Source organism: Saccharomonospora sp. NB11 (genome assembly GCF_015910535.1).
Classification (GTDB): Bacteria; Actinomycetota; Actinomycetes; order Mycobacteriales; family Pseudonocardiaceae; genus Saccharomonospora.
This window is the reverse complement of record NZ_JACBJG010000001.1, coordinates 397,115-452,160: the sequence shown is the minus strand read 5'-3', so window position 1 is coordinate 452,160 and position 55,046 is coordinate 397,115. Positions and strand designations below refer to the sequence as shown.

Annotated in this window: 58 protein-coding genes and 2 riboswitches (2 of these 60 running past the window's edge); of the genes, 25 read left to right on the top strand and 33 right to left on the bottom strand. The window is 69.8% G+C overall.

Features of this window, described 5'->3' with window-relative positions; all coding sequences use genetic code 11:
- The 4 genes in view from JAV51_RS02140 to JAV51_RS02125 are tightly spaced (at most 10 nt apart) and all read right to left on the bottom strand, a layout consistent with a single transcriptional unit that may run on beyond the window.
- Positions 1-664 carry the 5' portion of an ABC transporter ATP-binding protein gene (locus tag JAV51_RS02140; protein WP_197318865.1) on the bottom strand. It extends 431 nt beyond the left edge of the window, so 664 of the gene's 1,095 nt are visible here — the first part of the coding sequence; it begins with the start codon at positions 662-664; its stop codon lies off the left edge, out of view.
- A gap of 10 nt (positions 665-674) precedes the next feature.
- Positions 675-1,547, bottom strand: coding sequence for a carbohydrate ABC transporter permease (locus tag JAV51_RS02135; RefSeq protein ID WP_197318864.1), 873 nt, complete (start codon positions 1,545-1,547; stop codon positions 675-677).
- Positions 1,544-2,389, bottom strand: a complete 846-nt coding sequence (locus JAV51_RS02130; protein ID WP_197318863.1) for a carbohydrate ABC transporter permease — start codon at positions 2,387-2,389, stop codon at positions 1,544-1,546. The genes JAV51_RS02135 and JAV51_RS02130 overlap by 4 nt, the downstream gene beginning before the upstream one ends.
- On the bottom strand, positions 2,389-3,699 hold the full coding sequence (locus tag JAV51_RS02125) for an ABC transporter substrate-binding protein (protein WP_197318862.1): 1,311 nt from the start codon (positions 3,697-3,699) through the stop codon (positions 2,389-2,391). Before JAV51_RS02125 ends, JAV51_RS02130 begins: the two co-directional genes overlap by 1 nt.
- A 74-nt stretch (positions 3,700-3,773) precedes the next feature.
- On the opposite strand from JAV51_RS02125, the gene JAV51_RS02120 reads away from it, so the two are divergent.
- Positions 3,774-4,934, top strand: a complete 1,161-nt coding sequence (locus tag JAV51_RS02120; RefSeq protein WP_197318861.1) for an ROK family transcriptional regulator — start codon at positions 3,774-3,776, stop codon at positions 4,932-4,934.
- A gap of 61 nt (positions 4,935-4,995) precedes the next feature.
- Positions 4,996-5,502, top strand: coding sequence for a DUF664 domain-containing protein (locus JAV51_RS02115; protein WP_197318860.1), 507 nt, complete (start codon positions 4,996-4,998; stop codon positions 5,500-5,502).
- 17 nt (positions 5,503-5,519) lie between these two features.
- On the opposite strand, the gene JAV51_RS02110 is transcribed toward JAV51_RS02115, so the two are convergent.
- The 3 genes from JAV51_RS02110 to JAV51_RS02100 all read right to left on the bottom strand — a co-directional run bounded on the left by JAV51_RS02110 (position 5,520) and on the right by JAV51_RS02100 (position 7,057).
- Positions 5,520-6,101: a PIN domain-containing protein gene (locus tag JAV51_RS02110; protein WP_197318859.1), complete on the bottom strand. Its 582-nt coding sequence runs from the start codon at positions 6,099-6,101 to the stop codon at positions 5,520-5,522.
- Positions 6,102-6,153: 52 nt separating this feature from the next.
- Positions 6,154-6,585 (bottom strand): helix-turn-helix domain-containing protein, encoded by a 432-nt coding sequence (locus JAV51_RS02105; RefSeq protein ID WP_197318858.1) that lies wholly within the window; start codon positions 6,583-6,585, stop codon positions 6,154-6,156.
- A 79-nt stretch (positions 6,586-6,664) separates the two neighbouring features.
- Positions 6,665-7,057: a cupin domain-containing protein gene (locus JAV51_RS02100; RefSeq protein ID WP_197318857.1), complete on the bottom strand. Its 393-nt coding sequence runs from the start codon at positions 7,055-7,057 to the stop codon at positions 6,665-6,667.
- A gap of 177 nt (positions 7,058-7,234) precedes the next feature.
- Between JAV51_RS02100 and JAV51_RS02095 the strand changes: the two genes are divergently transcribed.
- The 6 genes from JAV51_RS02095 (at position 7,235) to thpD (ending at position 12,530) form a co-directional block, all read left to right on the top strand.
- Positions 7,235-8,278: a helix-turn-helix domain-containing protein gene (locus tag JAV51_RS02095; RefSeq protein ID WP_197318856.1), complete on the top strand. Its 1,044-nt coding sequence runs from the start codon at positions 7,235-7,237 to the stop codon at positions 8,276-8,278.
- 4 nt (positions 8,279-8,282) lie between these two features.
- Positions 8,283-8,855, top strand: coding sequence for an HhH-GPD-type base excision DNA repair protein (locus JAV51_RS02090; protein WP_197318855.1), 573 nt, complete (start codon positions 8,283-8,285; stop codon positions 8,853-8,855).
- A 324-nt stretch (positions 8,856-9,179) separates the two neighbouring features.
- Entirely contained in the window at positions 9,180-9,725 is a 546-nt protein-coding gene (gene ectA / locus JAV51_RS02085; protein WP_197318854.1) for a diaminobutyrate acetyltransferase, read from the top strand.
- A gap of 71 nt (positions 9,726-9,796) precedes the next feature.
- Positions 9,797-11,050 carry a diaminobutyrate--2-oxoglutarate transaminase gene (ectB, locus tag JAV51_RS02080; protein WP_197318853.1) on the top strand — a complete coding sequence of 418 codons (1,254 nt, stop codon included), beginning with the start codon at positions 9,797-9,799 and terminating at the stop codon, positions 11,048-11,050.
- A 42-nt stretch (positions 11,051-11,092) separates the two neighbouring features.
- Entirely contained in the window at positions 11,093-11,482 is a 390-nt protein-coding gene (locus JAV51_RS02075) for an ectoine synthase (protein WP_197318852.1), read from the top strand.
- Positions 11,483-11,627: 145 nt separating this feature from the next.
- Positions 11,628-12,530: an ectoine hydroxylase gene (thpD, locus tag JAV51_RS02070; RefSeq protein WP_197318851.1), complete on the top strand. Its 903-nt coding sequence runs from the start codon at positions 11,628-11,630 to the stop codon at positions 12,528-12,530.
- 279 nt (positions 12,531-12,809) lie between these two features.
- On the opposite strand, the gene JAV51_RS02065 is transcribed toward thpD, so the two are convergent.
- The 7 genes from JAV51_RS02065 to JAV51_RS02035 form a co-directional block, all read right to left on the bottom strand.
- The gene (locus JAV51_RS02065) at positions 12,810-13,688 is read right to left on the bottom strand and encodes a hypothetical protein (RefSeq protein WP_197318850.1); all 879 of its coding nucleotides are present in this window, start codon (positions 13,686-13,688) and stop codon (positions 12,810-12,812) included.
- Complete coding sequence (locus JAV51_RS02060; RefSeq protein ID WP_197318849.1) at positions 13,682-14,173, bottom strand: hypothetical protein; 492 nt, start codon at positions 14,171-14,173, stop codon at positions 13,682-13,684. The genes JAV51_RS02065 and JAV51_RS02060 overlap by 7 nt, the downstream gene beginning before the upstream one ends.
- A gap of 66 nt (positions 14,174-14,239) precedes the next feature.
- A complete protein-coding gene (locus tag JAV51_RS02055; RefSeq protein WP_197318848.1) occupies positions 14,240-14,596 on the bottom strand; it encodes a hypothetical protein in 357 nt (118 codons plus the stop codon).
- A gap of 39 nt (positions 14,597-14,635) precedes the next feature.
- The gene (locus JAV51_RS02050) at positions 14,636-15,337 is read right to left on the bottom strand and encodes an OmpA family protein (RefSeq protein ID WP_197318847.1); all 702 of its coding nucleotides are present in this window, start codon (positions 15,335-15,337) and stop codon (positions 14,636-14,638) included.
- A gap of 67 nt (positions 15,338-15,404) precedes the next feature.
- Positions 15,405-16,241, bottom strand: coding sequence for an SGNH/GDSL hydrolase family protein (locus JAV51_RS02045; protein ID WP_197318846.1), 837 nt, complete (start codon positions 16,239-16,241; stop codon positions 15,405-15,407).
- A gap of 330 nt (positions 16,242-16,571) precedes the next feature.
- Positions 16,572-17,540, bottom strand: coding sequence for an N-acetylglucosamine kinase (locus JAV51_RS02040; RefSeq protein ID WP_197318845.1), 969 nt, complete (start codon positions 17,538-17,540; stop codon positions 16,572-16,574).
- On the bottom strand, positions 17,537-18,556 hold the full coding sequence (locus tag JAV51_RS02035; protein ID WP_197318926.1) for an SIS domain-containing protein: 1,020 nt from the start codon (positions 18,554-18,556) through the stop codon (positions 17,537-17,539). The genes JAV51_RS02040 and JAV51_RS02035 overlap by 4 nt, the downstream gene beginning before the upstream one ends.
- Positions 18,557-18,736: 180 nt before the next feature.
- Here JAV51_RS02035 and JAV51_RS02030 point away from each other — a divergent pair, with 180 nt between their 5' ends.
- Both JAV51_RS02030 and JAV51_RS02025 read left to right on the top strand, forming a co-directional pair.
- Complete coding sequence (locus JAV51_RS02030) at positions 18,737-19,471, top strand: GntR family transcriptional regulator (RefSeq protein ID WP_197318844.1); 735 nt, start codon at positions 18,737-18,739, stop codon at positions 19,469-19,471.
- Positions 19,472-19,624: 153 nt separating this feature from the next.
- Positions 19,625-20,506 (top strand): hypothetical protein, encoded by an 882-nt coding sequence (locus JAV51_RS02025; RefSeq protein ID WP_197318843.1) that lies wholly within the window; start codon positions 19,625-19,627, stop codon positions 20,504-20,506.
- Positions 20,507-20,515: 9 nt separating this feature from the next.
- On the opposite strand, the gene thiE is transcribed toward JAV51_RS02025, so the two are convergent.
- Positions 20,516-21,193, bottom strand: coding sequence for a thiamine phosphate synthase (thiE, locus tag JAV51_RS02020; protein ID WP_197318842.1), 678 nt, complete (start codon positions 21,191-21,193; stop codon positions 20,516-20,518).
- A 46-nt stretch (positions 21,194-21,239) separates the two neighbouring features.
- Positions 21,240-21,343, top strand: a riboswitch (TPP riboswitch).
- Between thiE and thiO the strand changes: the two genes are divergently transcribed.
- The 4 genes from thiO (at position 21,340) to JAV51_RS02000 (ending at position 23,979) form a co-directional block, all read left to right on the top strand.
- Positions 21,340-22,476 carry a glycine oxidase ThiO gene (gene thiO / locus JAV51_RS02015; RefSeq protein WP_374058964.1) on the top strand — a complete coding sequence of 379 codons (1,137 nt, stop codon included), beginning with the start codon at positions 21,340-21,342 and terminating at the stop codon, positions 22,474-22,476. (Overlaps the previous riboswitch by 4 nt.)
- Positions 22,445-22,645, top strand: a complete 201-nt coding sequence (gene thiS, locus JAV51_RS02010) for a sulfur carrier protein ThiS (RefSeq protein WP_197318840.1) — start codon at positions 22,445-22,447, stop codon at positions 22,643-22,645. Before thiO ends, thiS begins: the two co-directional genes overlap by 32 nt.
- 1 nt (position 22,646) lies before the next feature.
- Positions 22,647-23,441 (top strand): thiazole synthase, encoded by a 795-nt coding sequence (locus JAV51_RS02005; RefSeq protein ID WP_197318839.1) that lies wholly within the window; start codon positions 22,647-22,649, stop codon positions 23,439-23,441.
- A 76-nt stretch (positions 23,442-23,517) separates the two neighbouring features.
- Positions 23,518-23,979, top strand: coding sequence for a MarR family winged helix-turn-helix transcriptional regulator (locus JAV51_RS02000; RefSeq protein ID WP_197318838.1), 462 nt, complete (start codon positions 23,518-23,520; stop codon positions 23,977-23,979).
- Here JAV51_RS02000 and thiD (JAV51_RS01995) read toward each other — a convergent pair.
- The 4 genes from thiD (JAV51_RS01995) to JAV51_RS01980 form a co-directional block, all read right to left on the bottom strand.
- Positions 23,976-24,809: a bifunctional hydroxymethylpyrimidine kinase/phosphomethylpyrimidine kinase gene (thiD, locus tag JAV51_RS01995; RefSeq protein ID WP_197318837.1), complete on the bottom strand. Its 834-nt coding sequence runs from the start codon at positions 24,807-24,809 to the stop codon at positions 23,976-23,978. The two genes, JAV51_RS02000 and thiD (JAV51_RS01995), sit on opposite strands and share 4 nt — an antisense overlap.
- Positions 24,810-24,883: 74 nt before the next feature.
- Positions 24,884-25,723 carry a bifunctional hydroxymethylpyrimidine kinase/phosphomethylpyrimidine kinase gene (gene thiD, locus JAV51_RS01990; protein ID WP_197318836.1) on the bottom strand — a complete coding sequence of 280 codons (840 nt, stop codon included), beginning with the start codon at positions 25,721-25,723 and terminating at the stop codon, positions 24,884-24,886.
- Positions 25,720-27,360 carry a phosphomethylpyrimidine synthase ThiC gene (thiC, locus tag JAV51_RS01985; RefSeq protein ID WP_197318835.1) on the bottom strand — a complete coding sequence of 547 codons (1,641 nt, stop codon included), beginning with the start codon at positions 27,358-27,360 and terminating at the stop codon, positions 25,720-25,722. Before thiC ends, thiD (JAV51_RS01990) begins: the two co-directional genes overlap by 4 nt.
- A riboswitch (TPP riboswitch) is annotated at positions 27,351-27,480 on the bottom strand. It overlaps the preceding gene by 10 nt.
- Positions 27,481-27,517: 37 nt before the next feature.
- A complete protein-coding gene (locus JAV51_RS01980) occupies positions 27,518-28,561 on the bottom strand; it encodes a trypsin-like peptidase domain-containing protein (RefSeq protein ID WP_307845706.1) in 1,044 nt (347 codons plus the stop codon).
- 197 nt (positions 28,562-28,758) lie between these two features.
- On the opposite strand from JAV51_RS01980, the gene JAV51_RS01975 reads away from it, so the two are divergent.
- Positions 28,759-29,184 (top strand): hypothetical protein, encoded by a 426-nt coding sequence (locus JAV51_RS01975; RefSeq protein WP_231641050.1) that lies wholly within the window; start codon positions 28,759-28,761, stop codon positions 29,182-29,184.
- Between the two features lie 13 nt (positions 29,185-29,197).
- Here JAV51_RS01975 and JAV51_RS01970 read toward each other — a convergent pair whose 3' ends face one another.
- Positions 29,198-29,755, bottom strand: coding sequence for a peptide deformylase (locus JAV51_RS01970; RefSeq protein WP_197318834.1), 558 nt, complete (start codon positions 29,753-29,755; stop codon positions 29,198-29,200).
- Between the two features lie 126 nt (positions 29,756-29,881).
- Between JAV51_RS01970 and JAV51_RS01965 the strand changes: the two genes are divergently transcribed.
- Both JAV51_RS01965 and JAV51_RS01960 read left to right on the top strand, forming a co-directional pair.
- On the top strand, positions 29,882-30,205 hold the full coding sequence (locus JAV51_RS01965) for a DUF3263 domain-containing protein (protein ID WP_197318833.1): 324 nt from the start codon (positions 29,882-29,884) through the stop codon (positions 30,203-30,205).
- A complete protein-coding gene (locus JAV51_RS01960) occupies positions 30,202-30,810 on the top strand; it encodes a LytR C-terminal domain-containing protein (RefSeq protein WP_197318832.1) in 609 nt (202 codons plus the stop codon). The genes JAV51_RS01965 and JAV51_RS01960 overlap by 4 nt, the downstream gene beginning before the upstream one ends.
- A gap of 13 nt (positions 30,811-30,823) precedes the next feature.
- Here the strand turns inward: JAV51_RS01960 and JAV51_RS01955 are convergent, their stop codons facing one another.
- The 5 genes from JAV51_RS01955 to glp all read right to left on the bottom strand — a co-directional run bounded on the left by JAV51_RS01955 (position 30,824) and on the right by glp (position 36,555).
- The gene (locus JAV51_RS01955; RefSeq protein ID WP_197318831.1) at positions 30,824-33,115 is read right to left on the bottom strand and encodes an AAA family ATPase; all 2,292 of its coding nucleotides are present in this window, start codon (positions 33,113-33,115) and stop codon (positions 30,824-30,826) included.
- A 46-nt stretch (positions 33,116-33,161) separates the two neighbouring features.
- Complete coding sequence (pssA, locus tag JAV51_RS01950) at positions 33,162-34,148, bottom strand: CDP-diacylglycerol--serine O-phosphatidyltransferase (protein WP_197318830.1); 987 nt, start codon at positions 34,146-34,148, stop codon at positions 33,162-33,164.
- Positions 34,149-34,167: 19 nt separating this feature from the next.
- Complete coding sequence (locus JAV51_RS01945; protein WP_197318829.1) at positions 34,168-34,851, bottom strand: phosphatidylserine decarboxylase; 684 nt, start codon at positions 34,849-34,851, stop codon at positions 34,168-34,170.
- Positions 34,852-35,008: 157 nt separating this feature from the next.
- Positions 35,009-35,272 carry a GlsB/YeaQ/YmgE family stress response membrane protein gene (locus JAV51_RS01940; protein WP_197318828.1) on the bottom strand — a complete coding sequence of 88 codons (264 nt, stop codon included), beginning with the start codon at positions 35,270-35,272 and terminating at the stop codon, positions 35,009-35,011.
- Positions 35,273-35,349: 77 nt separating this feature from the next.
- A complete protein-coding gene (glp, locus tag JAV51_RS01935; protein ID WP_197318827.1) occupies positions 35,350-36,555 on the bottom strand; it encodes a gephyrin-like molybdotransferase Glp in 1,206 nt (401 codons plus the stop codon).
- A gap of 75 nt (positions 36,556-36,630) precedes the next feature.
- On the opposite strand from glp, the gene JAV51_RS01930 reads away from it, so the two are divergent.
- The 4 genes from JAV51_RS01930 to JAV51_RS01915 all read left to right on the top strand — a co-directional run bounded on the left by JAV51_RS01930 (position 36,631) and on the right by JAV51_RS01915 (position 39,808).
- Positions 36,631-37,308 (top strand): TIGR00266 family protein, encoded by a 678-nt coding sequence (locus tag JAV51_RS01930; RefSeq protein ID WP_197318826.1) that lies wholly within the window; start codon positions 36,631-36,633, stop codon positions 37,306-37,308.
- A 5-nt stretch (positions 37,309-37,313) separates the two neighbouring features.
- Positions 37,314-37,907 (top strand): AIM24 family protein, encoded by a 594-nt coding sequence (locus tag JAV51_RS01925; protein WP_197318825.1) that lies wholly within the window; start codon positions 37,314-37,316, stop codon positions 37,905-37,907.
- A 179-nt stretch (positions 37,908-38,086) separates the two neighbouring features.
- The gene (locus tag JAV51_RS01920) at positions 38,087-38,293 is read left to right on the top strand and encodes a cold-shock protein (protein ID WP_005441480.1); all 207 of its coding nucleotides are present in this window, start codon (positions 38,087-38,089) and stop codon (positions 38,291-38,293) included.
- 84 nt (positions 38,294-38,377) lie between these two features.
- Complete coding sequence (locus JAV51_RS01915) at positions 38,378-39,808, top strand: serine/threonine-protein kinase (protein ID WP_197318824.1); 1,431 nt, start codon at positions 38,378-38,380, stop codon at positions 39,806-39,808.
- A 9-nt stretch (positions 39,809-39,817) separates the two neighbouring features.
- On the opposite strand, the gene JAV51_RS01910 is transcribed toward JAV51_RS01915, so the two are convergent.
- Genes JAV51_RS01910 through JAV51_RS01895 form a run of 4 tightly spaced genes read right to left on the bottom strand, consistent with a single transcriptional unit; the run spans position 39,818 to position 43,474 of the window.
- Positions 39,818-40,576, bottom strand: coding sequence for an ABC transporter ATP-binding protein (locus JAV51_RS01910; RefSeq protein ID WP_197318823.1), 759 nt, complete (start codon positions 40,574-40,576; stop codon positions 39,818-39,820).
- Positions 40,573-41,550, bottom strand: a complete 978-nt coding sequence (locus tag JAV51_RS01905) for an iron chelate uptake ABC transporter family permease subunit (RefSeq protein ID WP_197318822.1) — start codon at positions 41,548-41,550, stop codon at positions 40,573-40,575. Before JAV51_RS01905 ends, JAV51_RS01910 begins: the two co-directional genes overlap by 4 nt.
- Positions 41,547-42,566 (bottom strand): ABC transporter permease, encoded by a 1,020-nt coding sequence (locus JAV51_RS01900; RefSeq protein ID WP_197318821.1) that lies wholly within the window; start codon positions 42,564-42,566, stop codon positions 41,547-41,549. The genes JAV51_RS01905 and JAV51_RS01900 overlap by 4 nt, the downstream gene beginning before the upstream one ends.
- Positions 42,563-43,474, bottom strand: coding sequence for a siderophore ABC transporter substrate-binding protein (locus JAV51_RS01895; RefSeq protein WP_374058962.1), 912 nt, complete (start codon positions 43,472-43,474; stop codon positions 42,563-42,565). Before JAV51_RS01895 ends, JAV51_RS01900 begins: the two co-directional genes overlap by 4 nt.
- A 462-nt stretch (positions 43,475-43,936) precedes the next feature.
- Here JAV51_RS01895 and groL point away from each other — a divergent pair, with 462 nt between their 5' ends.
- The 3 genes from groL to JAV51_RS01880 all read left to right on the top strand — a co-directional run bounded on the left by groL (position 43,937) and on the right by JAV51_RS01880 (position 48,589).
- Positions 43,937-45,565 (top strand): chaperonin GroEL, encoded by a 1,629-nt coding sequence (gene groL / locus JAV51_RS01890; protein WP_197318819.1) that lies wholly within the window; start codon positions 43,937-43,939, stop codon positions 45,563-45,565.
- 470 nt (positions 45,566-46,035) lie between these two features.
- Positions 46,036-47,757: a M14 family zinc carboxypeptidase gene (locus tag JAV51_RS01885; RefSeq protein WP_197318818.1), complete on the top strand. Its 1,722-nt coding sequence runs from the start codon at positions 46,036-46,038 to the stop codon at positions 47,755-47,757.
- A 253-nt stretch (positions 47,758-48,010) separates the two neighbouring features.
- Positions 48,011-48,589, top strand: coding sequence for a type 1 glutamine amidotransferase domain-containing protein (locus JAV51_RS01880; RefSeq protein WP_197318817.1), 579 nt, complete (start codon positions 48,011-48,013; stop codon positions 48,587-48,589).
- Between the two features lie 10 nt (positions 48,590-48,599).
- On the opposite strand, the gene JAV51_RS01875 is transcribed toward JAV51_RS01880, so the two are convergent.
- From JAV51_RS01875 to JAV51_RS01865, 3 genes are read right to left on the bottom strand one after another with little or no spacing between them, the layout of a single operon-like run.
- Entirely contained in the window at positions 48,600-49,427 is an 828-nt protein-coding gene (locus tag JAV51_RS01875) for a DUF72 domain-containing protein (protein WP_307845713.1), read from the bottom strand.
- Between the two features lie 38 nt (positions 49,428-49,465).
- Positions 49,466-51,112, bottom strand: coding sequence for a DNA repair helicase XPB (locus tag JAV51_RS01870; protein ID WP_197318816.1), 1,647 nt, complete (start codon positions 51,110-51,112; stop codon positions 49,466-49,468).
- A 24-nt stretch (positions 51,113-51,136) separates the two neighbouring features.
- Complete coding sequence (locus JAV51_RS01865; RefSeq protein WP_197318815.1) at positions 51,137-52,102, bottom strand: ABC transporter substrate-binding protein; 966 nt, start codon at positions 52,100-52,102, stop codon at positions 51,137-51,139.
- Between the two features lie 185 nt (positions 52,103-52,287).
- Between JAV51_RS01865 and JAV51_RS01860 the strand changes: the two genes are divergently transcribed.
- Positions 52,288-54,939: a nitrate- and nitrite sensing domain-containing protein gene (locus JAV51_RS01860; RefSeq protein ID WP_197318814.1), complete on the top strand. Its 2,652-nt coding sequence runs from the start codon at positions 52,288-52,290 to the stop codon at positions 54,937-54,939.
- 32 nt (positions 54,940-54,971) lie between these two features.
- Here JAV51_RS01860 and JAV51_RS01855 read toward each other — a convergent pair whose 3' ends face one another.
- Positions 54,972-55,046: the final stretch of an ABC transporter ATP-binding protein gene (locus JAV51_RS01855; protein ID WP_197318813.1), read on the bottom strand. Its footprint extends 723 nt past the window's final position; only the last 75 of its 798 coding nucleotides appear in the window; its start codon lies beyond the right edge, outside the window; its stop codon occupies positions 54,972-54,974.

Below are 55,046 nucleotides of genomic sequence, written 5' to 3'. Positions count from 1 at the left end.
ACGTCGGTGCGTCGCACTGCACGATGGCGCCGTCACGCATCACCGCGACGCGGTCGCCCAGCGACAGTGCCTCCACCTGGTCGTGCGTCACGTACAGCGTGGTGGTGCCGAGTTCGCCGACCAGTTTCTTCAGCTCGGCCCGGAACGACAGGCGCAGCAGGGCGTCGAGGTTCGACAGCGGCTCGTCCATCAGCAACACGTCGGCGTCCATGACGATGGCTCTGGCCACCGCCACCCGCTGACGTTGCCCGCCCGACAGCTTCGCCGGGTACCGGTCGAGGTAGGGCGTGAGCTGCAACAGGTCGGCGGCCCACTCCACCTTGCGGCGGATCTCGTCGGCGGGCAGTTTGCGCACCTGCAGCCCGAACCCGATGTTGTCGGCCACCGACTTGTTGGGGAACACGGCGTAGGACTGGAAGACCATCGACAGGTTGCGTCGTCGCGGCTCCAGGTAGGTGACGTCGCGGTCGCCGATGACGATCTGCCCCGAGTCCGGCAGCTCCAGGCCCGCGACCATGCGCAGCAGCGTCGTCTTGCCGCAGCCGGACGGCCCGAGCAGCACCATGAACTCGCCGTCGGCCACGGTCAGCGACACCTCGTCGGTGGCCCGGGAGTCGTTGCCGGCGTAGGTCTTGACGAGGTCCTTCAGGACGACCTCGGCCATGGATACCCCCTCATCGGAGCGTGGTGCCCCACATGTTCAGCAGGTAGCGGCGCATCAGAAAGATGAACAACAACGCGGGCACGATCAGCGCGAACCCGCCGGCGAAGCGGTAGGCGACCGACGCCTCGGCCAGGGACGTCAGTACCTGTGCGGGCAGGGTGCGGTGGCCGAGCGTGACCACCGTGGCGCCCAGGATCTCGTTCCACGACAGGACGAACGTGAAGATGGACGACGCGGCGAGGCCGGGCAACGCGAGCGGCACCACCACCCGGCGGGCGGCCTGCCACCGAGTGCACCCGAAGACCTGTGCGGCCTCCTCGACGTCCGTGGGCACCGAGACGAAGATGCTGGCCGTGATCAGCACGGTGGTGGGCAGCGCGAGCGTGGTGTGCACCAGAGTGGTGGCGAAGACGGTGTCGTAGACGTCCAGCCGCAGGAACATGGTGGCCAGCGGCACCGACAGCACCACGATCGGCAGGGCACGCACCAGGAGCATGAACACGCGGTAGGCGTCCTTGCCCCGGAAGACGTGCCGCGCCAGCGCGTATCCGGCGGGCGCGCCGACCACCAGCGACCAGAACACGGTGTAGAGCCCGACGAGCAGCGAGTTGCCGAACGCCGGGAGAGTGCCGGTGGCCGACACGAACGCCTGGAGCGTCTCCAGTGAGAACTCGCTGGGTATCAGCGACTTCGGGAATTCTGCGAGCGACTGGCGTGACGACACGGCGGCCAGCGCGATCAGCAGGATGGGCACGGCCATGAACAACGTCACGGCGGTGCAGGCCACCTGGACGGCGAGTGCCCGCCGACGGCGTCGGCGCAGGGGAGCGAGGTCGACCTCGGGCAGCGTGCGCTGTGGTCGGCCCGTGACCTGGGTGCTCATCGCGCGTCCTCCGAGGTGCGGACCGTGCGCAGGTACAGCACCGCCGTGCCCAACGAGACCACGAGCACCACGAGTGCGACCGCACTGGCGACGGCCGGGTTCTGCAGGTTGACGTACCACTCGTAGGTCTCGCCGACGAGCAGCGGGAAGTCGCGGCCGGTGAGTGCCTGAGCCACCGCGAACGCCTGCAACGCCAGAATCGTGCGCAGTATCAGCGCCACCTGCAGGCTCGGCGCGAGCAGCGGCAACGTCACGTGCCGCAGTCGCTGCCACAGCGACGCGCCGAACACCTGCGCGGCCTCGTCGTAGTCGCGCGGGATCATCTGCACGCCCGCGACGACGATGACGAACATGAGCGCCGTGGCCCGCCACACCTCGGCCACCACCACGGCGAGCAGCATCGTCGTGGGACTGTCGTAGCCCAGCCACTGCACGCCGTGCTCGGACAGGCCGAGGGACACGAGCAGCGAATTCAGGTATCCGCGGTTGTCGAACACCGACAGCCACACCAGGCCCGCCGCCAGCTCGGAGATCGCGAGGGGCACGCACCACAGGTAGAAGTGCACCCCGGCGAAGCGGGGACGAGCCTGCATCAGCAACGCCATGCCGACGGACAGCACGAGCTGGATCGGCACGACGATCACGATGAGCAGCAGCGTGTTGCGCAGAGCCCGCAGGAAGTAGGGGTCGTCGATCAGCCGTTGCCAGTGCGACAGCGTCACGCCGTCGTCGTCGGTGAACGCCACGATGATCGCCTGGAGCAGCGGCCAGCCGAATAAGGCGAGCATCAGCACGACCGAGGGCAGCAACAGGATCCACGGCGAGCGCACGAACCGGGCCATCACGCCACCCCACACAACTCGGCGGCCGGGTCGGGCGCCCAGCACGGGATGCGCAACTCGTCGAGGAGTCGCTGCAGCACTTCGGCCTGGTGATCCAGTGTGGACCTGATCGGAGCGCCGTCGAGGACGATGGAGCGGAAGGTGTCCTGGAAGACCTTCGTCACCTCGCCCTCACGGTCGCCCAGCCCCACCGGGGGCAGCGAGAGCACGCTGTCCTCGGCCTCTTGCTGCCTGCGCACCGCGTCGGCCTCCAGCGCGATGGCGGGCGCGAGATCGTCCGGGATCTGTGCGGCCACGGCGGGGAAGAAGCCGTTGGAGCGGAGCAGGCCGATCTGCGTCTCCGGCCGGCACAGCGCGTCGATGGTGCGTTCGGCCAGGTCGGGGTCGGTGCTGCCCTTCGGGATCGCGAGGCCCGCGACGACGGCCATGTAGCCGAGACCGTGGGGGCCGCGCGGGCTGGGCAGCATGCGCCAGTTCTCCGGATCGCGTTCCGGGGCCTGGACCAACCGCACGACGTGGTCCCACGCCATGCGCACCTCGCCGTTCTCCAGCGGCTCCTGCATGAAGCCGTAGGTGGTGCTGGAGGGGGTGCAGTTCGCCCACAACTCGCGCAGGTACTCCCACGCGGTCACGGCCTCGTCGGAGCGGAAGGTGGTGATCTGGCCGCCTGTGAAGGACGGCAGCAGGTAGCCCTGGGTGAACCGGTGCAGCAGCCCGTCCGGCCCGGCCGGGAGTCCGAGCATCGGTCGGTTGCCGTTGGCCCGCCGGGCGGCGACGGCCCAGTCCAGGAAGTCGTCGTAGGTCAGCGCGTCGGCGTCGACCCCGGACGGCAGGTGTTCGAGTGCGTCGGCGTGGGCGGCGAGCACGTAACTGGCGGTCGCCCACGGCACGTACCAGTGGCGGTCGGTGCCCGTGCGGGCCAGCTCCAGGTACTCGGGCGGCCAACCGCGATCACCGAGGCGGCGTAGCAGGTCGGTGACGTCGGTGAGGTAGTCGCCCGCGAGCGGGGCCAGGTCGCCGTGCAGGCCCGCGACGAGGCCGAGTTGCGTGGCGCCCGCGTCGACCTGACTGCGGATCTGGCTGGCGAACGGCCCTTCCTCGATGGTCACGTAGCTGACCTCGCCGGGCGCGGTGTCGGCCAAAAGCCGCCGGAATCGTTCGGCTTCGTCGACGGGATGGAACTGCGTCGACAGCAGCACCATGCCGCCGTTTCCCGTGGTGGCGAAGCCGGTGCACCCTGCGGCCAACGCCACCGCGCCGAGCCCGGCGGCGCGCAGGAGCGAACGCCGACTGAGACCGACTCTCCGCATCGAGACTCCAGGACTGGCGCAGACGACTTTTGTCAGGCTGGTGAACATAAGTGGACTGGGCCATTCTGTCAACCATGCTCGACATCAACCCCACCTCGCCGGGACACGTGCTCGCCGTCCTCCGTGCCCACGGTCCCCTCACCCGGCAGGAGCTGCAGGAACGGGTCGGAGTGTCGCGGGTGACGATGGTCGAGCGGCTCGACGCGTTGCGTCGGGTGGATCTCGTGCGGCAGGTCGGGTTCCGGCGCTCCAGTGGCGGGCGCAGGGCGGAGCTGCTCGCGGTCAACGACGTCGGCCGCACAGCGCTGGTGGCCGACATCGGGCAGAGTCACGCCACGCTCGCGGTGGCGGATCTCGCGGGAAGCATCCTGGCGCGCCACGACCTTCGACTGTCCACGCGACACAGTCCGAACGAGACGTTGCCGATGCTGGTGGCCGAGGCGCGGGCGTTGCTGGCAACCTCGGAACGCGCCGAGGACCTGTGTGCCGTGGGGCTGTCCGTGCCGGGGCAGGTGGATCACGACACGGGAGTGACGACCGCTCCGCCGACGATGCGGGAGTGGGGCTCGGTGCGGCTGCGGCAGCCGTTCGCCGACGCGTTCGGGGTGCCCGTGATGTTGGAGAACGACGCGAACGCGCTCGCGCTGGCCGACTACTACGCGATGGGGCGCCCCGAGGCGACGCTCGTGGGAGTCAAGGTCGGTACCGGGATCGGGGCGGGCGTGGTGATCGCGGGCCGCGCGCTTCGGGGCGAGACCGGTTCGGCGGGCGAGATCGGGCACATGAGGGTGGAAGGCAGCGAGCGTCGCTGCACGTGCGGTCGGCGTGGCTGCGTGGCCGCCGAGGCGAGCGGGCAGGCTCTGGTGCGGGCGCTGCGCGAGCACGGTGTGCGGTCGGTGAGCGACGTGGTGCGGCGGGTCGCCGAGGGCCGCCCCGAGGCCGTGGAGGCGGTGTCGGCGGCGGGACGCCTGGTGGGCACGGTGCTCGCGACCGTGGTGACGATCGTGAACCCCCGCCACGTGCGGTTGGGTGGCGAGGTGGGCGTGTTGCCGCCGTTCGTGGCCGCGTTGCGGTCGACGGTGGAGGCGAACGCCCACGCCAACGCGTTGCGCAAGCTCGACATCGCGGCCTCGCAACTCGGCGACCGAGGTGCCTTCGTCGGGCTCTCGGGACTGGTGGCCGACGAGATGCTCTCGCCCGCGACCGTGGACGCTCTCTGCCGCCGCGCCACCTGAGAGGCCCCACGTACGGACGTCGTCTCCGGCGGGAGGTGCGTATCTGTCCGACAATGTTCGAATGGACAGCGTCGAGGTTCTCACCGACGGGTTCGACCGTGTCAGACAGTCCGTGCACGACGCCGTTCGCGGACTGAAGGTGTCCCAAATCAACGAGCGAATCGGGCAGTCCAACTCGATCGCGTGGTTGTTGTGGCATCTCGCCCGTGTCCAGGACGATCACGTGTCCGAGGTGGCCGAGCGGGAGCAGACCTGGACGGCCGACGGCTGGTACAGGCGGTTCGGGCTGGATCTCCCGCAGGACGACACGGGCTTCGGGCACACGAACGAGGAGGTCGACCTCGTGCAGGTGCGGTCGGTGCGGTTGCTGACCGGCTACTACGACGCCGTGCACGAGCGGACTCTGGCCTACCTCGACGACATCAGCGCCGAGGACCTGGACGTGGTGATCGACGAGTCGTGGAGCCCGCCCGTCACGTTGGGCGTGCGGCTGGTCAGCGTGATCGCCGACGACCTGCAGCACGCGGGCCAAGCGGCATTCGTCCGGGGGTTGTTGCTGCACCGCTGACCGGCGACGGTGCGCGGTCAGAAGGACAGGAAGCTCTGGTACGCCCTCACCCGTTCGGCGAACCGAGGGCAGCCCGCTCGTGCCAACTGCTCGCCCAACGGAGCCCGTCCGCTCCGTCGTCGCCAGTAGCGCGTCTGGTTCGCCGTCGCCGTCTCGACGTGCACGGGTGCGGTGTCATCGACGTGAACGAAGAATTCGTCCGGGGTGAAGACCTCGTACGGTAGCGAGTCTGGGTCGACGTCACCGCTGACGAAGCCGTTGTCCGCCGTGAGGAGGATGTCGGCGTCGCAGGCGAGAGCGGCTGCGTGGACGTGCGCGTCGTCGGCGTCTCTGCCGGGAAACGTCGTGTCGACGACGAAGTCCTCGACGCGACCGCCCTCGAACGCGCGCTCGATCTTGTCCCGGACGTCGGCGATCTTCCTGCCGTCCCACCCCGGGTGCTTCCGCCGTAGGCGGTAGAGGGTCTCGGCAAGGATGTCCTCGGTCCAGTAGACCCGGTACGGTTCGTCGTCCAGGCTCAGCGATATCAGTGCGAGCCAGTCGCGCAATGTTCTAGAGTAGAGGACATTGGCGTCGACGAGGACCCGCGGGATCGACATGCGCCAGACGTTAGCGAAAAGCGCAGGCGGCGATCCCGCGGTTCGAGAAAAATCAGTCCTCGTCGTCGAGGGCACGCAACTCCTCGAACGCGGCGCGGCGACGTGCCAGCCTGGCGTCGCGCATCGCGAGGACGTCTGCGGTGCGGAGTCGGGTGTGTGTCCCCACCTTGTGCGCCGGAATCTCGCCGGCCTTGATCTTCTTCATGAGCGTCGGCCGGGAGATGCCGAGTTCCCTCGCGGCCACCGTCGTGGTCAGTTCCTCCGGCATCGCGCTGACGGTGATCGCGCCGCCGTCCGCCACGACACGAAGGAGGTGGCGGATGATGCCGGATAACTCGGGTGGCACGGCGATGGACTCGCCGTCCGGCGTGGCCGCGGTGAACTGCGTGGGGTCGCTGGTGAAGGAGTCGACCACTTGCCGTGCCTGGTCGCGCTGTCGCGAGTCGGTCAGCACCACGTCGCGCTCGTTCGACTTGGTCGCCATGGTGATGCTCCCACCCCTCGGTATTCCACTTGTAAGTGTAAGCCGGTGGTCGGAGCGGGGGCAACCGGGAATCGGTGACTCAGGCGAGGGTGTGTCCGGTGGTGGCGTCCACGTGATCCGGCACGTCGTCGTGCCGGATCCCGACGCTCGACGTTCCGGTGCGCTCGAACAGCAGGATGGAGGCGCCATCAGGCGACGACGGCTTGTGTTCGACTCCGCGCGGCACCACGAACACCGAGCCCTTCGGAAGCGTCACGGTGCGTTCGTCGGCCCCCTGCCGGAGCGCGATCCGCAACTCGCCGTCGAGCACGCAGAAGAACTCGTCGCCGTCGTCGTGGGCGTGCCACAGGTGCTCTCCCGCGACCTTGGCCACGCGCACGTCGTGGTCGTTGACCGTGGCGACGATCCGGGGGCTCCAGAGCTGGTCGAAGCGCGAGAGTGCCTCACCGAGGTCGAGGGGTTCAGCGTTCATGGTGGTGAGCTTGCAGCGCGGCGGCGGACGTCGGAAGTGGCAGGACGCGCACGTTTCGCAAGAGTCGTCGCAGCCGTCTCCCGCGATCGGCCTTCGGCCCGGCGCTCGGCCGTCCGGGCCTGACCGATCTCGTCCGAACGGCCTGCGAAGGTCCCCCGGAAGTGTTAGAAAGCGCAGATGCAGTCGTCGCAGTCGGCGCATCGGGTGGTCGCGATCGTGGACGACGGGTCCAACCCGTTCGAACTCGGGGTGGCCACGGAACTGTTCGGACTTCGTCGTCCCGAGCTGGACGGCGCGCTGCGCTCGCCGTGGTACGAGTTCCGACTCTGCGCGGCGACCCCGACCGTGTCGATGCACGCGGGCTTCTTCCGGCTCACCGACGTCGCCTCCCTGGAGGTCGTCGAGCAGGCCGACACGGTGCTGGTGCCCAACCGGCCCGATCCCGAGGTCCGGCCGTCGGAGTCGGTGCTGGAGGCGGTGCGAGCGGCCGCCGCGCGTGGTGCTCGGCTGATGAGCTTCTGCACCGGGGCGTTCACCCTGGCCGAGGCGGGCGTGCTCGACGGGCGTCGCGCGACGACGCACTGGCGGTGGGCCGACGCCTTCCGCGTGCGGTTCCCTCGGGTCGAGCTCGATCCGGACGTCCTCTACGTCGACGAGGAATCGGTGCTGACGGCGGCGGGCAGTGCGGCGGCACTCGACCTCGGCCTGCACGTCATCAGGAAGGACCACGGAGCGGAGATTGCGAACGCGGTGAGCAGGCGCGCCGTGTTCGCCGCCCACCGCGACGGCGGCCAGCGGCAGTTCGTGGAGCGACCCGTGCCGCGCCGTTCCGAGGCGGGCCTGGCGGAGGTGCTGGAATGGGCGCAACAACGCCTCGACCAGCCGCTCACCATTCGGGACCTGGCGCGGCGGGCGGCGGTGAGTCCGGCCACGCTGCATCGCCGGTTCGCCGCGGAGGTGGGGACGACGCCGCTGGCGTGGCTGACGGGCGAGCGGGTGCGATTGGCGTGCCAGTTGTTGGAGCGTGGGGAGTTGCCGCTCGATCAGGTCGCCGCGGCCAGCGGACTCGGCACGGCCTCCAACCTGCGGTCGTTGCTGCGCAAGCACGTCGGGGTGAGTCCCACGGAGTACCGGAGGCGCTTCGGGCATCGACACCTGCCCGGGAGCGTCGAGGTGAGGCGTCGCGGCCACGGCGACGAGCGGGTTCGTCTGCGAGGATGAGGACATGCCGACGCTGAACCTCACCGGCGACGCCGCCGCCGACGCGCTGCTCGGCGACGACCCGGCTGCCCTGCTCACGGGCATGCTGCTCGACCAGCAGATCGCGATGGAGGTGGCCTTCACGGGGCCCAGGAAGATCGCCGACCGGATGGGGTCGTTCGACGTGCACGCCATCGCCGAGGCCGATCCCGAGGAGTTCGCCGCCGTGTGCGCGCAACAGCCCGCCGTGCATCGGTTCCCCGGTGCGATGGCCAAGCGCATCCAGGCGGTGTGCCGATTCCTGATCGACCACTACGACGGCCGCGCCGACGCGATCTGGACGCAGGGGAACCCGGACGGTCGCGAGGTGCTGCGCAGGTTGAAGGAGCTGCCCGGGTACGGCGACCAGAAGGCGCGGATCTTCCTGGCGCTGCTCGGCAAGCAGCTCGGCGTGCGGCCCGAAGGGTGGCGGGAGGCTGCGGGAGCCTACGGCGAGGAGGGGGCGCGGCGCTCCATCGCCGACGTCGTGGACGAACAGACGTTGCAGGAAGTCCGCGCGTACAAGAAGGCTGCGAAGGCGGCGGCGAAGCGGAGTTGACCGCCGCGCGGCCCGGTCACCGACGGTGACCCGAGGCTCCCGTGTGCTGGAGGGGGCGCGCCGCCGGGACACGGTGATCGTGTCACTCGACAGGACGCTAAGTAGCGCAGCCCCTCGCGTTCTGTGCCCGACGCCACTACCGTCTCACTCAGAGGTCGCTCGAATAGAGCGCGTCCAGCGCTGTGCTTATAGCACATCTTTTGGCTTGATCGGAACCTTTTTGTTGGTGTTGTCACGTATGTTTCTGCGTTGTTGCAGGTAGTCACGGTGGGCAGTGACGCGTCGGGCTGAGACCCGCAAAGCACTCTGTTACGTTCTTTGAATATGTCCGGAAAGCACTCAGAGCGTGCCAACGGCGATAATCAATCGGCGGGCCGCATTGTGATCGAAACGCCGACCAAGCAGGACGGCGCGGCCTTGTGGCGAATCGCCCGCGATTCGCAGAAGTTGGATCTCAACTCGTCGTACGCCTACCTGCTGTGGTGTGTCGATTTCGCCGACACGTCGGTCGTCGCACGCGTCGACGGAGAAATCGTCGGTTTCGTCATCGGTTACCGTCGCCCCACGGACCCCGAGTCCGTGCTGGTGTGGCAGGTCGCCGTTGACGCCTCGCAGCGGGGCCGCGGGCTCGCGGGAACCCTGCTCGACGACCTGTTCGGTAGGCTCGTGGACTCCGGAGTGCGGTATCTGGACACCACGATCACGCCCGACAACGAGGCGTCGATCAGGTTGTTCTCCTCGTTCGCCAAGAGGTGGAACGCGACGCTGGAGCGGTCGCGGCTGTTCGAGTCGGGCGACTTCCCCGACGGCCACGAGCCCGAGGATCTCTTCCGTATCGGCCCGCTTTCGAGCGCCCAGCAATCACAGTGATCGATACACGCGAATGTGACTGATCTCGCGAACATCGATTTTTTCATCCTCAATAGCAGGAGACTGAGCAAGTGAGCATCTTTGAAACCCTTGAGTCCGAGGTGCGCAGCTACAGCCGTGGCTGGCCCACCGTGTTCGACCGGGCTCAGGGAAGTTGGCTCTACTCGGAAGACGGCAAGGCTTACCTCGACTTCTTCGCCGGCGCGGGTGCCCTGAACTACGGGCACAACAATCCGGTGCTGAAGAAGGCGTTGATCGACTACATTTCGCGTGACGGTGTGACGCATGCACTCGACATGTTCACCGTCGCGAAGCGGGACTTCCTGCAGACGTTGAACGACGTCATCCTGCAGCCCCGCGACATGGAGTACAAGGTCATCTTCCCCGGCCCCGGTGGCGCCAACGCCGTCGAGGCCGCGTTGAAGTTGGCCCGCAAGGTGACCGGCAAGGAGTCGGTCATCAACTTCACCAACGCCTTCCACGGCATGACGCTGGGTGCGCTGTCGGTGACGGGCAACTCGATGAAGCGTGGTGGGGCGGGCATCCCGCTCGTGCACGCGACGCCGATGCCGTACGACAAGTACTTCGACGGGGCCTACCCGGACTTCCTCTACTTCGAGCGCCTGCTGGAGGACTCCGGCAGCGGGCTGAACGAGCCCGCCGCGGTCATCGTCGAGACCGTGCAGGGCGAGGGCGGCATCAACGCCGCGCGGCTGGAGTGGCTGCGCGGCCTGTCGGACCTGTGCCAGCGCCACGGCATTCTGCTGATCCTCGACGACGTGCAGATGGGCTGCGGCCGCACCGGGCCGTTCTTCAGCTTCGAGGAAGCGGGCATCAAGCCCGACATGATCTGCCTGTCGAAGTCGATCGGCGGCTACGGTCTGCCGCTGGCCATCACCCTCATCCGCCCGGACCTCGACGTGTGGTCGCCCGGTGAGCACAACGGCACGTTCCGCGGCATCAACCCCGCGTTCGTGACGGCGGCCGAGGCGCTGCGCACCTACTGGCGCGACGACGAGCTGGAGAAGTCCACCAAGGCCAAGGGCGAGCGCGTCGGCCAGGTGTTCACCGAGCTCGTCGAGGCCTACCCCGACGCGAACCTCGTGGCCAAGGGGCGTGGCCTCGCCCGTGGACTGGAGTTCTCGAGCGGTGAGGTCGCGGGCAAGGTCTGCGCCGAGGCGTTCGACCGTGGTCTGCTGATGGAGACCTCCGGACCCGACGGGGAAGTGGTGAAGCTGCTGCCGGCGCTCACCACGTCCGACGAGGAGATCGAGCAGGGGTTGTCGATCATCAAGGAATCGGTCGCCGCCGTGCTCTCGCGCTGAGCGCGAACAGACGTTGCAACTGAGATTCGCGAAGGAGCCAAATTGATCGTTCGTACCCTCGACGAGATCACCGACACCGAAGCCGACATCAAGCAGCCGAACTGGCGCAGCAAGCGCATCGTGCTGGCCAAGGACAAGGTCGGTTTCTCCGTCCACGAGACGACGCTGTACGCGGGGACGGTCAACGACTTCTGGTACGCCAACCACATCGAGGCGGTGTTCATCGTCGAGGGCGAGGGTGAGCTGACCGACAAGGCGACCGGAGAGACGTACCAGTTGAAGCCGGGCTCGCTGTACCTGCTGAACGAGCACGACCAGCACCAGGTGCGGCCGAAGACGGACATGCGCACCGTGTGCGTGTTCAACCCGCCGATCACGGGTCGTGAGGTCCACGACGAGAACGGGGTCTACCCGCTCGTCGTCGAGGACTAACGCCCGCAGGGCCACAGGTTTCGTGGGAACCGTCTCAAGTGGAGGCGGTTCCCGCGGACCCCGAACGGGTATCACCTGAAAGAACGGGGAACCTCAAGAAAACAACGGCAAAACAGCACAGTGGCACTCGGAGGAGGCGAGTTACGTGACTCTCGCGGAGAGCCGGACGACCGACATGTACCCCACGCGTGTCGCGGGTGAAGCGACGCTGCTGGAGCGGACGGACCCGACGGTCTGGGGTGGTGAGCAGGACGGCCCGATGGACGCGGCTGCCCTGGCCTCGCACGACGCCAAGGGGTATTCGATCATCGAGGGACTCCTGTCCCCTGCCGAGGTGCAGGGGTACTGGCAGGAACTCGTGCGGCTCTCGTCGGACGAACAACTCAAGGCCGACGAGCGTGTCGTCACCGAGAAGAAGTCCGGCGACGTCCGGTCGATCTTCGAAGTGCACAAGATCAGCGAGCTGATCGGTGAACTGGCGCGGGATCCTCGGATTCTCGATCGGGCGCAGCAGATTCTGGGCTCGGACGTCTACATTCACCAGAGCCGCGTCAACTACATGCCCGGCTTCAAGGGCAACGGCTTCTACTGGCACTCGGACTTCGAGACGTGGCACGCCGAGGACGGCATGCCGAGGCCCAGGGCCGTGAGCTGCTCGATCGCGCTGACCGACAACTACCCGTTCAACGGCGGGCTGATGGTGATGCCGGGATCGCAGCGTACGTTCGTCCAGTGCGTCGGCGAGACGCCGGAGAACCACTACAAGGCGTCGCTGAAGGAGCAGGAGATCGGCGTCCCGAGCGAGGACGACATCACGAAGCTCGCCGCCGAGCACGGTATCGACCAGTTCACCGGACCGGCGGGTTCGGCGCTGTTCTTCGACTCGAACATCATGCACGGGTCGGGCAACAACATCACGCCGTACCCGAGGTCGAACATCTTCCTGGTCTTCAACAGCGTGGAGAACACGCTGGTGGAGCCGTTCGCGGCGAAGAGCCCGCGCCCGACGTTCATCGGGGCGAGGGACTTCACGCCGCTGACCCGCTGATCGCCCCGTCGCGCGATCACAGGGCAGGACCATAACCGGTAGGAGGGCCGCATCGGGGTGCAGCGTAGTCGCCCCGATGCGGTCTGTTACCGTATCCGCACCTCAGCGGCGCGGCTGGTGAGGTGACCGCCGCCAGAACATCGGGCGTGACTCCTTGCTCGGGGTGAGTCCGGCATGTGTGACGGCGTGGATGTGCGTGGGTACGGCCCCGCGCCGCCAGGTTCGGGACTGGCGGCACGGGGCCGTATTCGTGTCCGCAGGCACCCGCCGGTGCGCCGCTCAGTCGAACAGGCTCGTCTCCGAGCGGATCTCCAACAACTCGTACACGGGACGGCCACGGCGGCCGTCGATGGTGGTGGTCCGCACGACCCGGAGCCGAGCGGTGACCGGCCGGTCGAGATTCTCCTTGATCTCGTCGAGCAGGTCGGGGGCGACGGCACCCTGGATCGTGGAGCCGGTGTCACGCTCCAGATAGAAGATCCGCCTGCGGGTGCGGACTCCGTCGAGCCTGCCCGTCACCGTCTCGTAGCCGACGTCCTCGCGGGACTCGCGCAGGCTGCTCTGCAACACCCGCGCCTGTTCGGTGGTCATGCTGCGCGCGACGTCCTCGCCGGTGGTGGGCGTGAGCGACAGCGCGATGCTGGACGTTCGCATGACGGCGTTGACGACGTCGCTGATCGCGTTGCGCACCGTGTCGCGTTGCAGCAGCACCGCGTCGAGCGCGCCGTCGTCCGAGCCGTTCACCGGCAGGAAGTCGCACAGCTCCTTGACCGCGCGCTCGGACAGCGTCTCGATGCCGTCGGAGATGAGGGCGCCCGGCACGGACGTCTCCGGGAAACCGAAGAACATCGCGTTGCCCGCCTGACCGCGTTGGATGAGCGGAGCCTTCTCCCGGTCGGCCGGCTGCACCGACGTGATCTCGGTCTGCGGGTTGCGGACGATGTGGCCGATCTTGGCCGTGGCGTCCTGCAGCGCACGGCTGAGGTCGGACGACGTGTAGGCGTCGAGGTGCGAGGAGCCCAGGACCGACACGCGGAGCAGTGGCGACCGGGCGGTGCGCTCGAACTTCGCGTGGGCGGCCAGTGCGGACGCGCGGGCGAGGTCGTCGAGCCACGTGCCACCGGGGATGTTCTCGGCGATCTGCCGGAAGCTCACCACACCACCTCCGGAAATCCCTTCACTGTGCCTGGGACGGGGCCGTGCGACCAGACCGACTCCCAGATGTCCTCGTCACCGGGATGACACAGGAAGCCGTCCACCAGGCCGCTCACCGGTTGCACCTGCTCCAGGTACATCGCGGGTTGTTCGGCGATCACGCCGCGCAGCGTGAACATGCCGTAGAACGTCGATCGGGCGTGGCCGTCGAGTCGCTTGAGCGCGCCCCATTCGTCGGGCAGCAGCACCACGTCGACGTCACGAGGGATCTCGGCGGAGCGCACGGCCAGCTCGCCACCGATCCAGGCCCGGCCCGACGGGATCAGCCTGCACACGACCCCGAGGTACCCGCTCAGCGCGCTGAAGAGGATCTCGCGCTCGTTGCGGTACGGGGCGTCCCACACCAGCCGTTCGTAGATGTCGGAGAGGTCGGCCTGGTGCCGCCCCGGCGGGAGAACGTTCTCCGACGTCCAGTGCGGAAGCGGCATGCGCGATCCTTCGGGCGACGAACGTGAACCGGGGGAGTCAATCGCCGAACCTACCAGCTCGCGCCGTCAGCTCTGCCGCCGCGGGCGGTTCTCCTCGGCGAGGGCGATGTCACGCTCGTCGGGCCATTCGTTGCGGGCGTGCCACTCGGCCGAGGACAGCGGAAGGACGCCGTGCACCCGTCCCTCGCTCTCGTCCGTGCGGTCGCCGTGCGACGGGGCGGCGGCACCCGGTTCGACGCGACGCATGAGGGTGGTGCGTTCGGAGTCGGACACCCGTGGGACCGGTGCCGTGGTGTCCGTGGCCGTCTCGTCGCCCGCGGCACTGCGTCGCCGCAGGGAGTAGAAGGTCAGCCCAGCCAACGCCAGGCCCAGCACGAACGCGGCCAACAACCACAACCAGATCTCGCCGAACAACCACAACATGGTCCCGCCTCCTGCCAGCTCGCCTTCGGCGCCGGGCGGTCACCGCACGTGGATCTCCACCCTCCGGTCGATCGCGGACGTACCGAGCGTCGACAGCGGGCGGGTGTCACCGTGCCCGACGGTGGTCAACCGGCGACGTGGAAGGCCCGCGTCGACCAGCTCGTCGGCCACCGTCTCGGCACGTGCGCGCGACAGCTCCATGGCGCCCTTCCGGTCCGTGTCGGATACCCGTGCGACGTGTCCCTGCACCTCGAACCGCCAGTCCGAGGGAGCGTCGGACAGCACGGAGGCCACCTCGGCGACGGCCTGCCGCCCGGCGCGCGTCAGGGTGGCGGAGTCCGGGCGGAAGGTGATGGGGTGCTCGGCGAGGACACGGTCGAGCGAGCGTTGCAGCCGCGCCTTCGCTGCGGCGTCCGGGGAGGCGAGCGCGTCGGAATCGGAGCCGGTCCGAGGGCCGGAGGTGAAGGCGGCGATGTCCACCGAACGGACGCCGTCGACCTCGGCCACGACGGCACTCGCCAGGACCGCCTCCCTCGGCGAGCGGGCGCGGATGCTGGCGTCCCTCCCGGAGAAGCTCACGACGTCGGTGGGCAGCTCGGCCTGGGAGAGTGCCTGTCGGGCGCGTTCGGCGAGCTCGGTCTCGACGTCGTCGCGGACCACGACCGTCGCCACGAGCGCGAGCAGGCCGGTGAGCACCACCGCCGTGGCGGCGAGCGCGGCCAGGACGCGCGTGGCGGGCATGCCTCGACTGTAAGTCCGGGTCGAGGCACGCCGCCAAGACGGTGATCGGCCGTGCTCGCCGGTCGGCTCAGGCGGAGCGGGACTGCCGGTGAACAGGCTGTTCGGACACCAGGGTGGCGGTGGCCGTGCCCGAGTCCTTCGCCGTCACCGGCGCGAGCTGGGGCCGCTTCGGCAGGATGCCGTCGCCCATCGACTCGCCGCGGAGCTGCCTGCGGATCCACGGCAGGAGGTGGGTCTTGGTCCAGGCCAGGTCGGAGCGACGCAGGGTGAGCCAGTTGACGGGTTCGTTCTCCTCGGGCCACGGCTCGCGCCAGTCGCTCTCGGTGGGAACGCCGAGCACCTCGGCGGCCCGCAGCGCGATGCGGCGGTGGCCTTCGGACGTGAAGTGCAGACGATCGTCGCTCCACGCCCGGGCGTCGTGCAGGACGTTCATCGCCCACAGGTCGACGACCTTCGCGCCGTGGCGGTCGGCGATGGCCCACAGGTGCGCGTTGTAGATGCCGACCTTGCTCCGCAGGATGCTCATGACCGAGAGCCGCTTGGTGTCGGGTCCGGTGAAGATCAGCACCTCGATGCCGGCTTCGCGCAGCGTCGCGATGCCCTTCTCGAACTGGGCGGCGACCTCGTCGACGTCGGCGCCGGGCACGATGATGTCGTTGCCGCCCGCGCAGACGGTGACCAGGTCGGGACGGGCTTCGAGTGCGACGGGGAGCTGCTCCTCCATGATCTCGGCGAGCATCTTGCCGCGGATGGCGAGGTTCGCGTAGCGGAAGTCCTCACGGCCGTCGGCGAGGATCTCGGCCAGGCGGTCGGCCCAGCCCCGGAACGACCCGTCCGGGAGGGTGTCGTTGAGGCCCTCGGTGAAGCTGTCGCCGATCGCCACGTAGCTGTCGAAATGGGTCACCAACGTCTCCTCCCAGTAAAGCCCCAGTGAAATCCCGCAGACAACCGGACAGGATGCACCGGTGAGTGCCGCCTACGCCACCGTCGGTTGATTCGCAACCCCCAGTCTCGACGAGGGGGATGTCATTTTCCTGCGCTTTTCCGGTGGTGTGGCAAAGCTCTCGCGCGCTCGCGGGCAGCACTGACGCCGGGGGCGAGCCGGGAACGGGTGACGCGGTACGGGTCGAGGTGCTCGATGGCACCGGCAAAAGGTCGCGGCGCCCGACGAGACGCGCTCGACGTCGCCGCACCGCAAGGAAGCGGCCCCCGGCGAGGGGGAGGTCCGGGGGCCTCAGTCCACGGTACCCGGTGTGGGTCGGGGAGCGTCGGGCCCGAACGCGTCGAGTGCCGCGAGCCAGGCCGCGCCCAGCGCCCCGTTGTCGCTGCCCAGCACGGGTGCGGAGGTGGCGGCCCGGAGAGCGGTGCGCACGCGTTCCCCCACTGGACTCGTGGGACCGAGCACACTGCCGACGAGCACCACGGGCGTCGTCTCGCCCTCGTCGCGGGCTGCCAGCGCCGTCTCGGTGAGCAGGGTCGCGGCCTCGTCGACGATCGCGACGGCGGCGGCGTCGCCCTCGGCATGCGCCGCGCTGACGAGCGGGGCGTAGCGCGCGAGGTTCACCGGAGCCTCCGCGTTCACGGCGGTGATGAGGCGGAACGCCGCGTCGCTGTCACCCCCGGAACGCCGGTCCACGCCGGCCTGGCGCAACACCGCGTCGGCGAGCCGCGACGGCGGACGCTGCCCGGCCAGGACGTCGAGCGCGACCCGCACGGCCTGCCTGCCGAGCCAGAACCCCGACCCCTCGTCGCCGAGGAGCCAGCCGTAGCCGCCGACGGTGGAGACCATCTCGCGGGCCCGGATGCGACCCGCGATCGACCCCGTGCCCGCGACGAGCACGGTGCCGTCCGGTTCGGCCGTGGCCGACACGAACGCGGCGACCGCGTCGGACACCAACGTCGGTCGTCGCACGTGCTCGAATCCGAGGGCGTCCCACTCGCGTTCGAAGACGGCGGCGATCGCGGGATCGGTGAGCTTGCTCCGGCCGGCCATGCCGATCACCCACGCCCGCACCTCCGACGGGTCGGACGACGCCATGGCCGTGGAGATCGCCTCGGTCATCGCCTTGGCCGCCGACTCGGGCGGGTGCGAGTTCGGGTTGGCCCCTCCGGCGGTGCCGGTCCCGACCACGTGCCCGGCGGCGTCGACGACCCAGGCTCGGGTGGACGTACCGCCCGCGTCCACCCCGACCGCGAGACTCATCGGGTCCTCGTCACCTTGCGCAGACCGCGCGGGGCGTCCGGGTCGAGACCGCGGGCGAGGGCGAGTCCCAGGGCCAGCCGCTGGATCGGCAGGACCTCCAGGACGGGGGCGACCTCCTCGGCGGTCTCGGGAACCGGCACGGCCAACGCTGCAGAGGACACGGTGTGCGCCGCCGAGCCCACACACAGCAGGTCGGCACCACTGCGGGTCACCGTGTCGAAGACGTCGCTCATCGCCGCGCCGCCCTTGCCCGCGCTCGCGAGTCCGAGCACGGCGGTGGTGGCGTCCACGGCGGCGACCGGTCCGTGCAGGAGGTCGGCACCGCTGTACGCGCGGGTGGGGAGATAGCTCGTCTCGGCCAGCTTCAGGGAGGCCTCCAGCGCGGTGGCGTAGGAGTAGCCGCGCGCGGTGGTCAGGATGCGCTCGGCGAACCGGCACCGGGAGACGGCCTGCTCGACCCCCTCGGCGGAGTCGGTGAGCGTGCGTTCGGCCAGTTCGCCGATGTCGGACACATGCTCGGCCTTGCCGCCACGGATGGCGTCCACCAGCAAATACAGCGCCAGCAACGTCGCGGAGTAGGTCTTGGTGGCGGCGACGGCGCGCTCGGTGCCCGCGCGGATGTCGACCGCCAGCTCGGCGGCCTCGGTCAGCGGGGACGACGGCGTGTTGGTGACGGCGACGGTCAACGCCCCGCGCGACCGGGCGGCCTGCGTGACCTCCAGCAGGTCGTACGACCCGCCGCTCTGGCTGACCGAGATCAGCAGGACGTCGGTGAGGTCCTGCTCGGCGCCGTACAGGGTGGTCGTCGACGGGGAGACGAGGCCCGTCGGCAGGCCCAGCAACACCTCGACGAGGTACTTCGCGTAGACGGCGGCGTGGTCGCTGGACCCCCGCGCGGCGAGCAGCGCGAACCGCGGCGGCCTCTGGGCGATCCGTGCTCCGACCTCGGCGATGTCGGAACGTGCCCGGACCAGCCCTGCGAGGACGTCCGGTTGCTCGGCGATCTCGGCGGCCATGTGCCTGCCGGGTTCGGTCTCGTTCACGGTCGTCACCCTTGCTTTCACCCTAGCCGGTCGAGGTGCCGCGCGCCCGGGTCGCGGATCACCGGTCTAGACCAATACTGACCACGTTCAACGTACTATCCGGAGGGTACGTTCCAGGGTGAGGGGGTAGGTGTCTTAGTGAGGGAGTCACCAATGGTGGAGACGCTTTCCGGAACGCGTGCACAGCGTGAACCGAAGTACTGGGCGCTCAAACAACACCTGCTCGACCTGCTGGAATCCCTGCCCGCCGGCTCGGCCATCCCGACGGAGCGGGCACTGGCGACGGACTTCGGCGTGTCCAGGACCACGGTCCGACAGGCGCTCGCCGACCTGACGGCCGAGGGGCGCCTGCATCGCGTGCAGGGCAAGGGGACGTTCGCCGCGGAACCCAAGCTGGCCCAGCGGCTGGAGTTGTCCTCCTACACCGAGGACATCCGGGCGCAGGGGCGGGAGCCGTCGTCCAAGGTGCTGGAGGTCGACGAGATCTACGCCGAGGGCGAGCTGCCCAAACTGCTCGGCATCCGGACCGGCGCGAAGGTGCTGCGACTGCGCAGGCTCCGCCTCGCCGACGGTGAACCGATGGCGGTGGAGACGACTCATCTGCCGTCCTCGCGGTTCCGAGGGCTGCGGCGGCAGGTCGAGTCGGGCGGATCGCTGTACGAGGCGTTGCGCGACCGCTACGGCGTGGAGCTGGACCACGCGGAGGAGACCATCGAGACGTCGCTCGCGGGCCCGCAGGAGGCGGACCTGCTCGGCGCCGAGATCGGTATGCCCGTGCTGCTGCTCTCGCGGCAGACGTTCGCCTCCGACGGCAAGCCGGTCGAGTACGTGCGCTCGATCTACCGGGGCGACCGGTACAAGTTCGTCACGACGTTGAACCGTCCGTGACCGTTCCGCCGCCTTCTGTTCCACTGTGGACGTGACGTCCTCGTTCCGCGTCGAATCGTGACGTAATCGTGCTCACGTCGGGCAACGCCGGGAGCCTCTCGGGCGATGAATTCGTTGAGGGGTTGTCGGGGAGTTGCGAGCGGATCGAGGGGCATGAAGGACGACAGGACGAAGGTCAACGACACCGGTTCGCAGCAGTCCGAGAAGGCGGAGAAGTCCGGGCTGTCGCCCGCGCAGGTGGCCGCCGCCGCGCTCGCGGCGGTGACGGCGGCGTTTTTGTGTTCGACGCTGGGCGTGTACGGCACGGTGGTCGGAGCCGGGCTGCTCAGTGTGGTCACCACCGTCGGCAGCGAACTGTTCCTGCGCTCGCTGCGACGGACCAAGGACATGGCTCGCATCGCGGCCGGACGTCGAAAGGCCGTGCTCGAGGACCTGGACCGCACCGTGTACCTGCCCGCCGTCACGCAACAGCGGTGGGAGGAGCACACGGCGGCGATGGAGCGCACGCGCGTGTTGACCTCGACCGGTCAGGCCGAGGACTCCCGTGCGCGACGGCAGTGGTGGCGGCGCCGGGGACCCGTGTTGGCGGCCACGAGCGCACTGGCGTTCGTCATCGGCATGCTCGTCGTCACCGGGTACGAGGGCGTGACGGGCAAGGCGTTGTCGGGCGACGGCTCCACCACGGTGAGCAACATCGTCCGCGGTGACGGCTGGACCGGGCACGACCGGATGCCGCAGGGACCGGGCGACGAGCGTGAGGACTCCGGCGACCCCGCCGACTCCGCCGACTCCGCCGACTCCGACGCCACCCCGACGTCCGGACCGGACGAGCCGGGACAGCAGCGCGACCGCGACGAGGGCGAGTCGACGCCGAGCGAGACCCCGCGCCCCGACGCGCCGGAGGACTCCACCCAGCCCTCGCAGCCGGTGCAGCCGAGCGAGCCCGACTCCGCCCCGTCGGAGCCCGACGAGCAGCAGCCCCCGCTCACCACGGACCCGGCAGGCGGGCAGGCCCCGCCGGGCGGCGAGGAGTGACCGGGCGGGTCAGCCCGTGAGGTGCTCCCGCAGAGCCCTCGCCGCCGCCGTCGGGTCGTCGGCCTCGGTGATGGCCCGGACCACCACGGCCCGACGCGCCCCGGCTGCCGTGACCTCGGGCAGCCGTTCGAGGTCGATCCCGCCGATGGCGAACCACGGTCGAGCGGCGTCCGGGACGATCTCGGTGGCCACGGTGCGCACGAGGTCCAGGCCGGGTGCGGGCCTGCCCGGCTTCGTGGGAGTGGGCCAGCACGGCCCGACGCAGAAGTAGTCCACGCCCGGTTCCGTGGCGGCTGCCCGGGCCTGCGTGGCCGAGTGCGTCGAGCGTCCGATCACGGGCGCGTCGCCGATCACGCGCCGCGCGACGGACACGGGAAGGTCGTCCTGACCGAGGTGCAGGACGTCGGCGTCGACCGCCAGCGCCACGTCGGCGCGGTCGTTGACCGCGAGCAGCGCTCCGTGTCGGGCGCAGGCTTCGGCGAGCACCTCCAGCGCCGCGATCTCGTGGGCCGCCTCCAACGGAGCACCCCCGGTCTTGTCGCGCAACTGCACGATGTCCACGCCACCCGCCAACGCGGCGTCCACGAACTCGGCGAGATCTCCGCGGTCGCGCCGTGCGTCCGTGCAGAGGTAGAGGCGCGCGTCGTCGAGGCGCTTCCTGATCCGGTCACCGTCGAGGCCTGGCATGCCGTCACCGTAGTACGGGCGTACGGCGAACGCGGGGTAGGCTTGGGGCCGTCCGCACGGGAGTCCCACAGGGGCTGAGAGGGAGCGAAGGCTCCGACCGTGGAACCTGATCCGGGTCATGCCGGCGCAGGGAGCGTGATTTCGTGGTGAGTCGAGACCTCGCGGTCGTCGGTGCCGGTGTCATCGGCCTGGCCGTCGCGTGGAAAGCCGCTGCCGCAGGTCATCGCGTCACCGTCTTCGATCCTTTCCCCGCCAGGGGCGGTGCGTCGTGGGTGGCGGGCGGCATGCTCGCGCCCGTGGCCGAGGCTTGGCCGGGCGAGGAGGCCGCTCTCGCCCTCGGTGAGGAGTCGCTGCGTCGCTGGCCCGCGTTCGCCGACGAACTGCGCGCGCAGGGATTCGACTGCGGGCTCTCCGCCCACGGCACCCTCGTCGCCGCCTTCGACCACGCCGACGCCGACGCGCTCGACGTGCTCGCGCGGTACCTCGACGGCATCGGCAGACGGGCCGAGCGAGTCACCGGCCGCGCGTTGCGCCGGGAGGAACCCGGGCTCGGGCCCGTTCGGTCGGGCCTGCTCGTGCCGAGTGACGTGTTCGTCGACAACCGGCGACTGCTGGACTCGCTGCTGGCCGCGGCCCGCGAATGCGGGGCGGAGTTCGTCGCCGAGCAGGCCGAGAAGCTCACGGCGGACAGCGTCACGACGGCCTCCGGAACCCGGTACGTCGACGCGGTCGTGTTGTGCGCGGGCGCCCACAGCGGGCAACTCCACCCCGACCTGACGACCGCGATCCGCCCGCTGAAGGGCGAAATCCTGCGGCTGCGGGCGCGCCGAACGACGCTGCCGCCGCCCCGACACACGGTCCGCGCCGTCGTGGAGGGCCGACCGGTGTACCTGGTGCCGCGCGACGACGGGACGCTCGTGCTCGGCGCGACGCAGTACGAGGCCGGATTCGACACCGGAGTCCGGGCGCGGGGAGTCCGCGAGCTGATCGAGGCGGCGGAACGGGTCTTCCCGTCGATCGCCGAGTACGAATTGATCGAGACCGCCGCCGGGCTGCGGGCGGGCAGTGACGACGCCGTGCCCTACCTCGGGCCGTTGTCCGACGGCGTCTATGCGGCCACCGGTCACCACCGCAACGGCCTGCTGCTCGCCCCGGTGACCGCCGACGCCGTGCTGGCGTGGCTCGCGGGACGCCCCGGCCCGGAGGGCACGCTGCAGGCTCGACCGGATCGACGAGTGAAGGAGCGCAGTGATGCGGGTGAGGGTCAACGGCGAGAGCCGTGAGGTGCCCGAGGGCAGCACCGTCGCCGACGTGCTGGCCACGGTCGTCGAGAACACCACGGGAGTCGCCGTCGCGGTCGACGGCGAGGTGGTCCGCCGTGGTGACTGGACCGACGTCGTCGTGCGGGACGGGACCGTGGTGGAGGTCCTGACCGCCGTGCAGGGAGGTTGACATGGCCGTCCCGGAGGTTCGCGCCGAAGCCGGCGGGGACGGCGGCGACCAGCTCGTCCTCCACGGCCACCCGCTCACGTCCCGGCTGCTCATCGGCACGGGCGGGGCGAGCAACCTGAGCGTGCTGGAGCGTGCGCTCGTCGCGTCGGGGACGCAGCTCACGACCGTCGCCATGCGGCGTGCCGACGCGGAGGGCGGCTCCGGTGTGCTGGAGCTGCTTCGTCGCCTCGGCATCGCGCTGCTGCCCAACACGGCGGGCTGCCGCACCGCCGCAGAGGCGGTCCTCACCGCGCGACTGGCGCGGGAGGCGCTCGGAACCGACCTCGTGAAGCTGGAGGTCCACGCCGACGACCGCACGTTGCTGCCCGACCCCGTCGAGACGTTGGAGGCGGCGGAACACCTGGTCGCCGACGGGTTCGGAGTGCTGGCCTACACCAGCGACGACCCGGTGCTGGCCCTCCGGTTGGAAGAGGTGGGGTGCGCGGCGGTGATGCCGCTCGGTTCGCCCATCGGCACCGGACTCGGCATCCGCAACCCGCACAACATCGAGCTGATCGTCGCCAGGGCCGGAGTGCCGGTCATCCTCGACGCGGGCATCGGCACTGCCTCCGACGCGGCGCTGGCGATGGAACTGGGTTGCGACGGAGTATTGCTGTCGACGGCGGTCACCAGGGCACAGGACCCGGAGCGGATGGCACACGCCATGCGGTCGGCCGTCGTCGCGGGCAGGCTCGCCCGGGAGGCAGGCCGCATCCCGAAGCGGTTCTGGGCGCGGGCGTCGAGCCCGCCTCGGTGAAGTGCCGTACGGTGAGCGGCCCCGTGCCCGTAAGGTGTTCGACCGTTACGGTCAGGCGCGAAAGAAGGAGCTTTCCGTGGCAGAGCCGACCGAGTCGTCGTCCGACGTACCCGGCAGACTGTTCCTCATCATCGGACGGCTGTCGCGGACGTTGCGCCAGGCGAGTGCGCCGGGGCCCGGCCACGGCGCGATCTCGGCGATGTCCACGCTCGGCGCGTGCGGTCGGATGCGGCTCGGCGACCTCGCGGCGAAGGAAGGGGTCGCGGCGGCCACGATGTCGCGCATCGTCTCGGCGTTGGTCGAGAGCGGCTACGTGCGTCGCGAGTCCGATCCGGCGGACCGCAGGGCGTGGCTCGTGGAACTCACCGAGGAAGGGGAGCGGTTGCTCGCCGACGTGCGTGCCACCCGCGTGCACGAGCTGAGCGCCCGCATCGACCGCCTCTCACCCCAGCACCGGGCGGCCCTCGTGGAGGCCGTCCCGGCGCTGGAGGCGTTGCTCGGCGACGACGACCGGTCGCGCACCCGGCCGGGCTGCTAGAACTCGGGTTCCTCGGCCACTCGCCAGAACGCCGACACCGGACCCACCTTCGCGCCCATCGGGTACGAGTGGCGCACGGCGTTCGAGACGTACCACTTCCCGAACCGGGCGGCCTCCGGCACGCTCATGCCGCGTGCGAGGCCCGACGTCAGCGCCGAGGCCATCGCGTCGCCCGCCCCGTGGGTGTGGGGCGTGTCGTGGCGTGGCCCGGGCAGCTCGGTGAACTCCGAGCCGTCGAAGAGCAGGTCGACGCACTCCGGGTCGTCGGTCAGGTGCCCGGACTTCACGAGCACGAACCGCGGACCGAGCTCGCGCAGGGCCACCGCGGCGTCGCGCATCTGCGACCGCTGGGTCACCTCGATGCCCGTGAGCAGCCGCACCTCGTCGAGGTTCGGCGTCACGATCGTCGCCATCGGCAGCAGACGCTCCCGCAGAGCGGCCAGTCCGGCGTCGTCGAACAGCGGGTGACCGTGCATCGAGGCAGCCACGGGATCGACGACGAACGGGATACCACCGGTGCCTCCGATGCCCGCCCGGCCGCATGCCTCGGCGACCGCCTCGATGATCTCGGCCGAGGCGAGCATGCCGGTCTTGGCCGCGTCCACCCCCATGTCGGCGGCGACCGCCTCGATCTGACCTGCGACGATGTGCGGCGGGACGTCGGAGCGGTCGTGCACACCGAGGGTGTTCTGCACCGTGACCGCCGTGACCGCCACCAGTCCGTGCACACCGCAGGTGAGGAAGGTGCGGAGGTCGGCCTCGAGTCCTGCGGCGCCACCGGAGTCGGATCCGGCGATGGTCAGCGCGGAGGGAGGTCGCGTGTCGCTCATCCCTCCAGTGTCACCGACCGATCGAGTGACCTTCGGGCCGGGCGGGTGTTCCGGCCCGAAGGTCGACCACGGTCTCAGCCTCGCGACGGCGTCGCATCGGGCCGCAATCGCCAGAACGGCGACACCGGACCGACCCCGGCGCCGAGGGCGTAGGACTCGGCCACGCACCGCTCGATGAACTTCTTGCCCGCGGCCACCGCGTCGGGCACGCCGAGCCCCTTCGCGAGGTGCGCCGTGATCGCCGAGGCGAGCGTGTCGCCCCCACCGTGCGTGTGAGGGGTGTCGTAGCGGGGGCCGTCGAAGGCGACGAGGTGGGTGCCGTCGGAGAGCAGGTCCACGCAGCGGGAATCGCCGTCGGCGTGCCCGCCCTTGACGAGGACCCAGCGCGGCCCGAACTCCAGCAGTGCTTCGGCGGCCTTGCGGCTGTCGGCGGCGGTCCGCACCTCGATGCCCGTCAGCAGCCACACCTCGTCGAGGTTGGGCGCCACCAGAGTCGCCCTCGGCAGCAGTTCCGTGCGGATCGCCTCCAGCGCCTCGGCGCGCAGCAGCGAGTCACCGTGCATGGAGGCGGCGACGGGGTCGACGACGAAGGGAATCCGTCGGTCGCGGCCGATGTCGGCGGCGTCCACCGCGGCGGCCACCGCGGTGATGATGTCGGCGGTGGCGAGCATGCCGGTCTTGGCCGCGTTCACGCCCATGTCGCCGGCGACCGCGGCGATCTGTGCTGCCACCACGTCCGGCGGGATCTCGGTGAAGCCGCTGACACCGACGGAGTTCTGCACGGTCACCGCCGTGAGCGCGGTCAGCCCGTGCACGCCACACGCGAAGAACGTGCGCAGGTCCGCCTGGATACCCGCGCCCCCACCGGAGTCCGAGCCCGCGATGGTGAGCGCCGTCCTCGGAGTCGCGGTCATCGGTCCACCACCGGAAGGTAGATCTCGCCGCCGGTCTCGGTGAACTCCTTCGCCTTCGCCCGCAGGCCCGCGTCGATGGCCTCGACCGTGGTGAGCCCGTGCTTCTCGGCGTAGGCACGGACGTCCTGCGTGATGCGCATGGAGCAGAACTTCGGCCCGCACATGGAACAGAAGTGCGCCGTCTTGGCCGGCTCGGCCGGAAGCGTCTCGTCGTGGAACGCGCGGGCGGTGTCCGGGTCCAGCGAGAGATTGAACTGGTCGTTCCAGCGGAATTCGAAACGCGCCTTCGACAGCGCGTCGTCCCACTCCTGCGCGTACGGGTGTCCCTTGGCGAGGTCGGCGGCGTGCGCGGCGATCTTGTAGGTGATGACGCCGGTCTTGACGTCGTCCCGGTCGGGGAGGCCGAGGTGTTCCTTCGGGGTGACGTAGCAGAGCATGGCGGTGCCGTACCGCGCGATCTGCGCCGCGCCGATCGCGGAGGTGATGTGGTCGTAGGCGGGTGCGATGTCGGTGGCCAACGGGCCGAGCGTGTAGAACGGCGCCCCGCCGCAGAGTTCCTCCTCGCGCTCGACGTTCTCCTTGATCTTGTGCATCGGCACGTGGCCGGGGCCCTCCACCATCACCTGCACGTCGTGGTCCCTGGCAATGCGTGTGAGTTCGCCGAGCGTCTCCAGCTCCGCGAACTGCGCCCGGTCGTTGGCATCGGCGATGGAGCCCGGCCGCAGGCCGTCACCAAGAGAAAACGTCACGTCGTAGGCGCGCAGGATCTCGCACAGCTCCTCGAAATGCGTGTAGAGGAAGGACTCCTGATGGTGGGCCAGACACCAGGCCGCCATGATGGAGCCTCCGCGCGACACGATGCCCGTGATCCGGCGCGCGGTCAGCGGCACGTACCGCAGGAGCACTCCGGCGTGCACGGTCACGTAGTCGACACCCTGCTCGCACTGTTCGATCACGGTGTCGCGGTAGACCTCCCACGACAGCTTCGCCGGATCTCCGCCGACCTTCTCCAATGCCTGGTAGATCGGCACGGTGCCGACGGGCACGGGGGAGTTGCGCAGGATCCACTCACGGGTCTCGTGGATGTGTCTGCCCGTGGACAAATCCATCACGGTGTCGGCGCCCCAGCGGATCGCCCACACCATCTTCTCGACTTCCTCCTCCACCGACGACCACACGGCGGAGTTGCCCAGGTTGGCGTTGACCTTGACGAGGAAGTTGCGGCCGATGACCATCGGCTCGGTCTCGGGGTGTCGGCGGTTGGCGGGGATGACCGCCCGCCCCGCGGCCACCTCGGCGCGGACGAACTCGGGGTCGACGCGTTCGCGCGCCGCGACGAACTCCATCTCCGGGGTCACGACCCCGGCCTTGGCCCAGCCGAGCTGGGTGTCGTGCTTCTTGCCTTCCCACCAGGAATTCCGAACCTTTGGCAGTCCGGAGTGGACGTCCACAGTGGCATTCGGGTCGGTGTACGGCCCCGAGGTGTCGTAGACGTCGAGATGGTCGCCGTTCGACAGCTCGATCCGCCTGCTCGGCACCCGCAAGCCCGACGCCGTCACGGTGTAGTGCTTGCGGGATCCGGTAAGGGGACCGGTGGTGATTCTGGGTCGAACGTCGGCATGCTGCGCAGCAGCCATGACTCACTCCCTACGCCGGCATTACCCGGTCAGGTTCATGCGGTCGGCGGCACCGGGTCCGGGAAGAGACACCAGCCGCCCTCTCAGCCCGCCAAGGCGCGAGCTCCCGCGAGGTGCTGAAGTTGTGCCCCGACCATGCCATGCGGGCGGTCGGGACTCAACCCACCAGTTCGGTGGGCATGGCCACGACGTCGACCATCGCGCCGTTGCGCAGCACCGTGACCGGCAACCGGGTGCCGATCACCTCGGCGAAGAGCCTGCGCTGAATGCCTTGTGCGTCCGACACGCGTTCGCGGCCGACCGTGAGCACGAGGTCGCCCGGCCGCAAGCCCGCGCGGTGGGCCGGGCCACCGTTGATCACCTCGACGACGCGGAGTCCCGTCGCCTGGCCGGTGCGCTCGGCGACGTCGTCCGGCAGGGGAGCGGGCACGCCCACCACGCCGAGGTACGCCCGGCGCACGCGCCCCTCGACCACGAGTGTCTCGACGATCCGGCGCGTGGTGGCGTTGACGGGTACCGCGAGACCGAGCCCGATGCCCGCCACCGCGGTGTTGATGCCCACGACCCGGCCGGAGGCGTCGGCGAGCGCGCCCCCGGAGTTGCCCGGGTTGAGTGCCGCGTCGGTCTGGATGACGTCCTCGATGACGCGGGCGGCCGCGCCCTGCTGCACCGGGATCGCGCGGCCGAGCGCGCTCACCACACCGGCGGTGACCGAGCCGGAGAAGCCGAGCGGGCTGCCGACGGCGACCACGAGCTGGCCCACCACGAGACCGTCGGCGTCGCCGAACCTGGCCGCCGTCGGCGCGTCCCCATGCACCCGGAGCACGGCCAGATCGGACAGCGGGTCGGAGCCGACCACGGCGAACTCGGTCTCGCTGCCGTCGGCGAAGGTCGCTGTGCCGTGTCGACTGCGACCGACCACGTGCGCGTTGGTGAGCAGATAGCCGTCGTCGGCGTACACGACCGCCGAACCGCCGCCACGCGCGAGCCGCACACTTGCCACGTGCGGTGTCGTCGTCCGCGCGACCGTGCTCACCACACGTGAGTACGCGTCGAGGGCTCGGGTGCCGTCGGCGTCGTGCCCGAGTGCGGAGGCGCGCTCGCGGTCCCGGGCCTCGTCGTCGGGCACGGGCGTGCCAGGGTCGTCGCGGGGATCGTCGTGGAGGAAGTCGGGAACGTCGAAGCCGTCGGTGTCGGACACACTGGCCTCCTTCGGCCGAGGGGTGTCAGGACCCACCGCCATTGTGCGCCTGCGAGACAACGGTGTTCACCGACGTTCGCCGTCGGCTGACGTCCCCGCGTCGGGCCATTCCGGTGAACTTCCCGCTCACGGCCGTGGTCGACGGTGGGGGCCGCGCTACCGTTCGCTTCTCGTCACCGCCGAGGGGGTCGGGGCCGATGAGCGGGGTCGACGACGTCCACCGAGTCCTGCGCGCACTGGTCGTCCAGCGCCGCCCGATCCGAGACGTCGCGGACGACGTCGCGGCGACCGGGGTCGACGTGTTCGTCGGCGCGCTCACCGACCTGTTCCTCGCCGTGGCAGGGCGTCGGTTCACCGGGCACGAGTCCCGCACCGAGCTGACCACCGCGATTCGTCGATTGCGACGACGCTACGCGTACCTGCGTCCGCTGGACGTCCCCGCCGCCGTGCACCACCTGCACGCGGGGCTGCGCGGACACCACCCGCCCGAACCCGTGCGCCTCGACACCCTGGTCGAGGTCGCGCTGCTCCTCACCCGCGCGATCGCCGAGGACACCCGGCTCACGGGCGACGAGTTGGAGATCTACGTCCTGAGCGCGGCGGGACGGTCCTGCGCCCCCTGACCCGCGCGGGACGCTACTCCTGCTCGCCCGGCAGCCAGGTGTTGCCGGGCACGCCCCACTTGTTGGCCTTGAGCATCTTCTTCGCGGCGCGGGCGTGCCTGCCCACCAGCCGGTCGAGGTAGATGTAGCCGTTCAAGTGGTCGGTCTCGTGCTGCAGGCAACGGGCGAAGAAGCCGGTGCCCTCCACCTCGACGGGGTTGCCCTCGACGTCGAAACCCGTCACCTTCGCCCACGACGCACGGCCGGTGGGGAACGACTCGCCGGGCACCGACAGGCAGCCCTCCCAGTCGTCGTCGGGGTCGGGCATCGTCTCGGGGATCTCCGACGTCGTCAGCGTCGGGTTCACCACGACGCCCTTGTGTCGGACGCCCTCGTCGTCGGGGCAGTCGTAGACGAAGACCCGCAGGTCCACGCCGATCTGGTTGGCCGCGAGCCCGACGCCCTGGGCCGCGTACATCGTCTCGAACATGTCGTCCACGAGCGTGGCCAGCTCCTGGTCGAACGTGGAGACCTCGCGGGTGGGCCGGTGCAGGACGGGTTCGCCTGCGATGCAAATGGCGTGGATGGTCACGCCTCGTCATCTTAGCGGCGACCGAGACCCTGACGCGCCGGGCGTGCTCCCCGGCCGAAGCGCTCGTTCGTGATCTAATGGCAAGCCGAAAGATCAGGTGGTTCACCCGAGTCGACGAGGAGCCAGATGGACCCCGCTGAGTCGACGGCCCCGGATGGCCGACTGCCCTCGCAGGGCGTGTCGGAGGAACCCGAGGCCGGTCTCACCGAGCGGGAACTGGATGTCCTCGCGTTCGAGCGCCAGTGGTGGAAGTACGCGGGTGCCAAGGAACAGGCGATCCGCGATCGATTCGGGGTCTCCCCCACGCGCTACTACCAGATCCTGAACAAGCTCATCGACAAGCAGGAAGCCGTGCGCGCGGACCCGATGCTGGTGAAGCGGCTCCGAAAGGTGCGGGCTACTCGGGCGCGCACCCGCGCGGCACGCCGGTTGGGGATTGATCTGCCATGAGCATCTTCGACGGGGTGTCGAGGCCTCTCCGGGCCGCGGGACTGGGGTTGCTCGCGGTCGCCGTCGTCGCGGCGGCGATCGGTGGTGTCACCCTCGTCTCGGGTGAGGACACCGAGAACACCGCGGCCACCGCGCCCGCCGAACCCGGTGGCGAGGACAAGCGCGACGAGAAGTCGAAGGCTCCGGCGCCCGGCGACGGCGGTGACGAGAGCGACGGCGGCGACGAGGGCTCGACCGGTGAGGACGAGGCCGACTCCGATGACACCGACGGCTCCGGCGGTGCCGAGGACAAGCCCGTGTCCGACGAGTCCGTGCCGGTGCGCGTCTACAACAACAGCACCATCAAGGGCCTGGCCTCGCGGGCCGGTGACGATCTCGGCTCGCTCGGTTGGGACGTCGTCGAGACCGGCAACTACTCCGCCGGCGTCATCCCGCGCAGCACGATCTACTACCGGCCGGGTACCGAGGAGGAGGCCGTCGCGCATTCCCTCGGCGAGACGTTCGGCATGCGAGTCGAGCCGCGGTTCGACGGCATCGCCGACGCCAGCCCCGGTCTGATCATGATCGTGACCAAGGACTACGCCGGGCCCGACACCACCAAGTGAGGTCGGGCGCCGGTCAGCGCGACCGCGCGTAGGCCTCCAGCTCGGCGAGCTGCACGGGGTCGAGCGAGGGCCGCACGGCCTGCCGGGCGGCCGCCAGGTGCTGCGCGGTCACCTCCGCGGCTTCGAGGGATTCCCGCATCGCCGTCAGCGCAGCCTCCCGGATCAACGCGGCGCAGTCGGCGGCCGAGTACCCGTCGAGGTCGGCAGCCAGGGCTTCCAGGTCGACGTCCGACGCCAACGGCGTGTTGCGGGCGGTCGCGCGCAGGATCGCCGCCCGTCCTTCGGCGTCCGGCGGCGGCACGTAGACGAGTCGTTCCAACCTGCCGGGGCGCAGCAGCGCCGGGTCGACCAGCTCGGGGCGGTTGGTTGCGCCCACCACGACGACGTCCCGCAACGGTTCCACACCGTCCAGCTCGGTCAACAGGGCCGCGACGACGCGGTCGGAGGCACCGGAGTCGCTCGACTGGCCGCGTCGCGGCGCGAGCGCGTCCACCTCGTCCAGGAAGATCAACGACGGGGCGGCCTCGGCGGCCCGTCGGAACAGCTCCCGCACGGCCCGCTCGGACTCGCCCACCCACTTGTCCATCAGCTCGGCGCCCTTGACCGAGAACACGTTGAGCGCACCGGTGCCCGCGAGCGCCCGCACGAGGAACGTCTTGCCGTTGCCGGGCGGGCCGTAGATCAGGACGCCGCGGGGCGGGGCCACGCCGAGCCGGGCGAAGGAGTCAGGATAGCGCAGCGGCCACAGCACGGTCTCGGTCAGTGACTGCTTCACCTCGGTCATGTCGCCGACGTCGTCAAGGGTGAGCCCGCCGGTGGCGAGTGTGTCGGTGGTCGACAGGGAGATCGGTCGCACCGACTCCACGGCCTCCAGCAGGTCCTGTTGCCGGACTCGGGGTTCGGCCTCGTCGGTGTGCCGGAGCGCGGCACGCAGTGCGGCGTCCCGGCGCAGTGCGACCAGGTCGGCGGCGACGAAGCCGGGAGTGCGTTCCGCCACGGCGCCCAGGTCGATGCCCGGTTCGAGCGGAGTCTCCCGCAGGAGCACTCGCAGCAGCTCGATCCGCGTGCGGGTGTCGGGCATGCCGAGGCGCAGTTCGCGGTCGAGCAGGTCGACGGCGCGCAGGCGCGGGTCCACAGACTCGGGGTGGGCGGTGGTGGCGACGACGGCGATCTCGGCGCGGGCGAGCGCGGCGCGAAGCCGGTCGAGCACCACGGTCGCGACGGGCGGCGGCTGCGACGCGGGCAGCAGGGTGTCGACGTCGGAGAGCAGCAGAATGCTCGGTCGACGGCGGGACGCCGCCGCGATGGCCTCGGTCAGCCGCGCCACCGCCGTGTCGGGCTCCAGCACCGCGAGCGTGGGTGCCTCGACGATCACCACGTGGGCGTTCTCGGCGCGCGCCACCGAGCGGACCAGCGTCGCCTTGCCGACCCCCTCGGGGCCGGAGAGCAGGACGCCGAGTCGTGGGGACGTGCCGAGCTTGTCGAGCAGGTCGGGGCGGTGGAAGGACAGGTCCAGCCACTCTGTCAGCCTGCGAGCCGCGGACTCGGCACCCGCGAGGTCGGCGACCGGCGGCGGAGCGTCGTCCTCCTCGACCGTGTCGGTGACGGTCTCGGTCTCGTCCAGGGGCTCCACGTCGATCGGGTCGTCGATCGAGATGCCGACCGGGGTCGTCACCGTCGTCGACGACGACGACGAGGACGGCGAGGACGGCGACGACGGCTCGATCGTCGCTGTGTCGGCGCCGTCGCCTCGCCAGGAGACGACGGTCGACTGTCCCACGGCGACGGGACCCGCCGGATCACTGGCCGTGATCGTGAGCAGTTCGGTGGTCCAGGTCGCGCCGATCGACCGGGAGAGCATGCCGCGGACGGCGGTGACGTCCGAACCGGGTGGGGGAGCGAGGTCCTGCGGCAGCAGCGACACGGCGTCGCCCACGACGAAGACCTTGCCCAGCAGCGCCTGCCGCAGCACGTGAGGGGTGAGCGACATCCTCGCCAGCCGCGAGCCCGCTACGGTGACGCTGCGCGCGGCGTGCACCTCGCACGGCTCGACCACCACCTCGGCACCTTCCGTGAGGCCGAGGTTGGCCATCGTGACGTCGTCGGCCAACACGACGCCGGGTGGATTGTTCGGCGCGCTGGCGGCCAGCGCCACGCTGACTCGCGCTCCCGTGAGCCGCACCGCGTCCCACGCGCGGAGGCCGAGCGCGTCGAAGACCTCCGGATGCAATCGGACGACTCCACGCCGCGAGTCGAGGGCGGAGGTCGTGTGGCGGACGGTCAGCGCGATCCGTGGTGACGTCACGCGACCACTCTAGACACGCGGAGCGCCCGCCCGACACGTCCGTTGATCAGTCGCGCCCCTGTCGCAGCCCGATCCGCCGCCAGTTGCGGCGCCGTGGCCCCCGCTCGTCGTCGCGGCTACGGGGTGCCGAGACGGTCTCCGGCGGATACACCCGCGGGACGTGGGCCGTGGAGGCACGTGGGCGCCTCACCGCGCGCCGGGCCGCGCCGGCGACCTTGTGGAACTGCGGCTTGCGCAGCCCGAGTCGACGCTGGGACCGGTTGCGTCGGATCGCCCTGCGTTCCTTCGGCGGCACGTCCCAGGCCTCCGGATGCTTGGCGAGCCACTGGTAGCGGCGCACCGCGTACGGCAGGTGCACCAGATACAGCAGCAGCACGCTCATGAGCACCACGACCGGGTACTGGATGGTCGCCGCCGCCGCGAGCCCCACGACCACGAGCAGCGGCGCCACGACCCTCGCCGGGACCTTCAGCTTCTTCAGCGACAGAGTCGGGATCCGGCTGATGCACAGGGCGGAGATGCCGACCGTCCAGATCCAGACCGTGACCTCGTCCGACCACCAGCCCTCGCCGAACTCCAGCGTGGCCATCATCGGCAGCAGGGCCAGCAGCCCTCCCGCCGGAGCGGGAACGCCCACGAAGAACTCGGCCGCGTACGGGGGCTGTTCCTCGTCGTCGAGCAGCGTGTTGAACCGGGCGAGCCGCAACACCATGCACACCGCGAAGATGAGCGCGGCCACCCACCCGAACTTCCCCGGTTCGGGAAGCCACACGTACAACACCAGGGCCGGAGCCACACCGAACGAGATGGCGTCCGACAGGGAGTCGAGCTCCGCGCCCATTTTCGAGGTCGCGTCGAGCAGACGAGCGATCCGACCGTCCAGGCTGTCCAGCACCGCCGCGATCCCGATGGCGCCGATCGCGAGACCGAACTGGCCGTTCAGTGCGAACTGGACGGCGGAGAGACCCGCGCACAACGCCAGCACGGTGATCGCGTTCGGCAGGAGCCGGACACCAGGTGTGGTCCGGGACATGTATCAGTCCTTCACTACGTCATAACGCGGCGAGAGGGGTCTCGCCGCCGATCGTGCGCTGGCCCTTGCGGACCAGCACCCGGCTTCCGGGCGGCAGGTAGGTGTCCACCCGCGAGCCGAACCGGATGAGCCCGTAGGTCGAACCTGCCTCGACGTGATCGCCCTCACCGACCTCGCAGACGATACGCCGTGCCACCAGACCGGCGATCTGCGTCACCACCAGGCGGCGGTCGTCGGCCATCCGCAACAGCACCGAGTTGCGCTCGTTGTCCTCACTGGCCTTGTCGAGATCGGCCGAGAGGAACTTGCCGGGGCGATAGGCCACTTTCTCGACGGTACCGCGCACCGGTGTTCGCTGGACGTGAACGTCGAAGACGGACAGGAACACGCTGACCCGGGTCAACGGTTCCTCGGGCAGGCCCAGCTCAGGTGGAGGGGTTGCCTCCTCGATCAGCGACACCAGGCCGTCGGCGGCCGCGAGCACGAGGTCGTCGCGCTGCGGCGGGACCCGACGAGGTTCCCGGAAGAACGCCGCCGTGGCGAGCGTGCCGAGGCCGGCCAGCAGGCCGAGCCGTGGCGACAGCTTCCGCAACAACAAAGTGGCGACGGCCCCGCCCGCCACGAACGGGCGGCCCGCGGGATGCATCGGGGGAAGGGTTTCACGGACGAGGCGCGCGGCATGGCCGAGCGAGTTGGCGCTCATGACGTCGATTTTCCCGTAGTGGACGGGCCGGGTGCCGTCCGCCCCCCGACGTCGCACGCCACCCGGCCGCGGACCGTCGATGGTAGGACTCCGCCGTCCGTCTCGTCACCACGTGTGCGTAAAACGTTACGAGGCGTGGCTCGATCGCGGGAGCTGCTCACCGCTGCCGCTCCAGCACCCGCAGTACGGCCAACAGCACCACGGCGCCGAGAACCGCCACGCCGAAGCTCGGGAAGTCGAACTCGAACGACTTCTTCTCGCCCGTCGCGAGCCGGTAGAGGAACCCGCCGAGCGTCGCGCCGACCACGCCCACCAGAACGTTGAGGATGCAGCCCCGGTGGCGACGCCGCCCTCTCCCCACGATCAGGTCGGCGGCGAGGCCCGCGAGTGCGCCGAAGACGATCCACGAGAAGAAGCCCATGGCGCGCGAGCCTAGAACACGGCCGGTCACGTTCGGCGAGCGCACGCGCACGCTGAGAGAAGGTCGACGTCACGCGGTCACAGGAGCAGGACGTCGACGAGCGAACCCTCGGGAACCTCGGTGGACTCGCCGTCGAGCACGATCAAGCAGTTCGCCTGCGCCAGCGAGGCGAGCAGGTGCGACCCGGGCCCACCCTGGGGTGCGACGACGCCGGTGGTTCCGTCCGTTCCCGGTGTGTAGCGGCCACGGCGGTACTGCCGTTTGCCCTTCGGCGGGGTCAGCGCCTCGGTGAGTCGCGCCCGCACCCGGGGGCGGTCGGCGTCCCGATGCCCGAGCGCGGCCCGCAACGCCGGACGCACGAAGACCTCGAAGGACACCAGCACGCTCACCGGGTTGCCGGGCAGGGTCACCACCGGCACGCCGTGCCAGAGTCCGCAGCCCTGCGGCCCGCCCGGCTGCATCGCCACCTTCGTGAAGGTGACGCCGGTGTCGGTGAGCGAGTCCTTCACGACCTCGTAGGCACCCGCGCTGACCCCGCCGGAGGTCACCACGAGGTCGACCTCGGTCAGCCGCGGCTCCACGGCCGCGCGGAAGTGGGCGACGTCGTCGGCCACACTGCGCACGACCTCCACCTCGCAGCCCAGCTCTGTCAACCCGGCCACCAGCATCACGCTGTTGGACTCGTAGATCTGACCGTGCCGCAACGGGGTCGGCGGGTGCACGAGTTCGGTGCCGGTGGACACCACGAGCACGCGTGGGGGTGCGTACACCGGCAACCGGTCGACGCCCACGGCGGCGGCGAGTCCGAGGTGCGCGGGCCCGAGCACCGTTCCGGACCTCAGCACGATGGTGCCCGCGGTGACGTCCTCGCCCGCGCGGCGGACGTGCAGCCCCGGGGTGACGGCGGTGGAGATCGCCACGCGCTCGGTGCCGCCGTCGGTGCGTTCCACCATGACGACGCTGTCGGCGCCTTCGGGCAGGGGAGCGCCGGTCATGATGCGATGCGCCGTCCCCGGTTCCAGCGCGGGCACGTCGACGTGCCCCGCTGGGATGTCGGCGGCCACGGGAAGGTGCACCGGGGCGTCCTCGCGGGCGTCCGCGACGTCGGCGGCGCGCACCGCGTAACCGTCCATCGCGGAGTTGTCGAACGGCGGCAGCGACACCCCCGCGGCGAGGTCCTCGGCGAGAACCAGGCCCGCGCAGTCGGCGAGCGGGCGTCGGACCACCGGCCGCGTGCCGACGACCTCACGCACCCGTGCCCTGTGTTCTTCGACGGAGATCACCAGACCATCCTCACCGTCCGGTGGGCTCGTGCCAAACTTCACCGCGCGCAGGTTGCACGGACAGGGGAGGCCGCAGTGCAGGTACAGATACGTCACCAGCCGTCGTTCGCCGTCGCGAGGCTGCTGCTCGCTCCGCACGAGCCCGCGCAGGTGGAGGCCGGCGCGATGGTGGCGACCAGCTACGGCATGCACGTGCAGGCCAACACGCAGGGGGGCGTGATGAAGGGCCTGGGTCGTGCGCTGCTGGGCGGCGAGTCGCTGTTCGTGTCCACCTACACGGCGCCACCCAACGGTGGTTGGGTCGACGTCGCCGGCGGACTTCCGGGCGACCTGCGGGTGATCGAGATGGACGGCCGTGTCGGCTGGTGCGTCACGCGGGGGTCGTGGCTCGCCAACTCGCACGGCATCAACCTGGAGACGAGGTGGGGCGGGTTCTCGAACCTGTTCGGCGGTGAGGGTGGGTTCCTCACCCACGCGCAGGGACAGGGCCAGCTCGTCGTCTCGTGTTACGGCGCCATCGACGTGGTCAACCTCCAGCCCGGCGAGTACGTGACGATCGACTCCGGCCACGTGGTCGCCTACGCCGACACCGTCCAGACGCAACTGCGCAAGGTCTCGCAGGGCGTCGTCCAGTCGTTGAAGAGCGGCGAGGGCTTGGTCTTCGACTTCGCGGGCCCGGGCCAGGTCCTGACGCAGACGCGGAATCCGGACGCGTTGGTGAGCTGGCTGATCGCCCGGATGCCGTCCCGGTAACCCGGATGCGCATCAACACTCGACACACGCCCGCGTTCGGCGTCGCCCGCGTCGTGCTCTCCGCCGGGGAAGCCGTGGAGGCGCACCCGGACACGGTGCTGGCCCACAGCTTCGGGGTGTCGCGGACCCGGCGGGGCAAGAGCCGTGGTCTCGCGATCTTCACCGCGCCCGCGCAGGGCGGCTGGCTCGACCTCGCGCCCAAGGAGCCCGGCGACGTGTACCCGTTGGAGCTGACCGGACAGGTGGGTTGGTCGGTGGCGTCGAATGCGGTGCTGTCGAGGCCCGCCACCGTCCGGCAGGACCACCCGTGGCCCGCTCACCAAACGCTGTTCGGCGGCGACTCCGGATTCCTCAAGCACTACAGCGGGGTCGGCCCGCTCGTGTTCGCCTCCCGTGGTCCGGTGGACGCCTTGACGCTGAAGGCGGGCGAGGTGGTGACCGTCAACCCGCTGTTCGTGCTGGCCTATCCGGACACCGTGCAGGTGCGGTTGCGGGCTCTCGACCCGGCCGAACCGCAGTCGATCAAGACCGGTGAGGGGTTGGCGTTGGACGTCGCCGGGCCGGGCACGGTGCTGGTGCAGACCAGGCCGCGGAGCTGAGTCGCCGCCTTCCCCGGGCGTCACCGACCGTCGTCGGGGCGGGCGATCCGGGGGCGCTCACAGCGCGTATTTACCGCGAATTGCCCATTGCTCCAGCGCATTCTTCGGGTAGCGTGATCGTCGCTTGGGGCGCGGCAGGCACCGACTGTCCGCGTTTGATTTGGCACGAGGAGGACGCCGTGGCTGTCGGCACGGTCAAGTGGTTCAACGCGGAAAAGGGCTACGGGTTCATCGAGTCCCCGGAGGGACCCGATGTGTTCGTACACTACTCCGCCATCCAGGCGGAGGGTTTCCGGACCCTCGACGAGGGCGACCGGGTGGAGTTCGAGATCACGGCCGGGCGGGACGGACGTAGCCAGGCCGCGGACGTCCGCAAGGTCTCGTAGCTGCGGTTCGGCTCCGGCACGCCTGGTTCGCGTCCACGCGGACACGGGCACCGGGGCCGAGGTGCAGACGTTAGGCTGCGCTCTGTGGCAGGCGAGGAGTCGGCCGACCTGACGGGTCGGCGGCTGGGCAACTACCGCATCGACGGGGTGCTCGGCCGAGGTGGCATGAGCGTGATGTATCGGGCCACCGATGTGCGCCTAGGGCGCAAGGTGGCACTCAAGGTGATCGGCGAGCACCTCGGTGCCGACGCCGAGTTCCGGGAGAGATTCGTCGACGAGGCACGCAACACCTCGGCGATCGATCACGCGAACATCGTGCCGCTGTACGACTTCGGCGAGCTCGACGGGATGCTCTACATCGCCATGCGGCTCGTCGACGGCTCCGACCTGGCGAGCCTCATCTCGGCCAGCCCGATGGAACCCGGACGGGCGCTGGGACTGCTCGACCAGGTCGCGGACGCACTCGACACGCTGCACGAGCGCGGCCTCGTCCATCTCGACGTCAAGCCGGCCAACGTCCTCGTCACCAGTCGCGAGTCGGCCCGCGAACACGTCTACATCGCCGACTTCGGTCTGACCCGCCGGGGAACCACCGGCCACCGGACGCGCAGTGGTGACTTCCTGGGGTCGCCGACGTACGCGGCTCCGGAACATCTGCGCGGTGAGCCTCTGGACGGTCGCACCGACCAGTACGCCTTGGCCTGTATGTTGTTCGCCTGCCTCACGGGTCAGCCCCCGTTCAAGGGCGACGTCCAGACGGTGATCAAGGGGCACCTCAGCGGTGAGGTGCCGTCGGTGTCGCAGGCCGTGTCGTCCCTGCCCGCCACGATCGACGACGTGGTGCGCAAGGGCATGGCGAAGACTCCGGACGCGCGGTACGCCAACTGCGTCGAACTGATCGCGGCGGCGCGCAAGGCGCTGGAGAGCGGTGCGGAGTCCCCGCGGCAGGGGCAGGCTCGAACGGGAGAAGGGACACCGGTGCAACAGTTCGGTGGTCAGCAGGGCACGCCCGGCACGCCACAGGCACCACAGCCCGGCGCCGGTCAGTTCGGGGCGCCGCAATCGCCGATGGGCGGCTACCCGGCGCAACAACCTCCGAGGGTCCCTCCGCAACCGCAGCAGCCGCACCCGGGGCAGCAGCCGTTCGGCGCGCCGCCGATGGGTGCGCAGCACCCGATGTCCTCGCCGTACGGCACTCCGCCGCACGGTTCGCCGATGCCCGCGCAGCCGGGCGGATACCCGCGGCCTCCACAGCAGTTCGGGCAGCCGCCCGCCAAACGGTCGACGCCGTGGTGGGTGTGGGCGCTGGCAGCGTTGGTGCTCGTCGGTGCGGGCGTGCTCACCGTCGTGCTGCTCACGACCGGTGGCGACGAGGACGGCGACGGGGGCGACCAGGCTCCGCCGACCCAGAACTCGTCGATCCCGTCCATCCCGATCGGGCCCGGAGGCGATGGTGTCGACGGTGGTGCCACCAACCAGCTCCCGCCGACGTCCATCCCGATCGTGCCGGGCTGAGGTCGCGGATCAGCCGTAGAAGTCGCCGATGCGGCGCCCGCCGACGTCGTGCACCGGGATGTCGAGGTCGAACACGGTGCGGAGCACGTCGGTGGTCATGACGTCGGCGACGCCGCCGTGCGCGACCACCGCCCCGTCCCGCATGGCGACGACGCGGTCGGAGTACCGGGCCGCGAAGTTGATGTCGTGCACCACGAGCACCACGGTCTTGCCGTAGTCGTCGGCCATCCGTCGCAGGCGGCGCATGATCTGCACCGAGTGCCGCATGTCGAGGTTGTTCAGCGGCTCGTCGAGCAACACGTAGTCGGTGCTCTGGCACAGCACCATCGCGATGTGGGCGCGTTGCCGTTGCCCGCCCGAGAGAGTGTCCAGGGGGCGGTCGGCGAACTCGGTGAGCTCGAAGTAGCCGACGGCGTCGTCGATGACGTCGTGGTCGGTCGGGCCCAGCCGACCTCCCGAGTGAGGGAACCGTCCGAACGCGACCAGTTCACGAACGGTGAGCCGCACAGCGGTGTGGTTCTCCTGGCGTAGCACGGCGAGGCGCTTGGCGAGGTCCTCCGTGGGCGTGGTGGCGACGTCCAGACCGGCCACCGTGATGGTCCCCGCGTCGGGCTTCGACAGGCGACTCATGAGCGACAGCAGGGTCGACTTGCCCGCGCCGTTGGCGCCGACGACGGACGTGACACCACCGGAGGGGATGGTCAGTGACACGTCGTCGACGACGGTCGTGTCGCCGTACCGCTTGGTGACTCCGTCGAGTTGGATCATCGTCGTGTGGACTCCCGGACGAGCAGGGCGATGAAGTACAGACCACCGCCGAAGTTGACGACCACGCTGAGGGCGGTGTCGGTGCCGAGCACGCGCTCCAGCACAAGCTGACCCACCGTCAGCGTGGCCACGGCAAGCAGCGAGGCGGCGGGAACGACGACGGCGTGCCGGAACGTGCGGGTCAGTTGCCGCGCGAGGTTCGCCACGAGCACGCCGAGGAAGGCGACGGGACCGACGAGTGCGGTGGACACCGAGACCAACACCGCGACGATCATCAGGCTGCGGTTGACCACCGACCGGTGGTCGACCCCCAACCCGATCGCCGTGTCCCGGCCGAGCGACACGACGTCGAGCCTGCGGAACAGCCGGGTGCCGAGCCCGCACAGCACCACGAGCACGACCGTGGAGAAGGCCAGCAGGCTCTCGTCGACGGAGTTGAAGCTCGCGAAGAGGCTGTCCTGCAGTGTCACGAAGTCGTTGGGATTGATCAGCCGTGAGGCCAGCGACGACAGACTGGAGAACAGCGTCCCGAAGATGACGCCGACGAGGACGAGCAGGTAGAGGTCGCGGCCGTCGCGGTCGAACAGCCAGCGGTGCAGGGCGAGGGCGAACACGATCATCACGCCCGCCTGGAGCACGAACAGCGCACGCGGGTCGGCGCTGCTCAACGTCATCGCCCCGGCGAAGTACACGATCAGCGTCTGGACGAGCACGAACAACGAGTCGAACCCCATGATCTGCGGGGTGAGGATGCGGTTGTTCGTGACGGTCTGGAACAGCACGCTGGAGTAGCCGACGGCCACGCCGACCACCGTCATGGCGAGGACCCGGCGCAGGCGGATGCGCAACGCGTACTCGAGGTTGCCGGTGAGCCCGACGACGCAGAACGCCACCGCCGCGGCCAGGGCCACGGCCAGGAGGATGCCGAGGACGCGGCGTTGCCGGCGTACGTCTCGGGTGTGAGCGACGGTCATGCGACTCTCCTGCGGGAGCGCAGCACCAGGTACACGAAGAGCGCGCCGCCGACGACGCCCGCGATGGTCTCGACGGGGATCTCGTACGGATGGCGCACGGTCCGGCCGACGACGTCGCAGCACAGCACGAAGAACGCTCCGGCGAGCGCGGTGACCGGCAGGACGCGCCGCAGGTTGTCGCCGAGCACCAGAGTGACGAGGTTCGGCACGACGAGGCCGAGGAACGGGATGTTGCCCACCGTCACCACGACGACGGCGGTGATGACCGAGACCAGCACGAGCCCCGTGGTGACCACGCGGTCGTAGCGGACGCCGAGGTTCACCGCGAAGTCGCGGCCGAGTCCGGCGAGGGTGAAGCGGTCGGCGAACAGGTACGTCAACACGGCGGCCGCACCGGTGAGCCACAACAGCTCGTACCGTCCTTTGAGGACGGCCGAGAACTCCCCGCTCGTCCACGCCGCGAGCGTCTGCAACAGGTCGGCACGGTAGGCGAAGAACGTGGTGAGCGCGGAGATCACGCCGCCGAACATGATGCCCACGAGCGGCACCACGATGATGTCGGCGAAGGTCAACCGCCGTAGCAGTGCCAAGAACAGCGCCGTCCCGAGCAGGGCGAACCCGGTCGCGACCGCCATCTTCACGCCGACGGCCTCCGCGCCGAAGAACACGGTGGCGACGAGAACCCCCAGCGAGGCCGACTCCGCGGTACCCGCCGTCGACGGCGTGACGAACCGGTTGCGGGTCAGGCTCATCATCACCAGGCCCGCGACGCTCAATGCCGAACCGGCCAGCAGAATCGCGGCCAGCCGGGGCAGTCTCGACTCCCACAGCACCGTGAGCTGTCGTTCGTCGCCCGCGAGCAGACCCGCGGGAGTCAGTTCGGTGACGCCGACGAACAGCGAGCCGAAGGCCGCCGCTGCGAGCAGCGCCAGTGCGAGCGCGACGTGGCGGCGGCGGACCGGGCCGACTCGCCCGCTCCGCCGCGCCCGGTCGGCCGGGGTGGTCGACGTGGTCACGCCACGCTGTCCCCGACGGCCTCGACCATCGACTCCAGCGAGGACAAGCCGTTGGAGGTCAGGTACCACTGAGTCGGGTCGAGGTGGACGATGCCGCCCGACCTGGCGGCGGTGGTTCCGTTCACGAGCGCGTTGTCGAGCACCTGCTTCGCCGACTGACCGGCCTCGCCGATGGCGGAGTCCCGGTCGATCACGAACAGCAGGTCTGGGTCGGCGTCGGCGATGAACTCCGCCGAGATCGCATCGCCGTGGGTCTCGGCGGACAGCCCGGCCACGGCGGGCCGCACCCCGAGGTCGTCGTAGACGATGCCGAACCGGGAGCCGGGGCCGTACGCGCTCATCTTGCCGCCCGTGGTGAGGACGACGAGTCCGGTCTTGTCGGCGCCCGACGAGGCGATCTCGTCGGCGCGCGCGGCCAGTGCGGAAAGCCGGTCCTGCACCGCGTCCTCCTTGCCGAACAGCGAGCCGAGCGTCTCGATGCGCTCGGTCGCGCCGGCGAGGAAGTCCGTGGTGTCGACGGTGAGGTCGACCGTGGGAGCGATCTCGGACAGCTCGCCGTAGGCGGGCGCAGACCGGCCCGCCACGATGACGAGATCCGGTTCGAGTGCGTTGACCTGCTCGAAGTCGGGTTCCTTCAAGCTGCCGACCTTCGTGTAGTCGTCGGAGCCGTACTCGGCGAGGTGCTCCGGCAGGTTCGCGACCTGCGGAACGCCCACCACGCCCTCGACGCCGAGTTCGTCGAGAGTCTCCAGCACGCCGAGGTCGAGGACGACGATGCGCTCCGGTGGTCCGTCGAGCGACGTCGTGCCCTGGGCGTGCTCCACGGTGATCGCGCCCTCGCCCGGCTCGGCGTCGGTCGCGCCACCGCAGGCGGTGAGCAGTCCGACCAGCCCGGCGAGCAGCGCCACGAACGCTCCTCCGCGGTGACTTCCACGCATCTTTTGCTCCTACTAAAGATCAAATATTCAAGATAGGTGAGCCTAACTTAAGTCGAAAGCGGGCAATTGGGGAGTGATGTGGGTCGCAAAGTGAGCGAGGCCCCAGCGGGATGGGTACCGGAGTGAGGGGGTGTCGCGGCCCGCGTCGGTGGGGTGCGCGCCCCAATGTCGCAGTTGAACGCAGGGTGGTCCGGCGGCGGCGTGTCGGCGGCGAGATCGGGCGGTCGGAGACCCCCTTGCTTGCACTCTCATGGGGAGAGTGCTAAACACGGAATTGGCACTCGGCACCGTCGAGTGCTAGGTGGCAGGTCGACGACCGCCGCCTGAAGGTCGGGACGGTGAGGCCATGTTCGGCGATACCGAACTGGTCGTCCGTCGCGGGCACCGAGCCTGGCCGAGGACGTGTCCTGACTACCGGAGGACCACACCGAAATGGCCAAACTGATTGCGTTCGACGAGGACGCCCGCCGCGGTCTTGAGCGCGGTCTCAACACCCTCGCCGAAGCCGTCAAGGTGACGCTCGGCCCCCGTGGCCGCAACGTCGTGCTCGAGAAGAAGTGGGGCGCGCCGACGATCACCAACGACGGTGTCTCGATCGCGAAGGAGATCGAGCTCGAGGACCCGTGGGAGAAGATCGGGGCCGAACTCGTCAAGGAAGTCGCCAAGAAGACCGACGACGTCGCCGGTGACGGCACCACCACCGCCACGGTGCTCGCCCAGGCGCTCGTCAAGGAGGGTCTGCGCAACGTCGCCGCCGGCGCCGACCCGATCGCGCTGAAGCGTGGTATCGAGCAGGCCGTCGAGGCTGTCACCGAGCAGCTGCACAAGATGGCCAAGGAGGTCGAGACCAAGGAGCAGATCGCGGCCACCGCGTCGATCTCCGCGGCCGACAAGACCATCGGTGAGCTGATCGCCGAGGCGCTCGACAAGGTCGGCAAGGAAGGCGTCGTCACCGTCGAGGAGTCGAACACCTTCGGGCTGGAGCTGGAGCTCACCGAGGGTATGCGCTTCGACAAGGGCTACATCTCCGGCTACTTCGCCACCGACGCCGAGCGGCAGGAAGCGGTCCTGGAGGACCCGTACATCCTGCTGTACGGCTCGAAGATCTCGAACGTCAAGGACCTGCTCCCGGTGCTGGAGAAGGTCATGCAGGCCGGCAAGCCGCTGCTGATCATCGCCGAGGACGTCGAGGGCGAGGCTCTGGCCACCCTGGTCGTCAACAAGATCCGTGGCACCTTCAAGTCCGTCGCCGTCAAGGCTCCGGGCTTCGGTGACCGCCGCAAGGCGATGCTGCAGGACATGGCCATCCTCACGGGCGGCCAGGTCATCAGCGAGGACGTGGGCCTCAAGCTGGAGAACGCCGACATCTCGCTGCTGGGCCAGGCCCGCAAGGTGGTCGTCACCAAGGACGAGACCACCATCGTCGAGGGTGCCGGTGACGCGGAGCAGATCCAGGGCCGCGTCAACCAGATCCGCGCCGAGATCGAGAACAGCGACTCCGACTACGACCGCGAGAAGCTGCAGGAGCGCCTGGCCAAGCTCGCCGGTGGTGTCGCGGTCATCAAGGCCGGCGCTGCCACCGAGGTGGAGCTGAAGGAGCGCAAGCACCGCATCGAGGACGCGGTGCGCAACGCCAAGGCCGCCGTCGAGGAGGGCATCGTCGCCGGTGGTGGCGTCGCGCTGCTCCAGGCGTCCAAGGCCGCGTTCGAGAGCCTCCAGCTCTCGGGCGACGAGGCGACCGGCGCCAACATCGTGAAGGTGGCCGTCGAGAGCCCGCTGAAGCAGATCGCTGTGAACGCCGGCCTCGAGGGCGGCGTCGTGGCGGAGAAGGTCAAGACCCTGCCGCAGGGCCACGGCCTGAACGCCGCCAGCGGCGAGTACGAGGACCTGGTGGCCGCGGGCGTCATCGACCCCGCCAAGGTCACGCGGTCCGCGCTGCAGAACGCCGCCTCCATCGCCGCGCTGTTCCTGACCACGGAGGCCGTGGTCGCGGACAAGCCGGAGAAGGAGAAGGCTGCCGACCCCACCGGTGGCATGGGCGGCATGGAAGGCATGATGTGATTCCAGCCCCATAGGCGCGGAGAAGCCCGGTCCCCGAAAGGGAACCGGGCTTTTCCGTGTCCGCGCCTGGCGTCGGCGTGTCCGCAGCGGGCGTCAGCGTGTCCGCATCTCCCGGCGGTGTGTCCGCAGCGGGTGTCGGCGTGTTCGCACCTGCCGTCGGCGCCTCCGTACCTCCCGTACGTGCGTCCGCACTTCCTGCACGCGTGCCCCGCAGTCCTCGCGCGCGTGTTCTCACCCGCCGTCCGCATTCCCGTGCCCGGCGGCCGCATGTCCGCGCTTCCGTCACGGCACATGAGGTCGTTGGCGTACGCGAGGCATCGTTCGAAGCTGCGCTGAGTAAGTCACGCTGCGCTGACCAGGTGATGCTGCGCTGAGTAGGCGCGGTCTCATGATCGAGTGCACGTCTGGATCTTTCGCGACGCTAACGATCTGAATACCGTCCGTGTCGACATCCGTACCAGGAGGTTGACATGGGTAGAGAGGGCAGATCGAGTCGATCGCGGAGACGTGGCGCGGCGACCGCGGTGGCGGGGCTGGCTGCGGCGATGCTCGCCACGACACTCGTCCACACTGCGTCGGCGCAACCGACGTCCGCCGGTGGGGTCGCCGCGGAAAGCAGCGCCGACGCGGTGTCCCTGTTGCGCGTCCCGACGCCGGACGAGGCCGACGTCGACCGGTTGGTCGCGGCGGGCGCCGACATCGCTCCCGTGCCGGGCGACGGCTACGTGGAGGTCTACGCGCACGGCGCCGACGACCGCGAACGGCTCCGTGAGGCCGGGTTCGACTACGACGTCGTGATCAGCGACCTCGCCGCGCACACCCGCGCCGTGCTCGCCGAGGACGCCGCCGAGGCACGCACGCTCGCCGCGTCGCCCCTGCCGAGTGGTCGCAACACCTACCGCACGTACGCCGACTACGGCACCGACATGGCGGACCTCGCGGCCGCGCGCCCCGACCTGGTCGAGCCGATCACGCTCCCGCACCGGTCGTTGCTGGGCAAGGAGGTCCGGGGCCTGGAGATCGCGCACGACGTCGAGGCGGACGACGGCAGACCGGTCTTCCTCCTCGTCGGCACGCACCACGCGCGGGAGTGGCCCACCGCCGAGGTGGTCATGGAGTTCGCCATGGACCTCGTGCACGGCGACGGCCGCGACGAGCGCATCACCGACCTGTTGGAGCGCGCGCGGATCATCGTGGTGCCGATCGTCAACGTCGACGGCTTCGACATCTCGCGGAGTTACCTGCACGAGTACAAGCGCAAGAACTGCCGACTCGTCGACGGCAGCGACGACGTCTCGCCCGGCGAGTGCGCCGACGCCGACAGCGCCGACCTCGGTGTGGACCTCAACCGCAACTACGGCGGCAACTGGGGTGGCAAGGGTGCGAGCGTGAATCCCGCGAGTGGGACCTACCGGGGTGCCGCGCCGTTCTCCGAACCGGAAGTGCGCAACGTCCGCGACCTCGTGTCGAGCCGTCAGGTGACCTCGCTGCAGAGCGTCCACAACTACGGCGGCCTGGTGCTCCGTCCGCCGCAGCAGTCCGACACGCCGCTCACCGCCGACGAGGCGTTGTACGCGGAGATCGGGGACGCGTTGGCGGACGCGACCGGGTACCGCAGCATCCCCTTCTACCAGCTGTACGACACCAGCGGGTCCACCGGTGAATGGAGCTACTTCACCCCGGGCGGGTTCGGTTTCGAGTTCGAGCTTGAGGGCAGCAACTTCCACGTCGGCTACCAGGAGGCGGTCGTCGACCAGTACCTGGGTATCGGGACGCAGGAGCACGCGAACGGCGGTGTGCGCGAGGCGCTCTTGCGGCAGTTCGAGGCGGCGGCGAACCGCGATTACCACGCTGTGCTGGAGGTGTCGGCGCCCCGAGGCGCTCGGTTGTCCGTGGAGAAGACGTTCACCCAGCAGACGGCTCCGGTGCAGGAGCCTGGCGGTGGTGTCGGGGAGCCCATTCCGTTCACCAGCACGTTGACGTCGCAGCTCACGGCACCGGGCGGGGTCGTCGAGTGGAGTGTCAATCCGTCGGTGCGGCCGGATCGGGACGGCGGCACGATCACCGAGAGCTGGACGGTGCGGTGTGAGCGTGCGCGCGGCAACGCGTGGCAGGAGACGCAGGTGACCGTCGCCCGGGGCGAGCGGGTGGCCGTGGACCTGTCGCGCTGCGCAGGCGGTGCGAGGCCGTAAGGGGCGGGCGTACCCGACCTGCGGACAAAGGTACCCGGACTGCCGACATGAGTACGGGGACTGCGGACACGAGTGCGGGGACTGCGGACACGCGTGCGCAGCTCGCGGACACGCCGGTGGGGGAGCTGCTCCTCGGCGTGTCCGCGGTTCTCGTACGGGTGTTGGGACTTCGCGGCGCTTGCGGTTCCTCACGCGGTCGTTTCGGTCGCCCGTTCGGGTGGGTAGCCGATCGGCGTACCCCAAGGAAGGAGTGATGAGCGTGGCGGACACACTCATCGGTCGTCGAGTCGCGTTCCTGGCCGCACCCGAAGGGACGGAACAGGTCGAGCTGACCGAGCCGTGGAAGGCCATCGAGAACGCCGGTGGCAGGCCCGAACTGATCTCCACGACGTCCGGGAGGATCCAGGCGTTCAATCACCTGGACAAGGCCGACACCTTCGAGGTCGACTACACCGTGGCCGAGGCGTCGGCGGCCGACTACGACGGCCTCGTGCTGCCAGGCGGGGTCGCCAATCCCGACCTGCTCCGCACGGACGAGAAGGCCGTGAGCTTCGTCCGCGACTTCTTCACCCAGCACAAGCCGGTGGCGGTGATCTGTCACGGGCCGTGGACCCTGATCGAGGCCGACGTGGTCCGGGGCCGCCGGATGACGTCGTGGCCGAGCCTGCAGACGGACCTGCGCAACGCGGGCGCTGAGTGGGTCGACGAGGAGGTCGTGGTCGACAACGGACTGGTGTCCAGCCGCAAGCCGGCCGACCTCCCCGCGTTCTGCTCGAAGTTGGTGGAGGAGATCGCGGAGGGCAAGCACTCGAAGCAGGCCGCCGAGGTCTGAGTCGACGACGCTAGGCGCCCGGAGACAGGTGGGGCAGGCCGAGTTCGTCGGCCAGCGCCATCGCGTCGCCGGGCGCTTTCACTGTGACGTCGTTGTCGAAGTACACGTAGACGTCGAGGCCGTCGGCATGCCACCGGCGGATCGTGCGGGCCCACGCGCGAAGTGCCTCGTCGCTGTAGCCACTGGCGTACAGCTCGACGTCGCCGTGGAGGCGGACGTAGACGAAGTCCGAGGTCACGTCGTCCAGGTACGGCCATGTGCCCGCGGTGTCGGCGACGACGAGCGCCACGTCGTGGGCTCGGAGCAGGCCGGGAACCGCCGGGTCGGTGAAGCTGGGGTGCCGCACCTCCAGGGCATGACGGATCGGCCGGTCGTGCTCGACGGCGGTGTGTGGCTCGAACGTCACCTTGTCGTCGTGCCGTCGGGCCAGCTCCGCCGCCTCGGTCGTGCTGCGGGGGAGCAGGTCGAAGAACGCCGTGAGCCGCTCGGCGTCGAACGCCAACCGGGGTGGGAGCTGCCAGAGAATCGGGCCGAGTTTGTCGTCGAGTGCGAGCACCCCGGAGGCGAAGAAGTTCGCCAGCGCCGTCTCGACGCCCCGGAGCTGCTTCAGGTGCGTGATGAAGCGCCCGCCCTTGACCGCGAAGCGGAAGTCGGGAGGTGTGGCGTCCCGCCAGCGTCGGTACCGCTCGGGCCGTTGCAGGGAGTAGAAGGAGCCGTTGATCTCGACGCTGTTCACTCGCCGGGACAGGTATTCGAGTTCACGCCGTTGCGGCAGGCCCTCGGGGTAGAAGACTCCCCGCCAGCCGGGGTAGATCCAGCCCGAGGTCCCGACGCGGATCTCGGCGGTGCGCTCGGCTCCGGTCGACAGCGGTCACCTCACAGCGGTCGCAGCAGGTCGTCGGCGTCGACGATCCGGTAGGCGTAGCCCTGCTCGGCGAGGAACCGTTGCCGGTGGGCGGCGTAGTCGGTGTCCACGGTGTCGCGGGAGACGACGGAGTAGAAGTGGGCCTGCCGGCCGTCGCCCTTGGGGCGCAACAGCCTGCCGAGCCGCTGCGCCTCCTCCTGACGGGAGCCGAACGTGCCCGACATCTGGATGGCCACCGACGCCTCGGGCAGGTCGATGGAGAAGTTCGCGACCTTCGACACCACCAGCTTGTCGATCTCGCCTTTGCGGAAGGCGTCGAACAGCGCCTCGCGCTCCTTGTTCTTCGTCGACCCCTGCACCACCGGGGCGTTCAGTTCGACGCCGAGTTCCTCCAGCTGGTCGAGGTAGGCGCCGATCACCAGAGTCGGTTCCCCCGCGTGGCGTTCGACGATCGACTTCACCACACCGATCTTGGTGTGGGCGGTGGAGGCGAGCCGGTAGCGTTCGTCGGCCTCCGCGGTGGCGTAGGTGAGGCGTTCGGACTCGGTGAGGGTGACCCGGACCTCGACGCACTCGGCGGGTGCGATCCAGCCCTGCGCCTCGATGTCGCGCCACGGGACGTCGTAGCGCTTCGGGCCGATGAGCGAGAACACGTCGCCCTCCCGGCCGTCCTCGCGCACCAGGGTCGCGGTGAGGCCGAGCCGCCGCCGTGACTGCAGGTCGGCGGTCATCCGGAACACCGGTGCGGGCAGCAGGTGCACCTCGTCGTAGATGACGAGCCCCCAGTCCCGCGAGTCGAACAGCTCCAGGTGCTTGTACTCACCCTTGGTCTTGCGGGTGATGACCTGGTAAGTGGCGATGGTGACGGGGCGAATTTCCTTCTTCTCGCCGGAGTACTCGCCGATCTCGTCCTCGGTGAGCGAGGTGCGCTCCACCAGTTCGCGCTTCCACTGCCTGCCGGCCACGGTGTTGGTGACGAGAATCAGCGTCGTGGCCTTGGCCTGCGCCATGGCCGCCGCGCCGACCAGCGTCTTGCCCGCGCCGCAGGGGAGCACGACGACACCCGAGCCGCCCGCCCAGAACGTGTCGGCGGCCTGCCGTTGGTAGTCGCGCAGCGACCAGCCGTTCTCCTCCAGGGAGATCGGGTGGGACTCGCCGTCGACGTACCCGGCGAGGTCCTCGGCGGGCCAGCCGACCTTCAGCAGAGCCTGCTTCAACCTGCCCCGCTCCGACGGGTGGACCACGACGGTGTCGGGGTCGATCCGCGCGCCGAGCATGGGGCTGATCTTCTTGTGGCGCAGGATCTCCTCCAGCACCGCGCGGTCGGTCGTGGTCATCACGAGGCCGTGCGCCGGGTGGTTCTGGATCTGCAGCCGCCCGAACCGGCCCATGGTGTCGACGACGTCGATCAGCAACGGCTGCGGCACGGGGAAGCGGGAGTACGTGGTGAGGGCGTCGACGACCTGCTCGGCGTCGTGCCCCGCGGCGCGGGCGTTCCAGAGCGCCAGCGGAGTGATGCGGTACGTGTGGACGTGCTCGGGCGCGCGTTCGAGTTCGGCGAAGGGCGCGATGGCGATGCGTGCGTCGTCCGCGAGGTCGTGGTCGACCTCCAGCAGCACCGTCTTGTCCGACTGGACGATCAGGGGGCCATCAGTCACGCCCTCCTTTATACGTGGCTCGGCTCAGGGAAGTTCCTCCTTCGGGACGAGGGCCCCCACATCGAGTCGTTTCGGAAGCTGGCCGGAGCTGTGCATGAGGTCGGCCACCCGTTGCAGTCGTTCGGCGTGCACGACCTGCGGATACGTGCCCAGTGACACCAACGACGCCGTCACGCCGTCGACATCGGTGAGCCGGGGCAGCGCCCTGCGGACGGCTCCGTCGTCGGCACCCTCCTGCTGGGCCTCGGCGAGGAGACCGCGGAACAGGGACAGGGTGTTCGGGTTCGCGGTACCGAACGCCTCGGTGGTGGCGTAGGCCGACATGGGGAAGTCCGCGGTGGCTCCGTGCGCGCAGTGGGCGAGCACACGAGCGCCGTACGTCTTCTGCGCCGAGGTGAGATGGGGTTCCGTCAGCCACGCCGCGTCCACGTGCCCGTCCCGCAATGCGTCGATCATTCCGTCGAACGGAATCACCTCGAAAGTGATCGACTCCGGATCGACTCCCGCCGCGCCGAGAACGGAACGGGTCGTGAGCGCGCCGATGCCGTTCGGCTCGGGAACCGCGATTCGAGGAGCGGGAAGCAGACTCGGCTCGGTATAGGGCGAATCGGGCAGTGTCACGAGTGCCATGGAACCGGTTCCCGCGACGTACGCCTCACCCTGGAGAGTGATCTTCGTGCCTTCCGCGGCGGCGTGGAAAAGCGTGACGTCACTGGCGAACGTCACGTCGACCTCGTGGTCGAGCAATGCCTCGATCGGGTCGTCGTCGCCGAGTTCGACCAGTTCCACGGTCAGGCCACCGCGCTGGAACAAACCGTCCGACACGCCCAGCCGTAGCGGTGCGGTCTCCACGGCGTTGCCCACGCCCACCAGGAGGCGCTCCTTTTCCGGTACGGGTCGACTCGGCGCGTCCGTTTCACCGAACAGTGAGCAGGAACCGAGCAGCAGAACAGCGCCGAGGACGAAAAGCACGCGCCGGTGAGTTCGCACGGCCGCCTCCATGATCGAAAGGAATACTCCCGACAATGGTGGAGCTTAGAGCGATCGAGGCAATACCATGCGTCGGCAACCCTTCCCCGTCCATGGGCGTCCCATGGAATGTGAGAGGGCCCGGTTACTCTCCATGAGCATTCGAAGCGGACCGCCTGACTCGCGGACGACTGAAGGAAACCCAGGTGACTCGTCGCAGTGAACGTCCACGCCAGGACGGTGCGGCGATCGTGCGAGGGGCGGGTGGCCGGTGGCGAGTCCGCAACTGGCGGCTCCGCACCAAGCTCGTCGCGATCCTGCTGATTCCCGCCGTCGCGGTGTTGGTGTTGGTGGCGTTGCGGGCCACCGACGACCTCGACAGGGCGGCGACCTTCAGCGAGGGGGCCGAGCGCATCCGCGTGGAGACCACCGTCGCCGAGGTGGTGCACCAGTTGCAGCGGGAGCGCGACCTCGCGGTGCGCCATGTCGCCGATGGTCGCCGTGGTGAGTTGGACGAGCTGCGGGACCAACGCGACAAGGTCGACGCCGCGGTCGGCGAGTTCGAGCGCACGCTGGCCGCGTCGGCACACGCCCTGTCGCCCGACACATCCTCGCTGTTCCAACGCATCAGCCACGAGCTCGGGACGTTGACCGGGCTGAGGTACGCGAGCGAGAACACGGCGCTGCCGTCGGACGCGGTGCTCCGCTCGTACAGCGAGTTGATCTCGAACGTGCTCGGGGCGGGCGAGGTGTTCGTCTCCGACGCCGTCGACCGGGAACTCGCGGGAAGTCGGCTGGTGGCCAACGCGTTGGCGCGGGTCAAGGACCAGTTGTCGATCCGGCGCGCCGTGGTGGCGCAGGCGCTCGCGCAGGGCACCCTGACCAAGGACGTCGAGCGCGCACTCGTGGCGGCGGAGGCACAGTTGGCCTCGGCGAAGGAGGACTTCACCACCTTCGCCACGCCGCGTCAGCAGCGCCTGTACGACGACACGGTCATCGGACTCGTGGTCGACCTCGGCAACGGCATCGTGGAGTCGGTGCTCACCAGGGCCGAGAACGGCGGCGACCTGGCGGGCCTGTCGGCCGACGAGTGGGACCGCGCCTCCACCTACACGGTCAACCTCGTCAAGCGCGTGCAGGAGCAGTTGCTGCAGGAGTTGCAGGAGCGTTCCGACGCGCTGGCCGCGGACGCGCGCAGCTCGGCGGGGACGGACGCCGGGGTGGTGCTGGGTGCGCTGTTGTTCGGGGCGATCCTGGCCGTGGTGGTCGCGCGGTCGCTTCTGGGGCCGCTCAAGGCGTTGCGCCGCAGTGCGCTCGACGTGGCGCACAACAAGCTGCCCGCCGCGGTGGACGACATCCTCACCGAGGAGCATCCGACGCCTGAGCACACGTACACGCGGGCGGTGGAACCCGTGCCCGTCCACACGCTCGACGAACTCGGCGAGGTGGCCCGGGCGTTCGACGCCGTGCACGGTGAGGCCGTTCGGCTCGCCGGTCAGCAGGCCATGCTGCGCGAGAACGTCAACTCCATGTTCGTGAACCTGTCGCGGCGCAGTCAGGACCTCGTGGAGCGGCAGCTCGTGGTTCTCGACCGCATGGAGGAGCACGAGCAGGACCCCGAGATCCTCGGTGGACTCTACGAACTCGACCACCTCGCCACGCGGATGCGGCGCAACAGCGAGAACCTGCTCGTGTTGGCGGGCGAGGACGGCGGTCGGCCGCTGCCGGGTTCGGTCCCCGCGTCGGAGATCATCGGCGCCGCATTGTCCGAAGTGGAGCATTACCAGCGGATTTCGGTGGAGACGCCGCCGATGCTGTCCGTGCGGGGCGACGTGGCGTCGGACCTCATCCACGTCATCGCGGAGCTGTTCGAGAACGCCACCGCCTACTCGCCGGAACGGGAACTCGTCACGGTGGCGAGCACGGTGACGCGGGAGCGGGAGTGGCGGATCGAAATCACCGACCGGGGCGCGGGGATGCCGGAGATGGAGATCCGGAGGGCGAACAAGCGGCTCGCCGATCCGCCCGACGTGGACGTCGAGGTGTCGCGCCGCATGGGGCTCTACGTGGTCGGCAGGCTCTCGCGGCGCCACCGCATCGAGGTGCGGCTCGCGTCGGCGGAACCGCGTGGGCTCACGGCGACGGTGGTCGTGCCCTCGGAGTTCGTCGAGCCCGACAATCCCGAGTCCATCGAGCTGCCGGCGCCGTCGGCCGCGCTGTCGGAGGCGCCACTGCCTCCGCTCGCGACACCCGAACCCGACGACGTGGCCGATCCGGAGCCGCCCGACCGGGCCGTCGAGCCCGTCGAACCGGAGGAACCCGCGCCTCGCGATGATCGGTCGGCCGACGAGTGGACCTTCGAGGACGACCGGCTGGTCGGCGCCGTCGTGTTCGAACAGCAGGAATTGCCCGACCTCACGCCCCGCCGCACCACGGTGGAGCTGGGCGCTCAGCCGGCGTGGCCCACGGAGGACGACGACGAGCGGCATCCGCCCGCACTGGAGGAAGAGGTTCCCACCGACCGGTTGCCCGCCTACCAGGCCGTGCTGTCGCAGTGGTTCCCCGACACGGGAGGTCCGGCCGCCGACGAGGTCCAGTGGCCGGGGGAGCGGTCCGGCGAGCTGGGCGACGACGAGACGGACCTCGAACGCACCGACCCCACCGTGATGGTCTCGGGAACGATCGCCTCGGCGTTGGCCGACGACACCGGCTCAGAGCCGTCCGGACCTCGCCACGGCGTCGTCGATCGGCGTGGCGAACGCCCGCCGCCCGTGAACCGGTCGCCGGAGGCGGTGCGGGCGCGCATGGCGAGTCTGCAACGTGGTGTCCGACGAGGACGACACGCGGGTGGCGACTGACCCGGCCGGGTCGGTCACCACCCGCGTGGTGGTCAGTCCTTGACGGCGTCCGCCGTCTCCTTGACCCCGCCGTTGAGCAACCGGGCCACCTCGGCCCGCATCGACAC

What these genes read in the sequence shown, in the direction of transcription:
- JAV51_RS02090 (WP_197318855.1), top strand. Translation starts at nt 8,283, where the DNA reads ATGCCGACGCTGAACCTCACCGGCGACGCCGCCGCCGACGCGCTGCTC.
- thiE (WP_197318842.1), bottom strand. Translation starts at nt 21,193, where the DNA reads ATGCCAGGCCTCGACGGTGACCGGATCAGGAAGCGCCTCGACGACGCG.
- JAV51_RS01885 (WP_197318818.1), top strand. Translation starts at nt 46,036, where the DNA reads ATGGGTAGAGAGGGCAGATCGAGTCGATCGCGGAGACGTGGCGCGGCG.
- JAV51_RS02110 (WP_197318859.1), bottom strand. Translation starts at nt 6,101, where the DNA reads ATGTCGATCCCGCGGGTCCTCGTCGACGCCAATGTCCTCTACTCTAGA.
- JAV51_RS02050 (WP_197318847.1), bottom strand. Translation starts at nt 15,337, where the DNA reads ATGCCCGCCACGCGCGTCCTGGCCGCGCTCGCCGCCACGGCGGTGGTG.
- JAV51_RS02095 (WP_197318856.1), top strand. Translation starts at nt 7,235, where the DNA reads ATGCAGTCGTCGCAGTCGGCGCATCGGGTGGTCGCGATCGTGGACGAC.
- JAV51_RS02125 (WP_197318862.1), bottom strand. Translation starts at nt 3,699, where the DNA reads ATGCGGAGAGTCGGTCTCAGTCGGCGTTCGCTCCTGCGCGCCGCCGGG.
- JAV51_RS02105 (WP_197318858.1), bottom strand. Translation starts at nt 6,585, where the DNA reads ATGGCGACCAAGTCGAACGAGCGCGACGTGGTGCTGACCGACTCGCGA.
- JAV51_RS01965 (WP_197318833.1), top strand. Translation starts at nt 29,882, where the DNA reads ATGGACCCCGCTGAGTCGACGGCCCCGGATGGCCGACTGCCCTCGCAG.
- JAV51_RS01945 (WP_197318829.1), bottom strand. Translation starts at nt 34,851, where the DNA reads ATGAGCGCCAACTCGCTCGGCCATGCCGCGCGCCTCGTCCGTGAAACC.
- ectA (WP_197318854.1), top strand. Translation starts at nt 9,180, where the DNA reads ATGTCCGGAAAGCACTCAGAGCGTGCCAACGGCGATAATCAATCGGCG.
- JAV51_RS02005 (WP_197318839.1), top strand. Translation starts at nt 22,647, where the DNA reads ATGGCCGTCCCGGAGGTTCGCGCCGAAGCCGGCGGGGACGGCGGCGAC.
- groL (WP_197318819.1), top strand. Translation starts at nt 43,937, where the DNA reads ATGGCCAAACTGATTGCGTTCGACGAGGACGCCCGCCGCGGTCTTGAG.
- JAV51_RS02035 (WP_197318926.1), bottom strand. Translation starts at nt 18,556, where the DNA reads ATGGCCGCCGAGATCGCCGAGCAACCGGACGTCCTCGCAGGGCTGGTC.
- JAV51_RS02120 (WP_197318861.1), top strand. Translation starts at nt 3,774, where the DNA reads ATGCTCGACATCAACCCCACCTCGCCGGGACACGTGCTCGCCGTCCTC.
- JAV51_RS02135 (WP_197318864.1), bottom strand. Translation starts at nt 1,547, where the DNA reads ATGAGCACCCAGGTCACGGGCCGACCACAGCGCACGCTGCCCGAGGTC.
- pssA (WP_197318830.1), bottom strand. Translation starts at nt 34,148, where the DNA reads ATGTCCCGGACCACACCTGGTGTCCGGCTCCTGCCGAACGCGATCACC.
- JAV51_RS02030 (WP_197318844.1), top strand. Translation starts at nt 18,737, where the DNA reads ATGGTGGAGACGCTTTCCGGAACGCGTGCACAGCGTGAACCGAAGTAC.
- JAV51_RS01880 (WP_197318817.1), top strand. Translation starts at nt 48,011, where the DNA reads ATGAGCGTGGCGGACACACTCATCGGTCGTCGAGTCGCGTTCCTGGCC.
- JAV51_RS02130 (WP_197318863.1), bottom strand. Translation starts at nt 2,389, where the DNA reads ATGGCCCGGTTCGTGCGCTCGCCGTGGATCCTGTTGCTGCCCTCGGTC.
- JAV51_RS02100 (WP_197318857.1), bottom strand. Translation starts at nt 7,057, where the DNA reads ATGAACGCTGAACCCCTCGACCTCGGTGAGGCACTCTCGCGCTTCGAC.
- JAV51_RS01925 (WP_197318825.1), top strand. Translation starts at nt 37,314, where the DNA reads ATGCGCATCAACACTCGACACACGCCCGCGTTCGGCGTCGCCCGCGTC.
- JAV51_RS01975 (WP_231641050.1), top strand. Translation starts at nt 28,759, where the DNA reads ATGAGCGGGGTCGACGACGTCCACCGAGTCCTGCGCGCACTGGTCGTC.
- JAV51_RS01960 (WP_197318832.1), top strand. Translation starts at nt 30,202, where the DNA reads ATGAGCATCTTCGACGGGGTGTCGAGGCCTCTCCGGGCCGCGGGACTG.
- thiD (WP_197318836.1), bottom strand. Translation starts at nt 25,723, where the DNA reads ATGACCGCGACTCCGAGGACGGCGCTCACCATCGCGGGCTCGGACTCC.
- thiC (WP_197318835.1), bottom strand. Translation starts at nt 27,360, where the DNA reads ATGGCTGCTGCGCAGCATGCCGACGTTCGACCCAGAATCACCACCGGT.
- JAV51_RS02060 (WP_197318849.1), bottom strand. Translation starts at nt 14,173, where the DNA reads ATGCCGCTTCCGCACTGGACGTCGGAGAACGTTCTCCCGCCGGGGCGG.
- JAV51_RS02055 (WP_197318848.1), bottom strand. Translation starts at nt 14,596, where the DNA reads ATGTTGTGGTTGTTCGGCGAGATCTGGTTGTGGTTGTTGGCCGCGTTC.
- JAV51_RS01905 (WP_197318822.1), bottom strand. Translation starts at nt 41,550, where the DNA reads ATGACCGTCGCTCACACCCGAGACGTACGCCGGCAACGCCGCGTCCTC.
- thiS (WP_197318840.1), top strand. Translation starts at nt 22,445, where the DNA reads ATGCGGGTGAGGGTCAACGGCGAGAGCCGTGAGGTGCCCGAGGGCAGC.
- JAV51_RS02040 (WP_197318845.1), bottom strand. Translation starts at nt 17,540, where the DNA reads ATGAGTCTCGCGGTCGGGGTGGACGCGGGCGGTACGTCCACCCGAGCC.
- JAV51_RS01910 (WP_197318823.1), bottom strand. Translation starts at nt 40,576, where the DNA reads ATGATCCAACTCGACGGAGTCACCAAGCGGTACGGCGACACGACCGTC.
- JAV51_RS01940 (WP_197318828.1), bottom strand. Translation starts at nt 35,272, where the DNA reads ATGGGCTTCTTCTCGTGGATCGTCTTCGGCGCACTCGCGGGCCTCGCC.
- thiD (WP_197318837.1), bottom strand. Translation starts at nt 24,809, where the DNA reads ATGAGCGACACGCGACCTCCCTCCGCGCTGACCATCGCCGGATCCGAC.
- JAV51_RS02025 (WP_197318843.1), top strand. Translation starts at nt 19,625, where the DNA reads ATGAAGGACGACAGGACGAAGGTCAACGACACCGGTTCGCAGCAGTCC.
- JAV51_RS02115 (WP_197318860.1), top strand. Translation starts at nt 4,996, where the DNA reads ATGGACAGCGTCGAGGTTCTCACCGACGGGTTCGACCGTGTCAGACAG.